This is a genomic window from Rhizobium aethiopicum (genome assembly GCF_014197535.1).
In the GTDB taxonomy this organism is placed as follows: domain Bacteria; phylum Pseudomonadota; class Alphaproteobacteria; order Rhizobiales; family Rhizobiaceae; genus Rhizobium; species Rhizobium aethiopicum_A.
In genome coordinates this window covers 1-56,451 of sequence record NZ_JACIFV010000014.1, presented here as the reverse complement: position 1 = coordinate 56,451, position 56,451 = coordinate 1, and the positions used below count along the sequence as shown (strand labels likewise).

Here is a 56,451-nt window from a genome sequence, read left to right as displayed (position 1 = left end):
CACGTCAGGATTTTCGGGCAGCGTCAGCTGCGCCGTCAGAAGATTGAACGAGGGAATGGCGAGGAAGAGTAGCACCAGGACCGGCCCCACGGTCCAGATGACCTCGATCAGCGTATTGTGGCTCGTGCGCGACGGAACCGGATTGGCGCTGGCGCGGAACTTGAAGCAGACGACGATGAGCAGGATCAGAACGAACAGCGTGATCGGAACGATAAACCACAGGGTATATTGTTCGAACCAATGAATTTCCCGCATAATCGGCGTCGCCGCCGGCTGCAGCGTCGCCTGCCACGGCGTCGGCTGGTCGGCATATGTGCCGGAAGCAAAAAGCAGACAGACCAGCGTGGTCAGGGCTGCATAAGCCTTCTTCATCACCTTATTATCTCCCTCGAGCGCTTGACCTGCTAAATCGAACGCAGAATCCTTGCCATCTTCAGCGCTTCAAACCACAGTTTGGCATTTGCCGCAACAGGCAGGCGCAATTGTCTATGCGGCATTTTTGCTTAAAGCACAGGCAGGCCGAACGGCAAAACATCCCAAGTTTTTCATCGGCATATGAAAAATGCCCTTTCCGGCCGATCCGCCCCCCGTACATTATTTGACAAAGGTCCAATTTCTGCCGCAGTCCCCCGGTTTTCACGGGGTGGGGCTTTTCATTTCCGGTGGGCAGCTTCAACAATAGCCGCAATGATTCGATATCCAGAGGTTTCCATGGGTTTCCGTTCCCTCGCGCGGTCGCTTCTCGTGACTGCCAGCATCGCGGCCGCAGCGACGACGCCCGTCTTCGCGCAGCAACCCGCCCCTTCCCCGGCTCAAGCCACCACACCAGCACCGGCCGCCCCTGCCCCGGCGCAGCAGCCCCCGGCTGCCAACCCGAATATCCAGGTGACGCCCGGCCAGACCCAGCCGCAGGCGCCCGGCACGGTGAAATCCAATCACGGCGCCTGGTCTGTCGTCTGCGACAAGCCGGCCGGCGCGGCGACGGAGCAATGCGCGCTGATGCAGAACGTCATCGCCGAGGACCGGCCGGAGGTCGGGCTTTCCGTCGTCGTCTTGAAGACGGCCGACCGCAAATCGAAGATCCTGCGCGTGCTGGCGCCGCTCGGCGTGCTCCTGCCAAACGGCCTCGGTCTCAATGTCGACGGCAAGGACATCGGCCGCGCCTACTTCGTCCGCTGCTTCGCCGACGGCTGTTATGCCGAAGTCGTACTTGAGGACGAACTGCTCAAGACCTTCCGCAGCGGCGCTCAGGCCACCTTCATCGTCTTCCAGACCCCGGAAGAAGGCATTGGCATCCCCGTCGACCTCAAGGGCTTCGCCGAAGGTTTCGACGCTCTGCCGTGAGGGCATGTAAGCGCAGTACGTCGTCTTGCGTCATTCGATCGCTGCACTTGCTCCGGAACCTCCTCACACTCCGTCATGCTCGGGCTTGACCCGAGCATCCAAGCGGCATCCTGGGTGGCAGGCATGGATCCTCGGCTCAAGGCCGAGGATGACGGAGAATGGGGTGACCGGTCCGGCCCCGAATTGGACTAGCATGTCGGGATCGGCAGGGGCATGTTTCCAGCGCAGCGATGACAGCGCTTATCCTCCCTTGACGATGTTCCATCTCTCAAGATTGCGCCCCCACAAAGAATATTCCACCGCAGGGCTTCACTCTTTATCATCAGGAGCCCTATCTAAGGCGCAAGCGCATTCCCGACCGCATGCCCATTGGAGCCCCATCATGACCACCGATCTCCTGACGCTTTTCGACGCCGACGAAGCAACGATGCGCGGCCTTGTCGCGGAGGCGCTCTCCGGCGCTGATGACGGCGAGCTGTTTATCGAGCATGCCCAGGCCGAGGCGCTGACCTTCGACAATGGCCGGCTGAAGGGCGGCAGCTTCAACACCGAACAGGGTTTCGGGCTTCGCGCCGTTGCGGGCGAAGCCGTGGGTTATGCCCATGCGGGCGATCTCTCGGTGGCGGCGCTGAAGCGGGCGGCCGATGCTGTCGGCGCGGTGACGCGCGGCTATTCCGGCACCTATGCCGCCGCTCCCCAGGGCACCAACAAGAAATTCTACGGCGACCAGAACCCGATCGGCCAGCCGAGTTTCGAGGAGAAAGTCAAGGTCCTGCAGGACATCGACGCCTATCTCAGGGGCAAGGACGACAAGGTGCGGCAGGTAACCGCCTCGGTCGCGGCGAGCTGGCAGGTCGTCGACATCCTGCGCGCCGACGGCCATCGTGTCCGCGACATTCGGCCGATGACGCGCATCAACATTTCCGTCGTGGTCGGCGACGGCGAGCGGCAGGAAAGCGGCTCCTATGGCAGCGGCGGGCGCATCGGCTTCGGCGATTTCATTGCCGAGGGCAGCTGGCAATATGGCGCCGACGAGGCGCTGCGCCAGGCGCTGGTCAATCTGGAAGCGATCGATGCGCCGGCCGGCACGATGGACGTCGTTCTCGGCTCCGGCTGGCCGGGGGTGATGCTGCACGAGGCGGTCGGCCACGGGCTGGAAGGCGATTTCAACCGCAAGAAGACATCGGCCTTTGCAGGTCTTCTCGGCCAGATCGTCGCCGCGCCAGGCGTTACCGTCGTCGATGACGGCACGATAGACAACCGCCGCGGCTCGATCACCATCGACGACGAGGGCACTCCGTCCGGCTACAACGTGCTGATCGAGAACGGCAAGCTCGTCTGCTACATGCAGGACCGGCAGAATGCCCGGTTGATGGGCATGGCGCCCACCGGCAACGGCCGCCGCCAGGGCTATGCGCATGTGCCGATGCCGCGCATGACCAACACCTATATGCTCGGCGGCGACAAGACGCCTGAGGAAATCATCGCCTCGGTGAAGAAGGGCATCTATGCCGTTTCCTTCGGCGGTGGCCAGGTCGATATCACCTCCGGCAAATTCGTCTTCGGCTGCACCGAGGCCTATCTGATCGAGAACGGCAAGGTCGGCGCGCCGATCAAGGGCGCGATGCTGATCGGCAACGGCCCGGACGCGATGAAGCGGGTGTCGATGATCGGCAACGACATGAAGCTCGATACCGGCATCGGCAATTGCGGCAAGGCCGGTCAATGGGTTCCGGTCGGCGTCGGCCAGCCGCATCTGCGCATGGATCAGGTCACCGTCGGCGGCACGCAGACCTGAGGCGGGGAGGAAACCGATGGCGGAGATCGAAATCAGAGCCTTTGCCGCCGGCGACGCTGATGACGTGCTGTCGGTGATCCTGCCGATCCAGCGCGAGGAGTTCGGCATCGACATCACAGCCGATGCGCAGCCGGATCTCAGGGTCATCCCGGATTTCTACCAGTCCGGCAAAGGTGAGTTCTGGGTCGCCGTCAAGGACGGCGCGATCGTCGGCACGCTTGGGCTGAAAGACATCGGCAACAATCAGGCGGCGCTGCGCAAAATGTTCGTCGCCGCCGAGGTTCGCGGCCGCGAACACGGCGTGGCGGCGCGGCTTCTCCAGCGTCTGTTCGATCACGCCAGAGATGCCGGCCTCACCGATATCTTCCTCGGCACGACGGACAAATTCGTCGCTGCCCATCGCTTCTACGAGAAGAACGGCTTTACCGAGATCGCCAAGGACGCCCTGCCCCGCTCCTTCCCGCTGATGGCGGTGGACAGCAAGTTTTATCGATATAAGGTCGGCTGACAAAAGAGAATGTCGTTCCGAAAACCTTCGCCGGATTTCGGTCTTAGGCTTTCGGCAGTTTCACCACCGTTCTTTCAACCTTGCCCAGCAAGCTTTTCAGTTCGGGCTCGCGGACGAGAGCAGCGGCTTCGAGCGGCGGGAGCCATCGGCTGTTTCGTTGTTTTTCCTCCGGAAACTTCTCGTCGATTTTTTCGGCTTGCAAGAGATGGACCTGAACGACGGAAGGAACGCGTTCACCGTTGGCCAGCGTCTTGATATAGGTGTAGAAGCCAAAGGGCCGCTTCCTGGCCTTACCCTTCACCCCGGCCTCCTCCCAAGCCTCGCGCTCGGCAACCTGGTGGGGCGTGAGCTTCGCAATAGGCCAGCCCTTGGGAATGACCCAGCGGCCGCTGTCGCGCGATGTGATCAGGAGAACCTCAACCAAGTTGTCGCCGACTTTTCGATAACAGATCGCCGCAAACTGCTCGATTGCTTCCCCCCTCAAGAGCTGATCGGTCGCGCCTGCCAGCCGGCCGAGATAGGATCTAGCTTTCTTCGGCATTGGCTTCAGCCGCCGCGGGCCGGCCATCATTAGTGGCGGAAGCCATGGTAATCTCCTGAGCGATAGATCAATCGTGAAAAGAAGCTTGGGACGCTGAACAAGGTTCGGGCGCCGCCAATGTTCCTCAACTATATCTCTACTTCAAGGGCGGCGCTGTCACAAATCTGTCATAAACTGAAATTCACCCCTATCACTTCAATGGGATACGGTTTAGGACGGCTTGTCGCCTATAGCGCAGACCAAAGATCACGAGGTGTTCATGCTGGGTTGGTTTCGAAAGTTGATGCCGCGCGAAGACCGGTTCTTCGTCCTTTTCGAACAACATTCCAGAACGATCGTCGACGCCGCACAGGCTCTGGACAGGTTGCTGTCGGGAGTAGAGATCGAGCATCAATGCGAAACGATCGTGCGGTTGGAAGATCAGGCCGACGATATAACACGCGAAGTCATGCAGGCCGTCCGGCGGAGCTTCATCACACCTTTCGATCGTGGAGACATCAAGGATCTCATCCAATCCATGGATGATGCGATCGACATGATGCACAAGACCGTCAAGACCATCCGGCTCTTCGAGCAGACCAGCTTCGATCCGGGGATGCAGGAGATGGGCAAGACGGTTGTGGAAGCTGCCAATCTCATCTCCGAGGCCATTCCGTTGCTTGATCGCATGAGCGCCAATGCACCGCGGCTTTCTGCCATCGTCGAGCAGGTCACGCGGGTGGAAGGGCGCTCCGACGAGTTGCACGAGCAGGGACTCAAGGATCTGTTTCGTCGGCACGGCGCCGGCAATGCGATGGCCTATATGATCGGCAGCGAGATCTACGGCGAGCTGGAGAAGGTGGTCGACCGTTTCGAGGACGTCGCCAACGAGATCAGCGGCATCGTGATCGAGAATGTCTGATGGATGCCGTCCTCGCTCTTCCGCTTCTTGTCGGCCTCATCGGCGTCGCGCTGCTGTTCGATTTTCTCAATGGCCTGCATGATGCGGCCAATTCGATCGCAACAATCGTCTCGACACGTGTCCTGAGGCCGCAATATGCGGTCTTCTGGGCGGCATTCTTCAATTTCATCGCCTTCCTGTTCTTCGGGCTGCATGTGGCCGAGACGCTCGGGACCGGCATCATCGATCCGGCGATCGTAACGCCGCAGGTGATTTTCGCGGCCCTGATCGGCGCCATCGTCTGGAATGTCGTGACCTGGATCTTCGGCATTCCCTCCAGTTCATCCCATGCCCTGGTCGGCGGGCTGGTCGGTGCGGGCCTTGCCAAAACGGGGTTGAGCTCGATCGTCTGGAGCGGTCTTCTCAAGACCGCCGCCGCCATCGTCATGTCGCCGATGATCGGTTTTCTCCTGGCACTGTTCCTCATCCTGGCGGTGACCTGGATCTTCATCCGGCAGACGCCGTTTGCCGTCGACCGATCCTTCCGTTTCCTGCAGTTCGTGTCGGCGTCGTTCTATTCACTCGGCCATGGCGGCAATGACGCCCAGAAGACCATGGGCATCATCGCCGTGCTTCTTTACTCGCAGGGCTATCTCGGCGGCAACTTCCACGTGCCGCTCTGGGTGGTGATTTCCTGCCAGGCGGCGATGGCGCTCGGCACCTTGTTCGGCGGCTGGCGCATCGTCCATACGATGGGCTCGAAGATCACCAGGCTGAACCCGATGCAAGGATTCTGCGCCGAAACGGGCGGCGCCTTGACGCTGTTCGGCGCCACCTGGCTCGGCATCCCCGTTTCAACCACCCATACGATTACCGGCGCAATCATCGGCGTCGGCGCCGCCCGGCGCGTGTCCGCCGTCAGATGGGGGCTTGCCGGCAACATCGTGATCGCATGGATCATCACCCTGCCGGCCGCGGCGATAATATCGGCGCTTTCCTTCTGGCTGGTGACCGGCTTGAGCAAAATCTTCTGATGTCGCTCCCGATTTCTTACCAGCGCGGCTGAAACCGCCACTTCCGCTCGATTGCGGCGGCGAGGTCGATGTCGTTGCGGCGAGCAAACAGCATGAGGTGACCGAGCAGGTCGGCAGTCTCGTCTGCCAGATCGCGCCTGATATCCTCAGGAGAGCGGCCCTTCGCACGGCCCCGACCGGTCAGCCGGTTCCAGGCCTGGGTGAGCTCTCCCATTTCCTCCTGCAGTTTCAACAGGAACCAGTCGGCATCTCGCTCGATGCCATTGGCGGCGACATGGGCAGAGGAAGCGGCTTCGAACTGGTCGGCGAGACGGCGCAGCATCAATGTTCTCCTTTTGTTTATGGAGAAGACGCTGATTCCCGCTGCTTGTCCAGATTGGAATATGGCGACCGCGATTAGCTGTGATCGGGCAGCAGCATGCAATCATAGGAACGCTGTTTCAGCGCATCGCAGGCGGAGACGGCGGCGTCCCTGCTGGCGAAACCGACGAAGCGGGCGCGATAGATCCTGTTCGCCCCCTGTCCGACAGCCTCGGTATAGGGCGAGGCGGAGACCAGCGGCGCGCCGCCTTCCGACTGTGCCTGGGCAAGAAGCGCCCGCGCCGCATCGGCACTCGGTGCCGCCGAAATCTGGATCTGCCAGGTTCCATCGGCTTTCCCGGCCGAAGCCTTGCCGCTCTTGCCGGCATTCAGGATCTCATCCATCGCGACAGGACGCTCCAGCGGCACGACGGCGTCATCGGCATAAGCCAGGGTCTTCGCTGCGAGATCTTCGTCAGGGCGCGGCGCGTTCGCCGGCACCGGAACGTCGGATGCATCGGCGGCGGACGCGACTTCGACCGGCTCCCTGGCGCCGACGCTTGCCATCAGCCTGGCGCCGCCGGATGACGAGGCGCGGCCGAGATAGCGGTCGAGCAGCGCTTCCATCCTGGCGTCGCGGCTGCGGGCGGTGCGGCCGCCGAGCACGACGCCGACGACGCGGCGGTTGCCGTCCCTGACGGCGCTGACGAGGTTGAAGCCGGAGGCGTTGGTATAACCCGTCTTGATGCCGTCCATGCCCTGGTAGCGGTACATGAGATTGTTGTGGCCGCGCACGGTCTTGCCGCGGAAACTGAAGCTTGCCGTCGAGAACAGGCGGTATTCATTGGGATAATTCTTCATCAGCGCCACGGCGAGCGTCGACATGTCGCGCGCCGTCGTCACCTGGCGGCTGTTCGGCAGGCCGGATGCGTTGACGAAGACGGTGCGGCTCATGCCGAGCTGGCGGGCCTTGGCCGTCATCATCCGGGCAAAGCCGCTCTCCGAGCCGCCGAGTTTCTCGCCCATGGCGGCAGCGGCGTCATTGGCGGATTTGACGATCATGCCGTAGACCGCCTCGCGCACCGTAATGGTGCCGCCCGCCTTGACGCCGAGCTTGGTCGGCGGCCGTGTGGCAGCGTATTTCGACATTTTGATCGGCGTATCCCAGGCGATCTTGCCGCGTTTCAGCGCCTCGAAGGTGAGATAGAGCGTCATCATCTTCGTCAGCGAGGCCGGATGGTTCAGCGTATCGGCGTTTTCGGACGCCAGCACCTTGCCGGTCCGGGCATCGAGGATCAGCGAGGCGCTGCCCGCAAGAGCCGCAAGCGGCGCCGAAACGGCTAGCGTTACGGTCAAAACAGCCGCCAATAGCTTTCTCATGGAATCCCCCTGATGCGCTGGCTCTCGATCGGGCCGGCCATGTGTCGTAATGTGACAGAAGCCGCAAGTTTGGCGCGACTTTGCGGCAACGCCTACCATTTTTCTAGCCTTTTCATCGTCTTGGTTAACAAAAAACGAAAGAAGCTGTGCGAAATCGGGATTCAGTAAGGCTTAAACTGCGGTTGCTAGTTTGGCGTAAGAGGCAATGAGCGGCGCATGACGGGGCAATTGAAGCGACTGGCAAAACGGGCGGCGATCGGCGCCGGGCTCGAGGCATCCTGGCTGATCGCTGCGGCCGGCCTGATGCGGCAGGCGCGCGGGCGCGGAGTCGTCTTCACGCTGCATCATGTCCGCCCGCACGAGCCCCAAGCCTTTGCGCCGAATGCGCATCTCGAAATCACCCCGCACTTTCTCGATGCAGCGCTGCGGCGGCTGACGCGCGACGGCTATCGCTTCGTGCGGGTCGACCAGCTGCCGGCGCTGTTGGCCGAGCCCGAGGGCGGCAAGCCGTTTGCGGCCTTTACCCTCGACGATGGCTACATCAACAACATGGAGCATGCACTGCCGGTGTTCGAGCGGCATCGGGCGCCTTTCACGGTGTTCGTCACCAAGGGTTTTGCCGAAGGTTCCCACAGCATCTGGTGGGAAACGCTCGCCGTCCTGTTGCGCCAGACAAAAGAAATCCGCTTCGATTTCGGCCGCGGCAGCGAGCGGCTGGCGCTCGACGGGCCGCGGCAACAATGGGAGGCCTTCGACCGTTTCGCCCGTTATATCCACCGCTACGACGAGGCGCGCGCCGTGGCGACCCTCGATATGCTGGCCCGGGAAAAAGGCATCGAGCCGACCGATATCGTGCGCGATCTGGTGATGGGACCGGCGCAATTGCAGCGGCTCGCCCGACGTCCGCTTGCAGCGCTCGGCGCCCATACGATCAGCCATCGCGCCCTTGCCCGGCTCTCGGAGGCCGAAGCGCGGATCGAGATGGAGGCTTCGGCCGATTACGTCGAGGCGCTGACCGGCGTCCGTCCCGCCGCGATCGCCTATCCCTACGGCACGCCGGAAGCGGCGACCGGCCGCGAGGCGGCGATTGCCAGCCGGCTGGGCTTTTCGGTCGCGGTCACGACTCAGCCGGGACTGCCGGCGGCGGACAAGACCGGCTATCTCCCGCGCATGTCGCTGAACGGCTACTACCAGAGGCGGCGCTACGTCGCGGCGCTTGCCTCCGGCATTCCGCTGAAACTGATGGGCCGGTAGACGGTAAGTTAAGGATACATCCGCACCTTTTCCCAGGCCCCGACTGGGGACGGGCGGCGGAATTCGATGCGGTCATGCAGGCGGAAATTCTGATCCTTCCAGAATTCGATCGAGGTCGGCCGGATGCGGAAGCCCGACCAATAGGGAGGCCGGGGTATCTCGCCAATCGCGTAGCGGGCGGTGTATTCGGCCACCGCCTTCTCCAGCGCGAATCGGCTTTCGAGCGGACGCGATTGTTTGGAGGCCCAAGCGCCGATGCGGCTGCCGCGCGCCCGCGTCTTGAAATAGGCGTCGGCTTCGGCGTCGCTCACGATCTCGACGGGCCCGCGCAGCCGCACCTGGCGGCGCAGGCTTTTCCAGTGGAAACACATGGCCGCTTTCTTCTGCCCCAAGATTTCGCGACCTTTCTGGCTCTCGAAATTGGTGTAGAAGACAAAACCGTCATCGTCGAATCCCTTCAGGAGCACCATGCGGACATTGGGAAGACCATGCTCATCGACCGTTGCCAGCGCCACGGCATTGGGATCGTTCGGTTCGGAGGCCTCCGCTTCCTTCAGCCATTCGGCAAAGAGCTTGAAGGGCTCGCCACTTTCGGTAAAGTCACCGCTTGTTAACTCGTTTGCCGACATATTGGTTCAAATGCCCCGGATTATTCAAAACTCGCCCAGCTTTTGATAACTGGACAGGACGCAGGGTGGAAGTCATAGCAAAGTCATATCGCCATACAAAGGGCCTGCGGCAACGCAGCAGCGTCTTCCTGGTTGTCGGCGCCGCAATGCTGTCGCTTTCCGGCTGCCTTGCCGGCGGGACGGATTTCTTGAGCGAAGCCAAGGTCGACCGGTCGGTGGCCACCGGCACCGTGCCGCAGACGCCGCCGAGCACCGACACCCTCTCGGACGAGATGACAGTGCGCAATGCCGTGACTTCGGCCGATGTGCACAAACTCGAAGGCCAGCCGCTTCCCTGGGCGAATGCATCGACCGGCAGCGCCGGCGTCATCGATACGATCGTCGAAAACAACGAATCGGGCCAGGTTTGCCGGCAGTTCCGCACGACGCGGCACTCCTATGTCGGCATCGCCAAATTCTACGGCAAGACCTGCCTCGTCGGCGGCGGCAATTGGCAGCTGCTGAGCTTCCAGCCGGAAAGCTAGTTCCGGCGGGAAATTTGATCTGCCAGAACCGATTCGGCGCGTGACAGGTTAACGGCGGCCGGCTTTGTCGTGAATGCTTAGCAAAGAGCTAACCATTTACGGCAAAACACTCCCCATCCCTCCCCAGAAATAAGAAGTGATTAGCAACTCGGCCGCACGATCGGTGTCGAGAGTGGCTCTCCCTGCCTTTGCGGCCGGTGGCACCTCACATGTTGATATTGGACTTCGATATTGGGCGGGGATGCCGGGCAAGGACAGGCGCCCGCATCGCAACACCGGCGGTTTTGACATGCGCGATCCTTACAAAATTCTGGGCGTCAAGCGCGACGCGGCGGCGGACGAGATCAAGGCGGCCTGGCGCAACATGGCCAAAGCAGCCCATCCCGATCACAATCAGGGCGATCCGACGGCGACGGCCCGGTTCGCCGAGATCGGCCGCGCCTACGAAACGCTGAGAGATCCGCGCAAACGCAGCCTGTTCGACAATGCCGTGCGGATGGCGGAAGCCAAGAAGCAGGAACAGACGATCATGCAGCAGCGCCAGGCCGCGCGTGAGGCGGCGGCTCGCGCCAAGGCGGCACAGGCCAATGCCGAGCGGGTGATGGAAGAGCTTGCCCGGGCTGCCCAGAAGGCCGCGGCCGACGGCCAGCGACAACAGGCCGGCGCCGGCGAAGGCGCCGAGGAGATGGTGGAGCGCATTTTCGGCGCGCAGGCGCGCGCTGCGGCGGGCGGCCAGGCGCAAGGCCGCGCCCAGCAGGCCCAGAGTCCGCAAACACAGAATCAGCAGACGCAGGGCCAGGGCCAGGCCGAAGAGGGCAGACGTGCGGATGGTGAGGCCGCCGAGGCCAATGAGGAACCCGGCGAGACGTCAAATAATGCCGGCGCCAACCTGTCGCTGCCGCTCAGCATTCTGACATCGCTGGTGCGCCGTTTCACCGGCGCCAAGGATACCGGCCTCGAGAAAGCGCCCGACGAGGTGACGACGGCGACGGTCACGATCGACGACGTGCTGAAGAGCGGCTGGATCACCGCATCTCTGCCGGAGGGCCGCGAAATCGGCTTCGCGCTGCCGGCCGGCACCACGGATGGTCATGAGCTCCGGCTCAAGGGACAGGGCTTCAAGCTGCCGGGCATGCAGCGCGGCGATGCCGTCGTCAATATCCGCATCGCCCCCGATCCGCGCTTCACCGTCGATGGTTTCGACCTGCACGCCGTGCTGCCGATCAGCATCGAAAATGCCGTGCTCGGCACCGAGGCTCGTATCGACGGCCCGGCCGGGCCCTTGAACATCACCGTTCCCGCATGGTCGGGCTCGGACAAGACGATCGCGATTCCCGGTCAGGGGTTGCCGCGGGAAGACGGCAGCAGAGGCGATCTCGTCGTCGAATTGCGCATCATCCTGTGGGAAAAACCCGACGACAAGATCACCGATCTCATGCGGAGCATGCGCGAAGGCCTGTTCCTGTGAAATTTTTATGACATTCGCACCCTTTGTTACGATCCCTAACAGTTGATGATCCAGGCCAAGCTTGAACCGATTAACGGCCTATGCCATAGGCAGGATCGATCAGAATCCTAGGGAGCAAAATATGGCTCAAGCATCCGGCCTCATGGCAGGCAAACGCGGCGTCATCATGGGTGTCGCCAACAATCGTTCGATTGCGTGGGGTATTGCCAAGGCCATTCATGCGCAGGGCGGAGAAGTTGCGCTCACCTATCAGGGCGATGCGCTGAAGAAACGGGTCGAGCCGCTTGCAGCCGAAATCGACGCGACGCTCGTCGGTCACTGCGATGTCGCCGACGAATCCACTATCGACGCGGTTTTCGAAAATGTCGAAAAGCTGTGGGGCAAGATCGATTTCCTCGTGCACGCCATCGGCTTTTCCGACAAGGACGAGCTGACCGGCCGCTACATCGACACATCGCCCGACAATTTCACCAAGACGATGCAGATTTCCGTCTACTCCTTCACCTCGGTCGCACGCCGCGCCGAGAAGCTGATGACGGAAGGCGGCTCGATGCTGACGCTGACCTATTACGGCGCCGAAAAGGTGATGCCGAACTATAATGTCATGGGCGTCGCCAAGGCCGCGCTCGAAGCGAGCGTCAAATATCTCGCCGTCGACCTCGGGCCGCAGAACATCCGCGTCAACGCGGTTTCGGCCGGGCCGATCAAGACGCTCGCCGCCTCCGGCATCGGCGATTTCCGCTATATCCTCAAGTGGAACGAATATAACGCGCCGCTGCGCCGCACCGTCACGATCGAGGAAGTCGGCGATGTCGGCCTCTATCTGCTGTCCGACCTGTCGCGCTCGGTCACCGGCGAGGTGCACCATGCCGACAGCGGCTACCATGTCATCGGCATGAAGGCGGTCGACGCGCCGGACATCTCGGTCGTCAAGGACTAAGTCCCCCGGAGTCGAGACCGTGCTCATCTACGTGATCAGACACGGTCAAACCGACTGGAATGCCGAGCGCCGCCTGCAGGGCCAGAAAGACGTGCCGATGAATGCCATCGGCCTGGAACAGGCCCGGCAGAACGGCATCGCACTGGCTGAGATTCTCGGCGAGACGGTCGGCGAATTCGATTTCGTCGCAAGCCCGCTCGGACGCACGCGCGCAACGATGGAAATCATGCGCGCCGCCATGGGCCTGCCGCCGCTTGCCTATCGCACCGATCCGAGACTGGTGGAGATTTCCTTCGGCGACTGGGAGGGCTCGACGCTCAAGGAGCTGAAGGCGACGCAGGCCGAGCGGGTGGCGGAGCGCAATGCCTCAAAATGGGATTTCATCCCGCCCGGCGACGATGCGGAGAGCTACGAAATCCTCTCCTGGCGCACCGGCGCATGGCTGCAATCGGTCGAGCGTCCTACCGTCTGTGTCACCCATGGCGGCGTCATCCGCACGCTGTTCCAGGCGATTGCCGACCTGCCGAAGAGCACCGCCGCCGAAGGCGGCATTCCACAGGATCGGATTGTCAGGATCGATACGAGCGAGCGGACGATCATTTGGCTGTAGGCACGATTGGCCTTGCCCCTCATCCGCCTGCCGGCACCGACCGGGGTCGAGCCACGGGTCTCGACCCGTCCTTCGGACCCCCGCTCGCGGGGCGAAGGGACATGCCGCGCGCTCTCCGGTCCACTCGCTCTCGTGGGGCAAGTCCCCTCGCCCCGCGAGCGTGGAGAGGGTTAGGGTGAGGGGCAGCCATTGGCGCCGATCTCACACGACCATCCCCTGGAAACCACCTACTTAACAATATCGAGATCGTTGATGACGCGCTTGCCGTCGACCTCGGTGTAGAAGACGATGACCTTCACGCCCGCTTCGAGGCCGTCGAAATTGAATTCCTCCGGCGCCTGATAGGTCTTGCCGTCGTCGAGCGTCAGGACGAGATTGGCCGTGTCGACCTTCTTGATCGTCGCCTCGACATCGGCGCTCTCGGCAAAACCGCTCATCGGCGACAGGAAACTTGCTGTGGCCAAAAGCGTGGCGACGACGAAACGCATGGCAACAATCCTCTTGAAACGCTGCACGAGAACACTGGCCACAGATAATCTCCTGAATATGGCGAAAATTGCCCGTAAGGATGGCTTTTCCCGCCCAATTGATGAATCGCATTTTAAACATAATCAAGACGCTGCGTTAACCACGCCCTTCCCTTCGGGCTTCGTGACGCCCCTCCCGTTGCAACGGGCGGAAACAGCATTTCCGCCGCTGCCGGTTTGACGCAAAGAAAGGCTTTTGCCTCGGCGGTTTTTTGGCCTATGAGTGTCGCGCCTTTTCAAGCAATGGCGCGGCCGGCGGCGACCGGCGCTCAGGCGCCGCCGTGGGAACACATGTCGCACAATACATTCGGTCACCTCTTCCGCGTAACCACCTGGGGCGAAAGCCATGGTCCGGCGCTCGGCTGCGTCGTCGACGGCTGCCCTCCCGGCCTGCGCTTTACGCTTGCCGACCTGCAGGTCTGGCTCGACAAGCGCAAGCCGGGCCAGTCCCGCTTCGTCACGCAGCGGCGCGAGGACGATCTGGTGAAGGTGCTGTCCGGCGTCATGCTCGATGCCGACGGCGAGACGATGACGACGACAGGCACGCCGATCTCCATGCTGATCGAGAACACCGACCAGCGCTCCAAGGATTATGGCGAGATCGCCCGGCAATATCGCCCCGGCCATGCCGATTATACCTACGACCTCAAATACGGCATTCGCGACCATCGCGGCGGCGGCCGCTCCTCGGCGCGCGAGACCGCAGCCCGGGTTGCCGCCGGTGGCATCGCCCGCCTCGTCGTGCCGGATGTCACCGTGCGCGGCGCGCTGGTGCAGATCGGCAAGCACAAGATCGACCGCAGCAACTGGGACTGGGACCAGGTCGGGCAGAACCCGTTCTTTTCTCCCGACGCGGCGATCGTGCCGGTCTGGGAGGAATATCTCGATGGCATCCGCAAGGCGGGCTCCTCGATCGGCGCGGTCGTCGAAGTTATCGCCGAAGGCGTGCCCGCCGGCCTCGGCGCGCCGATCTATTCGAAGCTCGACCAGGATATCGCCTCGCTGCTGATGTCGATCAATGCCGTCAAGGGCGTGGAGATCGGCAATGGTTTTGCCGCCGCCGAAACTTCAGGCGAAGACAATGCCGACGAAATGCGCATGGGCAATGACGGCACGCCGATCTTCCTTTCCAACAATGCCGGCGGTATTCTGGGCGGGATCTCGACGGGACAGCCGATCGTCGCGCGTTTCGCCGTCAAGCCGACCTCGTCGATCCTGACCGAACGCCAGTCGATCGATGCCGACGGCAAGAATGTCGAGGTGCGCACCAAGGGCCGGCACGACCCCTGCGTCGGCATCCGCGCCGTACCGATCGGCGAGGCGATGGTCGCCTGCGCCATTGCCGATCATTATCTTCGCGACCGCGGCCAGACCGGCCGTCTGAAATAGGAGCGTCCATGTCTTACGATCAGAAACGCGTCGTCGACGCCATCAGGGCCTTCGAGGCCGGCGAAATCGTCGTCGTCATGGACGACAATGACCGCGAGAACGAGGGCGACCTGATCGTCGCCGCCGTGCACACCACGCCGGAGAAGATGGCCTTCATCGTGCGCCATACCTCAGGCATCGTCTGCGCGCCAATGCCGAAGGAAGAGGCCAAGCGCCTCAACCTCAACGCCATGGTGGCGGAGAACGATTCGGCCCACACGACCGCCTTCACCGTCTCGGTCGACTTCAAGCATGGCACGACGACCGGCATCTCGGCCGACGACCGGACGCTGACGGTACGCAACCTCGCCAATCCGAATGTGGGGGCCGCCGATTTCGTCCGTCCCGGCCACATCTTTCCGCTGATATCGCGTGAAGGCGGCGTGCTGATGCGCTCCGGCCATACGGAAGCGGCCGTCGACCTATGCCGGCTCGCCGGCCTGCCGCCGATCGGCGTCATCTCCGAACTGGTCAATGACGACGGCACCGTCACCCGCGGGCCGCAGGTGGTCGATTTCGCCGGGAAGCACGGGCTGAAGCTCGTCTCCGTCGCCGACCTCATCGCCTATCGCCAGCGCAAGGAAACGCTGGTCGAACATGGCGCGAGCTTCGACATCGACACGCCGTTCGGCAAGGCCAAGGCCCATACCTATTCCCTGCCGTGGGATCCGATGCAGCATCTCGCCGTCGTCTTCGGCGACATCCGCGACGGCGTCGACATTCCGGTGCGCCTGCATCCGGAAAATGTTGCCGAGGATCTTTTCGGCAAGAAGAGCCCGGTCGATTTCTACATGGAGAAGATCGCTGCGGAAGGGCGCGGCGTCATCGTCTATCTGCGCGAAGGCTCCGTCGGCGTCGGCCACTACGACAACGGCCGCAAGGCCCGCAACCAGGGCCGCGAAGCCCATACCGAGGCGCAGACGCGCGAGAGCGAATGGCTGGAAATCGGCCTCGGCGCCCAGATCCTCAAGGACCTCGGCGTCAGCTCGATCAAGCTGCTCACCAGCCGCGAGCGCCACTATGTCGGCCTGGAAGGTTTTGGCATCAAGATCAGCAAGACGGAGATCTGCTGAGCGGAGCCAGCGATGGCAAGAGAAAGACCCCTCCCCAACCCCTCCCCACAAGGGGGAGGGACTAACCCGCTGCCGGGTCGTGCCGCCGAAATGCGCTTCCACATGTTGGCGTCGTCAGGAATGAAACTCGACGGGGCGCCACGCAGCAGCCCCTCCCCCTTGTGGGGAGGGGTTGGGGAGGGGTTTTCGCGGAGAACGCTGCGCCTGCCGCGAAGGGATTACCCTCTCCACCCCTCCAAAAGCACCACCTTCTCCACCCCCGCAAACCGCGCCACCCGCTCCAGTTCCGCCTCCAGCCGCTCCAGCCGCCCGGCAGAAGGCTTCACGCCCGGCTCCAGCCAGAGCCGCCTGACATCGAGCGTCGATTTCTTCCGGTCGGCCTTCATGTCGATGCGGCCGATCAGCCTGTCGCCTTCGAGCAGCGGGAAGACGTAATAGCCATACTCACGCTTCGGCTCGGGCACGAAAACCTCGATGCGGTAGAAGAAGCCGAACAGGCGTTCGGTGCGGTTGCGGTCGCGGATCATCGGGTCGAAGGGGCTGAGCACGCGGATGCGGGGCGGAGCATCGGGATGGCTGTCGAGCGTCGAGAGAAAGTCGGCAAAGGCCCAGGATGGCCGTGCCTTGGCCCCGAGCGCCGGCTCGACCAGCACTTCGGTCAGCTCGTCGCGATGGGCTGATACCCAGGCCTTGGCTTCGTCGGGCGAGACCAGGTTCCAGAAGGCTGCGATCTCACCGTGGGTGGCAAAACCGAGGCGGGCAAGCGCGCTGCGGCAGGCCCAATCGACGAAGTCTTCGCGGCTCACCTCCGGCTCGCGGAATTCGGCCGGGATGACGCGCTCGGTCAGATCATAGATCTTCTGGAAATTCGAGCGGCCGGCGATGGCGAACTTGCCGGTGTGCCAGAAATATTCGAGCGCCGTCTTGTTCGGATGCCAGTTCCACCAGCCGCCGGAGACGTGGCCATCGGCCTTGACGTCGCGCGCCAGCATCGCGCCGTCGCGACGGACACGCTCATAGGTCTCCTCAAAAGCCGCCTCGAAACCCTCGCCGCGCCACTTGCGCCAGCGCTCGACCAAGACCTTCTCCTGATGGCGGAACTTGTGCTTCCAATAGACGAAGAAGGCGCTCGGCAGGATCGAGGCATCGTGCGTCCAATGCTCGAACAGCGCGCGTTCCTTTTCGAGCAGCGCCTTCAGATGCTCGCGCCGATAGGTCTGGTTGCGGGAAAACAGGATCTGATGATGCGCCCGCTCAACCGTCTGGATGCTATCCACCTGGACGAAGCCGAGATCGTGGATCAGCTGCAGCAGGCCGGCCTTGGTCAAGGCGCGGTTCGGTGGGGCGCTGAGGCCCTGCTTGGCAAGAAAGACGCGGCGGGCATCGGAATTGGAAAGCAGATTCGTCATGGCCGTATCATAACGCGGAAAATCTTCCTAGCCACCCGATATCGACAGCGCGATTTGCTCTTTGTAGAAGCACTGCTATCAGGTTGGCGCCAATGGCTGCGTCTGCGGCGCGGCTGCCCCTCACCCTAACCCTCTCCCCGTTCTGACGGGGAGAGGGGACGTGCCCTGCGAGAGGCTGGTGGGGAACCGAGAGGTCGCCGCATGGCCCCTTCGCCCCGCAAGCGGGGAGAAGGTGGCGGCAGCCGGATGAGGGGCTGGTCTCGCAGATCTGCCCATTGATGGCGCTTTCCAGCGTCGCCGGATACGAGGGACTGCTTTGAACATTCAATTCGAAAGCGCGGGTGTCAGTTTCGGGGCGCGGGTGGCGCTGGAGCCGCTGACGCTCGCCATCAGCGGCAAACGCATCGGCGTCATCGGGCTGAACGGCTCGGGCAAGACCACCTTTGCGCGGCTGATCAACGGGCTGACCAAGCCGACCAGCGGCCGCGTCATGGTCAATGGCCGCGACACGGCCGACGAGAAGACTGTTGTCGCCGATGTCGGCTTCATCTTCCAGTCGCCGCAGAACCAGATCATCCTGCCGATCGTCAAGGACGACATCGCCTTCGGGCTGAAGCGGCGCGGCCTCAGCAAAGGGGAGATCGAGGCAAGGGTCGAAGGCGTGCTGGCCCGCTTCGGCGCCGAGGCGCTGGCCGATCGCCGCGCGCACGAGCTTTCCGGCGGCGAACTGCAGGTGGCCGCACTCTGCTCGGTGCTGGCGACCGGCCCCGGCATTCTCATCCTCGACGAGCCGACCAACCAGCTCGATCTGAAGAACCGGGCGCTGGTCGAGAGGATCATCGCCGGACTGCCGGAAAGCGCCATCGTCATCACCCACGACCTCGAGCTGATCGGCGGGTTCGAGCGGGTGCTGCTGTTTCATCAAGGGCGGCTTGCCGCCGATGCGCCGGCGGCCGAAGCCATCGCCCGCTACAGAGAGATCGCCGCCTGATGCAATCGCTCTACGTCGAAGGCAACAGCCGCATGCACCGACTCTCGCCGCGGGCAAAACTCCTGTCGCTGACGGCCTTCGCCATGCTGCTGTTCATCAGCCACAATCTGCTTCTGCTCTCGGGCGCCGTGCTGGCGGCGGCGGTGCTCTACGGCACGGTCGGCCTGCCGCTCGACGAGGCGTTGCGACGTCTGCGGCCGATCTTCCTGACGATTGCGGTCGTCGCCCTCTTCAACCTCATCTTCAATCCATGGCAGACAGCGCTCGTGCCGGTGCTGCGGCTGACGGCGCTGATGCTTCTCGCCGCCAGCGTGACGGCGACGACGACCATTACCGAGTTCATCGACGAGGTGACGGCGCTCGCCCGCCCGCTCGAGCGCACCGGACGGGTTCAGGCCGACGATATCGGTCTCGCTCTCGGGCTGGTGCTGCGCTTCGTGCCTGAGATCGTCAACCGTTACCAGGCGATCCGCGAGGCGCACAAGGCGCGGGGGCTGAAGGTCCGGCCGACTAGCCTGCTTGCGCCGCTGATCATTCTGACGCTGAAGGACGCGGATAATGTCGCCGCCGCGATTGACGCGCGCCGCATTCGGCGGCATGGAAGTTAACGATTTTTTAACACGGAGTTCATGATGAGCACCCGCGACCTCGTCCTTACCGCCCTCTTTGCCGCGATTATCGTGGCGCTCGGCCTGCTGCCGCCGATCTCGCTCGGCTTCATCCCGGTGCCGATCACCGCCCAATCGCTCGGCGTCATGATGGCCGGCGTCGTGCTCGGCGCCCGGCGCGGCGCGATCGCCGTGCTGATCGTGCTGCTGCTGGTCGCGATCGGCCTGCCGGTGCTGTCCGGCGGCCGCGGCGGCCTGGCGATCTTCGCCTCGCCCACGGCCGGCTTCCTCGTCGGCTGGATCTTTGGCGCCTTCGTCACCGGCTATCTCAGCGAGCGGCTGGTCAACCACGGGCAATCCGGCCTGGTGCAGACGGTGAGCTTCTTCCTGGCCGCGATGATCGGCGGGATCGTCGTGCTCTACGCCTTCGGCATCACCTACCTCGCGACCGTCGCAGGCCTCGGCTTCACGAAAGCCTTCGTCGGCTCGATGGCTTTCATTCCGGGCGATGTGATCAAGGCCATCGTCGCTGCCCTCCTCGGCCGCGCCGTCATGGTCGGCTATCCCCTGCTGCCGGCGCGCGCTTGAGCGCGTAACGGCCGATACTTGCTCAGCGTGTCGCAATGGCCGCCTTCCGCGCGAAGGCGGCCATTCTGCGTTGAAGGAAGTCGCGTGAATGCGCGTGTCAAGCCTGAGCAGGAGCAAGGTGGAGTGAGCTCCGCGGCAGGGGCCTTGAGCGGAGTGTCCCCTGCCGCTCGCTCTCCTCAACCTCCGTCATTCCAGGCCTTGAGCCTGGAATCCATTCCCCGTGCTGCAAGAGGCCACATAGATGCTCGGGTCAAGCCCGAGCAGGACGGAGAGTGGGGTAAACTTCAAGGCAAGAACCGAGACGGGAAATCGGACGTCATCGCGCCTCCGGCCTACCCTCTTCTCGATTCCCCCTAAGCCCGAGACTCCTTCGCCTGAAATCCGGCAGCGCGCTGCCCAAGCCGGTCGAGGAACCCTCGCAGGACCTTGCGGATCGGCGGCTCTCCCCATTTGCACACCGCAAGCGACATTGAGCAGACGATCGCGACGGCTAGAACCAGCGCCGGGAGCGGTGCCAATCCTAGAGCAGTCAACCAGTCGAGAAGCTGGACGCCGATGGCGAAATGCAGGAGATAGAGCGGGTAGGTCATCGAGCCGAGGGTCTTCACCGACTGAAGGAAGGAGGCCGGCAGGTGACTGATCCGCTTGCTGTAGCCGACGCTTGCAACGATCGAGGCCAGCCCCGCCGCCCAGACGACGATTGCGGGAAACGACGAGAAAGCATGGCCCGCAGCGGCGAGCGTACGGTCGCTGGTGTTCTCGCCTGCCATGTAGATCTGAACAGTCCCCGTCGCCAGGGCGCAGAGGAAGCCCAGCCAGGAAATGCGGTTCATCCGACCCTGGGACAGCAGCCATATGTAGATGCCGATAGCGAATTGGCAGCCATAATAGAAGGGAATGGCCCGCCAGGCGGTCTCTGTGAATATGGCCGGGATGGCTGCATCGGGAAAGGCGTATAACAGCGCAATGAACGCTGTGCTGGCCAACGACAGGCCGAGCGCCAGGGCAGGCATCCTCGTCTTTTGCCGCGTCGCGCACATGATGAAGATGATGGCATAGAAACAGATCTCGCATGCCAAGGTCCAATATTGGCCGTCTATCCAGGGCCCGCCGGGATAGAGCGTGATCGAGCGCAGATAATTCCAGAGGAGGCGTCTGTTGACGTCTTGCGTCGCGATGATGATCAGCGTCAGCGATGCGCAGATCCATACCGCCGGATAGAGCCGCAGAATGCGCCCTTTGAGAAAGGACATGGCGCTGGCGGAAGCGGCGGAGTTGACGATGACGAAGCCCGATATGACGAAGAACAATTCGACGCCAACCCATCCGGGCTGAGCGATGTTCTCGATCGCCGGCATTGCATAGGCTCGGAGATATAACGGCGAAGCCCAGGAAGCAAATCCAAGATGAAATACGGTCACCATGAGCGCACATACAAATCGCAGTGCGTCGATCCCGTAAATATACGGGCTTCCAGCCGCAGATTTTGCCATATTGATTGTCTCCAACACCTTCGCCCCAGCGCCGACCCGACTGAGATAGGGCGCGAGTTTCCTGCGACGACCCCAAAATTGAATTGCGTGTTGGATCCGCTCGTCTATCAGCCCGTCAGATCAGTTCTGCAATCCCGCGCGCGTCTGAGATTCCGGCCTGGCACGGAGCGTTGTTCGGGCAACAAAAAACCGGCCTTGAGGCGGTCGGGCATTCTATCGATTTCCGTTTGATCTAGTCTCCTCCTCCACCGTCTCCTCCGCCACCGTCCCCGCCACCTCCATCGCCGCCTTCGCAACCTCCGTCATCAGAGGCCTCGAACTCAACACTAGCATCGCCGCCTGAGTCCGCACTGCGCCTGGTGTTTGCGGTGGTCTGGGCGGTTGTTCCTTCTTTTACCGCGGACAGGGCAAAGGCCAGAAGACCTGCAACGAGCATGGTGGTCAGAAGATATGAATCCAATCAGTGTCCTTTCTTGCATCAGGAAATTTTGTTTCCTGATAAAAATAGTGGATTACTTTCGCGATCCTCGCAATAGGCTCGATATGAAATTTTTATGACAGCCTCGGCCACGTCAACCGAGGCCGGCAATCGCCACTTAGGGGAATGGCCGCAGGCGATCGCCTGCGGCGGAAGCGATGGGCTCGGCGGCCCGTCGTCGTCACACCAGTCCCGGCACGACGAAGACCAGCCAGGCGACGATGGGACCGATGAGAGCAATCAGCGCGCTGTAGATCAGCAACTGCTGCAGCACCTGCTCGCGCCTCTCATCCGGCGCATTGGCGACGACAAGTGCACCATTGGTGGAGAAGGGGCTGGTATCGACGATCGTCGTCGAGATGGCGATCGCCGCGACCACGCCGACAGCGCTGACATGTCCTTGCAGCAGGAACGGAACGGCAAGCGGGATGATGGCGCCGAGCAGTGCGGTCGAGGATGCAAAGGCCGAGACGATGGCGCCGGTGAAGCAAAGCAGCAGCGCCACCAATAGCGGCATGCCGAGACTGGAGATGCCGTGCGCGACGTAATCGACCGTACCGGCTTTTTCCATGACGCCGACATAGGTGATGATGCCGGCGATCAGCAGCACGGTCGACCAGCTGACCTTGTCGATCGCCGCCTTCTGGGTTTTCGGCGACAGCAGCGCCAGGGCGACGGCGACGGTCATGGCGACGAGGCCGACATTGAACTTGAAAACCAGGGCGCCGATGCCGAGCGCCGTCAGGCCGATCAGGGTGGTGATTCTTTCATTGTTCAGACGCAGCGTCGCCGCCGTATCGGCCGCCGTGCCGTAGGCATGCTCCCGGATCGGCTTGGCCGGCGTGCCGCCGTGGCCCCTGATCGAGGCCGACACGCCCTCGGGATGCAGTTCGGGCAAGGGGCCAGGTGATGTTGCCGGCGCGTGCTTCATGACCTTTGCGCCGCCGAAGGCGAAGAACACCAGCACAGATATCGCCAGGTTGAAGAAAAAGCTCGAGAGAAACAACGACGTCGGAGCGAAAGGCAGGCCGGCCTTCGCGACGATCTGGTTGGTGATGCCGCCATAGATGCTGATCGGTGAAAAGCCGCCTGCCTGGGCGCCGTGGATCACCATGAGACCCATCATCACCGGGTGAATGCGGTACTGAATGGCAAAGCTCAAGGCCACGGGGGCGAGAATGGCCACTGCGGCCGGCCCAAGCGCGCCGAAACCGGTGATGACGGCGGCGACGAGGAACATCACCCATGGGATCAGGCCGATGCGTCCACGCACCAGGCGCACGGCGCATTCGACCAGCCAGTCGATGGTGCCGTTGATCTGCGCGATGGCGAAGAGGTAGGTGACGGCGACCAGCGTCAGGAACAGATCGCTCGGGAAGCCGGCAAAAATATCACCGGTCTTCATGCCGATGGTCATGGAGCCGAGAAGGAAGGCGCCGGCAAAAGCAAGCGCGCCCATGTTGATCGGCTGGATCGTCGCAATGATGAACATCGCGACCAGCAGGCCTATGGCCAGTATTTCAATACCCATGATTCCCCTCCCTCCAGCGCCGTAGCTGTTGCGTTCAAGTTTGATGCGGATGCCGGCGCGCCCTCCTCCCAGAGGGCGGTCGCCTTACGTCCTGGTGTAAAGATCGGCGTATTGCTGCCGCAGGATGTTCTTCTGAACCTTGCCCATCGTGTTGCGCGGCAGGTCTTCGGCGAAGATGATGCGTTTAGGTTGTTTGTAGCGCGCGAGGCGGTTCTGAAGAGCGCTGACGATGCTCTTTTCATCCAGGACGGCGCCAGGCTTGCACACGACGACGGCGGTTACGCCTTCTCCGAAATCGGGATGCGGCACGCCGATCACAGCGCTTTCGACGACACCGTCGATCTGGTCGATCTCGCTCTCGACCTCTTTCGGATAGATGTTGTAGCCGCCCGAAATCACCAGATCCTTGCCGCGGCCGACGATGTGGACATAGCCGTCCCGATCAATCTTGCCGAGATCGCCGCTGATGAAGAAGCCGTCGGCGGTGAATTCGGCCGCGGTTTTCTCCGGCATGCGCCAATAGCCCTTGAAGACGTTCGGCCCCTTGATTTCGATCATGCCGGTTTCTTCAGGCGGCAGCACCTGTCCGGTGGCGGGATCGGTCACCCGCACCGTCACGTCAGGCAGCGGCAAGCCCACCGTCCCGGCAATCCTCTTTCCGTCATAGGGGTTCGACGTGTTCATATTGGTTTCGGTCATGCCGTAGCGCTCGAGAATCGCGTGGCCTGTCCGCGCCTGGAACGCGGTATGCGTCTCCGCCAGCAGCGGCGCCGAGCCTGAGATGAACAGGCGAATGTTGGCCGCCGCCTGTTTGTCGAAGCGCGGGCTTTGCAGGAGACGCACGTAGAAGGTCGGCACGCCCATCAGCATCGTTGCCTGCGGCATCAGCGAAACGACCTCATCGGCGTCGAACTTCGGCAGCAGGAACATCGAGGCGCCGGCGAGCAGCGTGACGTTGGTGGCGACGAAGAGCCCGTGCGTGTGGAAGATCGGCAGGGCATGAATCAGCCGGTCATCTGATGTGACGCGCCAGTAGTCCCGCAGGGTCAGGGCGTTGGAGAGCAGATTTCCATGGGTGAGCATCGCTCCCTTCGAACGGCCCGTTGTTCCCGAGGTGTAGAGGATCGCGGCCAGATCATCGGCGGCGCGCGAGGCATCGACAAAGTCGGCCGGCTCGTCGCGCGCAAGATCGAGCAAAGAGCCACTGCCGTCGGCGTCGAGGGTTTCGACGATCGCGCCGTGGCGTTTGGCGATGGTCTCCACGCCTTCCCGGGCGGCCGGGGCGACGACCACCAGACGCGGCTCCGCATCACCGATGAAATAGTCGAGCTCGGCTAGCGTATAGGCGGTGTTGAGCGGCAGGTAGACGGCACCGCTGCGAAGACAGGCGAGATAGAGGATGAGCGCCTCGACGCTTTTTTCGACCTGCACCGCAACCCGGTCGCCGGGGCGGATGCCGAGCGTGTCCATCGCGCCGGCGATGCGGCCGGAAAGAGCGAAGGCGTCGTCATAGGTCCATATGCGGGTGCTATCGATCCGGATGAACGCTGCGCCGGGCGCGGCGGCCCGCATGGCGTCGAAAAGATGGTTGCTCACTTTCGCCCTCCTCCAAGCGTGGAATTCATCAGTTGTACGAATGCTCGAGAGCCCTGCTGGCCATGGCCGCCGCGGCGGCCGTCATCGCTCTGGCTGAGCAGGTTTTTGACGGCGGGCGAGGCGATCACTTCGCCGCGCTGCGCCAGCGCCTCGTGGTTGGCGACGATGTCGTCGAGCTTGTAGAGGTAATTGACCATCAGACCGTGCGCCTGCTGGATAGCCTTGGGCGAGCGGTCGCCGAGGAAATTCAATCGTTCAAGCCGCGCGCCATTGCCGAGATGGAAGCGGGCAACGGGATCGACGGGACGGCCCTCCGGCGTCCGCTCGGTCAGGAAGTAGCGCGCCGCAAGCGGCAGCAATACGAGCTCCACTTCGGCCGCGCCGTTCTCCTTGCCGGCCCAGTTCGGATCGTCGAGCAAGGCCAGCGTTTTCAGGGCCGCTTCGGATAGAACCAGGCCGTCTGCCGCGGCGCGCACCTTGGCAAGCCAACGGGCAAAGCCCGGGACCGGCGACAGTGTGACGAAATTCTTCAGGCCGGGCAGGTCCCGGCGCAGGTCTTCCACGACCTGCTTGATCAGGAAATTGCCGAAGGAGATGCCGCGCAAGCCATCCTGGCAGTTGGAGATCGAATAGAAGACAGCCGTCGTCGCCTCGTCGGCATTGATCTGCTCCCTGCCCTCATCGAGCACATCGGCGATCGCCTTCGGCACGGATCGGGTAAGCGCCACCTCAACGAAGACGAGCGGCTCGTCGGCCAGTCGCGGGTGGAAAAAGGCAAAGCATCGACGGTCGGCCGGCGCCAAACGACGGCGCAACTCCTCCCAGCTGGCGATCTCATGCACGGCCTCGTATTTGATGATCTTCTCCAGGATGTTTGCCGGCGTCGACCAGTCGATGGGTCGCAGCGTCAGGAAGCCGCGATTGAACCAGGAGCCGAACAGATGCGTGAAGTCGGCATCAAGCGCGTCATAGGCTTCTGATCGGTCTTTGGAAGCAAGCAGCTGCTGGCGCATGCGAACGAGCGTGGCGGTGCCGTTCGGCGCGTGATTCAACCGGCGCAGAAGCTCCTGCCGCCGCGGCTCGGCTGCCTGGTGGAGCGCAATAACGGCGGCCGAACTCTTGTCGGTGCGGTAGCGTTCAATCGCCTGGTCGAGCTTGCTCGCATCAGGCCCGAATTTTTCGTGAAGCATCTGGAGGAATGTCTGCGCGCCCTCGCTGTCGAGGGCCTCCCAGCGATCAAGTATCTCGGCCGCAAGGGCCATGCCGGATGCTTCGCCCCGGCTCGACAGCAGCATTTCACAGAGGGTCTGAAGATCGGCTTTGGCGGCGGCCTGTGTGTTGCGCGAGCCGGAAAACAAAAGCTGGCGACCGTGATCCGTGATGCTTTGCAGCATGTCGGTGAAGAAAGACGCCTCGGGCATGCCATTCTCCTCGATTCCGAAGACCAGCCGTATTGTGCGGCCATTCAGACCATCTGCTTCCCATCGCCGGGCTTCGCCGGTAGTATGTAGAGTGTCATCTTTCGTACACGACGTCAACATTCGTGTATACAAGAATGACGTTTATGTATGAAGGATACAAGAGAGATGTCCGAGAATGTCGGCCGGTGGCTTCGGGATGAGATTGAAGATGCAATACTTTCCTACGAATTCGCCCCTGGCGAACGGCTTGACGAAACGGTGCTTGCCAATCGGTTCGGCGTATCGCGAACGCCAGTGCGCGAAGCGCTGATGCAGCTTGACGCCATCGGGCTGATCGAAATCCGTCCGCGCCGGGGTGCGGTCGTGATCGATCCGGGACCGCACCGGATCTACGAGATGTTCGAGGTCATGGCCGAGCTCGAGGGCCTTGCCGGGTCGCTCGCGGCACGCCGGCTGGACAACACCTCCCGGGAAGCGATCACCGCCACCCACAGCCGCTGCGAACAATCGGCCGGCGCCGGCGACAGCGATGCCTATTATTACGACAACGAGGAATTCCATAAGGCGATCTACGCGGCGAGCCGCAGCGATTTCCTCGAGGAGCAATGCGTGCAACTGCATCGACGCCTGCGGCCATACCGCCGTCTCCAGCTGCGTGTGCGCAATCGCCTCTCAACCTCCTTCTCGGAACATTGCGCCATCGTCGACGCGATCTTTGCCGGAAACGGTGACGAGGCCCGCCGCCTGCTGCGAACGCATGTCGGCATTCAGGGCGAGAGGTTCAGCGATCTGGTTGCCAGCATGGCGTCGAGATGACGGGACGGCCATACGAATTTCAGGCGGCGGAAAGCCGAGCCGCATCGCGGAGATCAAGGAAACCGTCTGCGTAAAAACCGCAAGCAACGGGTTCTTACTCTTGAGGTTCATCTCCACGATGCGGGGAAACGAAGGTCTTTTTCTTATCAGGCCATGCCGAGCGAAGTGCTTTCCAGAAATCCCGCAGCGCCAGAAGCAGCGCGCCTCTTTGTGTTCCATACATGAACTTCACAACATCGTCGGCGTCCCACCGACCGGTCTCTCGCTCGTCCTTCATCGCTACCTGCCGCAACGCCCCTAATCCAAAAACCCATAGAGCCAGTCGCGCGTTTCCTCAGGCAGCGAGGCCGGCGATTGGTCCTCCCCGTTGTGGGCCTGCCAGATGATCTCGACCTCGGCGGCACGCTCCTCCCCCGTGTCGATCGAAACGAGGAAGCCGATGGACCGCACGCCGATCTTGTCGATGGCGGCGGTGAAGATTGCCGGCTCGTCATGGTGCAGCGGGCGGTGAAGCATGCAGGAGATCTTGCTGGCGCTATAGAGCGGTTCGTCGTCGACGTCGGGCCGCGCCGACCAGAAGCTGGCAATGACGGATTCAGCATAAGAAATATAGGAGGCCAGGAACATCTTGCCGTTCATATCGACATCGCGAAACGGCACGCGTATTTCCGTCACCCCAGGACGCTTTGACTCACTCATCAACAATACTGCCTTACAACATTCCCCCAAACAGACTTTACTGCATAATTCATTGGACCGAAACAGATTTGATTCAAAGTGTTAGAGCCTGGCTTGCAGGTTCTTGAAGGCGTGCCGGTGCGACGATGCGATCGGTGCAAACATTGGGCTGAACGGTTCGCATCCCAGAGCATGCGAAACCGCCGCGGGAGCACTTGTTGAAATCGGCGGGCAATGCCCCATCTGCTGTGGAACATGACGCAAGCGGCCGATAGAGTGTCTCCATGAGCACCCGTCTTTATGAACACCCGATCTTCCTGGAACATGTGACGCCCGCCGGCCACCCCGAGCGATCGGATCGGATCCGCGCCATCAATGTCGCGCTGGAACATCCGAATTTCGAACGGCTGGAGCGCCGGCAGGCGCCTGAGGCGAGCGAGGATGCGGTGCTGCTGGCGCATCCGGAGGAGCATCTTGCCGCCGTCATGCGGGAGATTCCTGAGGAAGAGGATCGGATCAACCAGCTCGAAGCCGATACTTATGCCAGCGTCAAAAGCCTGCAGGCGGCGCTGACCGGGATCGGCGGGGCGATGGCGGCGGTGGACGATGTCTTTTCCGGCCAGGCCGACAATGTCTTCGTCGCCGCGCGTCCGCCCGGCCACCATGCCGAGAAGATGACGGCGATGGGCTTCTGCTTCTTCAACAATGCGGCGATTGCCGCCCGTCATGCGCAGAAGAGGCATGGCGCCGAGCGCGTCGCCATCGTCGATTGGGACGTGCACCACGGTAACGGCACGCAGGATATTTTCTGGGACGATCCCTCGGTGCTGTTCTGTTCGACGCATCAGATGCCCCTCTACCCCGGCAGCGGTGCCAAGGAGGAGAAGGGCAAGCACAATACCATCGTCAATGCGCCGCTTTCGCCGAATGTCGGCAGCGACCATTTCCGCGAGGCGTTCAAATCGCGGGTGCTGCCGGCGCTCGACGATTTTCGGCCGGACCTGATCATCATCTCTGCCGGCTTCGACGCGCATCACCGCGATCCGCTGGCGCAGATCAATCTGACCGGCGAGGATTTCGACTGGGCGACCGGCCGCGTCCTCGAACTGGCGGACCGGCACGCGAAGAACCGGGTCGTCAGCCTGCTCGAAGGCGGCTATGATCTCGAAGGGCTGGCCGAATCGGCGGGCATGCATATTCTGAGAATGATGAAGGGTTGAGAATGACTGACAGCGCCAAGCCGGAAGTGTCCGGCCTTTCCTTCGAAAAGGCGGTCGCCGAACTCGAAAGCATCGTCGCCCGGCTGGAACGCGGCGACGTGGCGCTGGATGAATCCATCGAGATCTATGAGCGCGGCGAAGCGCTGAAGAAACATTGCGAGACGCTGCTTTCGGCGGCCGAGAACCGCATCGAGAAGATCAGGCTCGACCGCGCCGGCAAGCCGCAGGGCGTCGAGCCGCTCGACGGCGTCTGAGCCTGCCGAACGCTGCATTTGAAGACGCTTGGCGATCGGCTTTGGGTCGATCTATGATCCCCTTCCGGAACCATCAGGGGACAAACAATGACGGACAGATTGAAGGGCAAGGTCGCCATCATCTCGGGCGGCGCGACCGGCATGGGGGGTGCTGCCTCGAAGCTGTTTGCGGCCGAAGGCGCGCGCGTTGCGATCATCGACCGCAATGGCCACGCGGCCGCCGAGACCGTGAAGCAGATCCGTGATGACGGCGGCGAGGCCGACTGCTGGACGGCCGATGTCTCAGACGAAGCCGCCGTCAATGCCGCCGTGGCCGGCGTCGAGGAACGCTATGGCGCGGTGACGGTCCTCTTCAATCATGCCGGCACCATCGTCATCAAGCCTTTCCTGGAGACGACGCTTCAGGAATGGGACTGGCTGCACGCCGTCAATGTGCGGTCGATGTTCCTGATGACCAAGGCGGTGCTGCCGAAGATGATCGCCGCCGGCGGCGGATCGATCGTCTGCACCTCGTCGATCTCGGCGATCGCCGCCACCCCGATGGAAGTGCTCTACGACACCACCAAGGGCGCGGTGCACATGTTTGCCCGCGCCATCGCCGTCGAGTTCCGCGACCGAAACATCCGCTGCAACGCCGTCTGCCCCGGTTTCATCCGCACGCCGCACGGGCTGCGCGAGGTCGCCGACCTGCAGGCGCTCGGCGTCGATGTTTCGGATGCCGCGATCGCCGCGCAGCAGGGACGGATCGGCGAACCGGAAGACGTGGCGCGGGCCGCCCTTTATCTCGCCAGCGATGAATCGAGCTTCGTCAATGGCGCTCATCTCTTCGTCGATAACGGCTTCACCGCGATCTGACATCATGGAGCCTCTTCGGCACATCCTGTTGGACGCGCGGCGCTGCAGGGACTATCTGTGGTCGACGTCCCTGCAAGCGGAGATCCCTCATGTCCTTCTTTCCCGGTAAAGATCCCCTGCCCGGCGATGCCTTCGCCTGCGATGCGATCGAGAACCTGATCATTCCGCGCAGCAGCGATATCGGCGGCTTCCAGGTGCGGCGCGCGCTGCCGACGCGGCAGCGGCGGCTGGTCGGGCCGTTCATCTTCTTCGACCGCATGGGACCGGCGATCCTGAAGCCCAACGAGGCGCTCGACGTCAAGCCGCATCCGCATATCGGTCTTTCCACCGTCACCTATCTGTTCGACGGCGAGATCCGCCATCGCGACAGCCTCGGCACGGAAAAGGTCATCCGTCCGGGCGACATCAACCTGATGACGGCAGGCCGCGGCATCGTCCATTCCGAGCGCACGCCGGACAATCTGCGCGGCCATCCGTTGCTGATGTCCGGGCTGCAGACATGGCTCGCGCTGCCCGACGACAAGGAGGAGATCGATCCCTCCTTCGCCCATACGGAAAAGACCGACATGCCGCTGATCGAGACATCAGGGGTGCGCGGCCGGGTCGTCATCGGCTCGTTCGAAGGCATGACATCGCCGGTCGGCACGTTCTCCGACACGGTTTATGTCGATCTCAACCTGCAGCCCGGCGCTCGCTTTCCCTTCGGCGCCGGTCACGAGGAGCGCGCCGTCTACGCGCTGTCGGGCGAGGTCGTCATCGCAGGCGATCGCTTCGCCGCCGATCAGCTGCTAGTCTTCCGGCCGGGCGATGCGATCACGCTGGAAGCCGGCGGCGACGGCTGTCATCTGATGCTCTTCGGCGGCGCGGCGCTGAATTCGAAACGCTATATCTGGTGGAATTTCGTCTCCTCCTCGAAGGAGCGGATCGAGAAGGCCAAGGAGGAATGGCGCAGCGGCCGCTTCGATATCGTGCCGGGTGACGAGGAGGAATTCGTACCTCTGCCGGAGGGTTGACGGCGGCGATGCGCCGCCGGCAACTTGCGACAATCAACCCGCCGCGAAATAGCGCGTCAGCGCTCCCTTCGTGCGGTTGACATAGCCGTCCTGCCAGCTGTCGTCGACATTGAGAAAGCCCGACCAGCCCTTCTTGCCCTGGCGCTTCAGCTCCGCCTCGACCGCACGGAAGCGGTAGTGATCGTAGACGTCGAGGATATGCACCGCATAGGCTTCGGCAAGCGCGCGGTTGCCTTTGACGATCAGCATGTTCTCGTCATTGGCGTAAGAGGCCTTGAAGCCGAGATTGTGGCTGCCGAGGACGACGACGCACTCGTCCGACAAGGGATCGATCACCAGCACCTTGTCGTGAATGATGGCGCCGACCTTCTTGGCCGTCAGTTCCTCGGCGCCGAAATCCGCCAGCAGCTGGCGGTCGTCGATGCGCGAGGCACGGACGATCGAGACATTGGCCTCGTCGAACGTATGGGGCGAGACGGCGTCGACATCGTCGTCCTCGTCGTCGGGATCGTTCTTCTTGCCGGCGACATAATTGGGCATGGCCTGGGCGCTTGAAACGGCGCCGGTGACGATCAGCTTCTGATCCTTGAGGCCGATATCGATCGCCTCGCCGACGATGCAATCCCTGCCCGACTGGCCGGGATAGAAGGCGAGGAACAGCACGGCGTGCTCGGCGCGGCGCATCAGCCGGTAGACTTCACGCAAGTCGGGTGGCGTCGCCTTGCCCTTCTTGCGGCTCTGCATGTTCGGCGAAAACCATGCTTCGATCGAAGCGCCATTGCCGGTCGGGATGAGCGAAGGCGTTTCGTTCGAATGCCGGAACGCCTTGCTCTGCTGGTTGTCGGGCATGCCGTCGTCGAATTCGACAGGCGCTTCCAGCGTCGCATTGTCTTCCAGCATCCGCTCCCAATAAGAAACATAGGCCGCGGCGGCCGCATCGTTCCTGACGATCAGCGCATTGTTGGACTGGCCGGCAAGGCCCGTCGCCGTCCAGTTGGTGCTGCCGGTGAAGACGCTGCGATCGCCACCATCCGGCGGGATGTGGACGACGAATTTGTTGTGGCCGATCTGGCTCGAATTGTTGAACATGCGGTGGTGAATCTCGACACCGGCCTCGATCAGCGCCGTGCGTGCGTGGGCATTGCGCACATCCCAATCATCTCCGACCTTTCCCGTATTGGCGAGGATGATGCGCAGCTTGTCCTTGTTGGCAAGCAACAGGTCGAGCAGTTCCAGGTCCTCCAGCTCATAGAGGGCGACAAGGAAGCGGCCGGGCGCATTCATGAAGTCCCTGAGCATCGGGATAACATCGCCGGCAAGATATTTGCGGATGCCGTTTTCCGGATTGGAGATCATGTCGATCAGCTCGTTCGGCTGCTTCACCCCGTCTTCCAGCAGGACGTTCCGCAGCCATTGAGCGGCGAGGATGCCGTTGGTGAAGCTGGACTCGAACTGGCCGCGCTTGCGCGTCACATGGACCGGATTGGAGGCGACGGCCGGCCCGAGATAGCCGAGCGGCCGCGGCGGCCCTTCATAGGCCTTGACCGCGATTTTCTCAAAGCTGCCGTTCTTCTCGATCGGCTTGCCTTTTTCGTCCCGCTTGTTGATCTCGACCATCTGAGGCGTCGGATCGGGCGCGGCCTGCATGCCCGGCTTCAGGTCGCCGAGCGGGCGGATTTCATAGCGCACGCGGACCTCGTCCGGCCGTCGTCTCATTTCGTTGCGCCGCTTGCGCAGCGTCAGATCGCGCCAGGAGAGCTTCTGCACCGGCCAGAGCGAGGTGGTTTGCGGCAGCCAGTGGGGGTTGCGCTGCCCCTTGAAGGCGACCCAGGCGGCGCAGGTCACACTGTCCTCGCTGCCATCAAGCTTTTTCGCTACGTTTCCCTGCTCGTCGAGATAGACGCGGACGACTTCGAACCCGAGGCATCCCTCGATCTTGGCATCGATCTCCCAGGCCACATAGGCGACCTCGTTGTTCACATAGGCATGCGCTGCAACAATCGTTCCCATGACCCGTCCCCCCAGTCAGCACGGCAACATTGCTACCTTTCCGTGTCATATTCAAGCTGCTCGCCGGCTTTCCGCGCGTTCGCTCGGCGGGGCAAATCAGGCAAATGCAACTCACAGAAATAGAAAGTGATATCTTCCGAAACCGCTCACACTTTTTTCCGCCATGCTCTAAGGTGAAAACCTTCGGTTCCTGAAATGCACTTGTTTTGCCCCGATCTAATCGAATAAAGCGAAACGAGGAAAAGCAAGAAAGAGCGCCCGCCCGTGACACAACTGCCGAAGACCCCCCTGCTCGACCAGGTCGTCTATCCCGCCGACCTGCGCAAGCTCGAGGATCGCGAGCTGCCGCAGCTTGCCCGCGAGGTCCGGGACGAAATGATCGATGCGGTGTCGCGCACCGGCGGTCATCTCGGCGCCGGCCTCGGCGTGGTCGAGCTGACGATCGCCATCCACAGCGTCTTCGATACGCCCAACGACCGGCTGATCTTCGATGTCGGCCACCAGTGCTATCCGCACAAGATCCTCACCGGCCGGCGCGACCGGATCCGCACGCTGCGCCAGGAAAACGGGCTGTCCGGCTTCACCCGTCGGGCCGAAAGCGAATATGATCCCTTCGGGGCGGCGCATTCCTCGACCTCGATCTCGGCCGGCCTCGGCATGGCGATCGCCGCCGATCTCGAGAAGACCGATCGCCGCGTCATCGCCGTCATCGGCGATGGGGCGATGTCGGCCGGCATGGCCTATGAGGCGCTGAACAATGCCGGCGCCCTCGATGCCCGCCTCATCGTCATCCTCAACGACAACGACATGTCGATCGCGCCGCCGACAGGGGCGATGAGCGCCTATCTCGCTCGCCTCGCCTCGGGCCGCACCTATATGGGCTTCCGGGACTTCGGCAAGAAACTGACGGCCTATCTCGGCAAGAATATCGACCGGGCGATCACCCGCGCCGTGGAGCATGCCCGCGGTTACGTCACCGGCGGCACGATGTTCGAGGAAATGGGTTTCTATCATATCGGGCCGATCGACGGGCATTCCTTCGACCATCTGCTGCCGGTACTGCGCAATGTGCGCGACAATGGGCGCGGACCGGTGCTGATCCATGTCGTCACCCAGAAGGGCAAGGGCTATCCGCCGGCGGAAGCCGCGGCCGACAAATATCACGGCGTCAACAAGTTCGACGTCATCACCGGCGCCCAGGCGCGGGTCAAACCGAATGCGCCGAGCTATACCAGCGTCTTTGCCGAAGCGCTGGTGCAGGAAGCCGCCCTCGATGACAAGATCGTCGGCATCACCGCCGCCATGCCGAACGGCACCGGCCTCGACAAGCTCGCCGAAGCCTTCCCGTCGCGCTGCTTCGATGTCGGCATCGCCGAGCAGCATGCCGTGACCTTTGCCGCCGGCCTGGCGGCCGAGGGCTACAAGCCGTTCGCCGCGCTTTACTCAACTTTCCTGCAGCGCGCCTATGACCAGGTCGTCCACGATGTCGCGATCCAGGGACTGCCGGTGCGTTTTCCGATCGACCGCGCCGGCTTCGTCGGCGCCGACGGGCCGACCCATGCCGGCTCCTTCGACACCGCCTTCCTCGCCACCCTGCCTGGCTTCGTGGTGATGGCGGCAGCCGATGAGGCCGAACTGAAACATATGGTGCGAACGGCCGCCGCCTATGATGCCGGTCCGATCTCCTTCCGTTATCCCCGCGGCGAAGGTGTCGGCGTCGACATGCCGGCGCGGGGCGAAATCCTGCAGATCGGCAAGGGCCGCATCGTCAAGGAAGGCACCAAGGTGGCGCTGCTCTCCTTCGGCACGCGGCTTGCCGACTGCCTGCTTGCCAGCGAGGATCTCGAGGCCGCCGGCCTGTCGACGACGGTCGCCGATGCGCGTTTCGCCAAGCCACTCGACCACGATCTGATCCGCCAGCTCGCCCGCCACCACGAGATGCTGATCACCGTCGAAGAAGGCTCGGTCGGCGGCTTCGGCAGTCAGGTGATGCAATATCTCTCAAGCGAAGGCCTGCTCGACAACGGGCTGAAGATCCGCTCGCTTGTTATGCCGGATATCTGGATGGAACAGGCCAAGCCCGAAGCGATGAACGCCCATGCGGGGCTGGATCGCGCGGGGATTGTTTCGACGGTGTTCCGGGCGCTGGGGCGTGGGGTTGCGGTTGGAGTTGCTGGGTAGATGAATTGTGAGGGTGTGCCGTGTGGCCCCCTCATCCGCCCTACGGGCACCTTCTCCCCGCTGGGGAGAAGAGGTAATCGAGAGGTCGCGGCATCACCCCTTCTCCTCAACGGGGAGAAGGTGGCCCGAAGGGTCGGATGAGGGGGCTGCGGGCCGCACCATAACCATCTCATCATTGAAAAAAGGCGGCACCCCTGCGCCGCCCTCTTCCTTTAACCTGTCTCCGAAAGCGCCGCTCTCAGAACTCCGTCCAATCCTCCTGAACCGCAGCCGCAGCACTTGCCTGTTTGCCGCCAAATGCCTTGGTGACTTTGCTGGCGAGGGCGCGGGCCGGTGAGGCGACCGGGCGGGAGGCGGGCGTTGCGGCTGAAGTCTTCTGGGCCGCAGCGGCAAGCTCGGCTCCGAGTTTGAACTGGCGCAACAACTCGTCCAGGGCGCTGGCTTCCTGGGCGAGCGCATGGCTTGCGGCGGTCTGTTCCTCGACCATGGCGGCATTCTGCTGCGTGCCCTGATCCATATTGTTGACGGCGGTGTTGATCTCCTGCAGCCCGATCGACTGTTCGCGCGTGGCGGTGACGATCGCGTTGACGTTACGGTTGATCTCCTGCACCTCGGCGACGATCGCCTCCAGCGCCTTGCCGGTTTCGCCGACCAGCGTGACGCCGGTCTGAACATGCGTGCCGGAATTGGTGATCAGGTCCTTGATTTCCTTCGCAGCCTTGGCGGAACGCTGCGCCAGTTCGCGCACTTCCTGGGCGACGACCGCGAAACCCTTGCCCGCCTCACCGGCGCGTGCCGCCTCGACGCCTGCATTCAGCGCCAAGAGGTTGGTCTGGAAGGCGATATCGTCGATGACACCGATGATATTGGAGATTTCGCCCGAGGACTTTTCGATCTGCTGCATGGCCGAGACCGCCCTGCGGACGACATCGCCGGATTTTTCGGCACCGAGGCGGGTGCGCTCGACGAGATTGCCGACATCCTCGGCGCGCTTGGCGCTGTCGCGCACCGTCGTCGTCACCTGCTCGAGGGCTGCGGCGGTCTCTTCGACGGCGGCGGCCTGCTGCTCGGTGCGATGGGCAAGATCGTCGGCGGCCGAGCGGATCTCGCCGGCGCCGGCATTGATCGCCGAGGCGTTGCGGCCGACCGACTGGAGTGCCGCCTGCAGCTTTTCCACGGCATGGTTGAAGTCGTTGCGCAGGCTGTCATATTGCGGCGCGAAGGGCGCCTGGATGCGGGCGGCGACATCACCGACGGCAAGGCCGGCAAGGCCACCGGCCAAAGCGTCGACGGCATGGCGGAGCTCGCCTTCCTCGCGCGCCTTCTGCTCATCGCTTGCCTGGCGCTGGCGCTCGGCATCATCACGCATGCGGTCGGTTTCACCGGCAAGGCGCAGCTTCTCGATCGCCGCCTGCTTGAAGACCAGAACCGACTGGGCCATGCGGCCGATTTCGTCGCCGCGCTCGACAGCCGGGACCTCGATGTCGTTCTGACCGCCGGCGAGACGATCCATGGCGGCGGTCATGCCGACGACCGGGCGGACGATGGTGCGCGACATCAGCCAGGCGAGAAGGGCGGCGGCAAGCGAGGCGACAATGCCACCAGCAAGCAGTGTCGTCGCCAGATCGCTGTTGGCATCGGCCCGGATCGCGGCAAGAGCATTCGACTTTTCGCGGGCGGTGGCCTTGATCTTGGTGGACGCCTGGCGGAAACCATCGAGCTGACCCTTGGTGGCGTTGACGCCGATCTTGACGACCTCTTCGATCGGCATGTCGGTTTCCTTGCGCGCCTTGGTCTGCGGTTCGGCAAGTTCATGGAAATAGAGGTCTGCGGCCTTCTGCATGCCGTCGATCATCTCGAGCAGCTGCGGCTCGCCTGATGCCGTCTGCTTGGCGGCAGCGATCGCCTTCAGCATGCGCTCGCGGTTGGCGAAGACATCGCCATAGGTGCTGTCGCTGCGGAAGAGGATGAAGCCGCGCAGGTTGACCGCCTGCTCGAGCATGGCCTGCAGCGCATCGTCGATCTGATTGACGAGCAGTTCCGATTTTTCCTGCTCGGCGGAGGCGGCCGCCGACGCCGTCGCCTTCGAATAGACGAAAGCCGAAACGGACACGAAGATCAGAATGAGGGCTGCGAACGTGGCCGCAAGCTTCCCGTTCAAGGATATGTTTTTAGCAGACATCGGTGAGTTCTCCTGGCGACAGTCGACGCGGCGAGAGACAGTCGCGCGCAAGGCGCAACCGCAGAGACTTGGAATCGGAAACATGATCGGCGGAAGACGCCTGCGCCTTCATGGCGCCAAGCGGTTCGGACCAACCGCTGCAATCGTGGCGACCCTATGCGGGCAGGCTTTAAATTTGCTTAAATTGCGCATCTCAGGAATTGCCCTGCAATCCGCTGGGAATAAAATGCTTGCAAGCGGCGGCTTTGCCGGTCATTCACAGCCGATGTCCGATCAGAACAGCCAACGCCTCGACCAGCTTCTCGTCTCCCGCGGCCTCTTTGCCAGCCGCTCGCGGGCGCGCGACGCCGTGCAGCGTGGCACGGTCAGGATCGGCGGCCAGGTGGTAACCAAGGCCGGCGCGCTCTTCGGCGACGATGCCGATATCGAGATCGACGATCCGGCACAGGCTTACGTCTCGCGCGCCGCACTGAAGCTTGCCGCCGCTCTTGACCATTTCCGGCTCGATCCCGCCGGCCATCACTGTCTTGATATCGGCGCTTCCACCGGCGGCTTCACCGAAGTGCTGCTGCAGCGGGGTGCTGCGCATGTCACGGCCATCGATGTCGGCCATGGGCAAATGCATCCGCGGATATCGGCCGATCCGCGGGTGACGAACCGGGAGGGCGTCAACGCCCGCAGTCTCAGCGCCGACGATACCGGCGAGCCCGCCACCTTCATCGTCTCCGATGTCTCGTTCATCTCGCTGAAGCTGGCGCTGGCTCCGGCGCTCGATCTCGCCGCGCCGGGTGCCTTCGCCGTGCTCTTGGTCAAGCCGCAGTTCGAGGCCGGGCGCGAGGCGATCGGCAAGGGCGGGCTTTTGAAGGATCCCTCGTCTGCTCCGGCCGTCGCATCCGAGCTGGAGCGCTGGTTCACCGAGGACATGGGCTGGAAAAGCCTCGGCCTCATTCCCTCCCCGATATCAGGCGGCGACGGCAATCGGGAATATCTTCTGGCAGGATTGAAAGCGTGAGCACCGAAACCGTCACGATCGAGAAACTCGGCGCCCAGGGCGACGGCATCGCAAGCGACGCTGGCGGGCCTGTCTACGTGCCCTTTTCCCTGCCCGGGGAAACAGTGGCGATCGCCCGCGTCAAAAGCCATGGCACGATCATGTCGATCGCAGCGCCCTCGCCCGACCGGCAGGAGCCGCCCTGCCGGCATTTCGGCCCGGACGGCGTCAACGGCACCTGCGGCGGCTGCACGCTGCAGCACCTGGCCGACCGTCCTTATCGCGCCTTCAAGCGCCAACTGGTCGTCGATGCGTTGAAATCCAAGGGGTTGACGCCCGATATCGGCGAGATCGTTCCGGCCCACCCGGGCGAGCGCCGGCGTGTGGTGTTTGCGGCGCGCCGGACCGAGAAGGATATGCTGATCGGCTTCAACCAAGCCGAAAGCCATCATATCGTCGCCATCGAGGAATGTCCGATCTCGTCTTCGGGCATCGTCGCCCGGCTGCCGGCGATCAAGGCGATCGCCGCATCGCTGGCGACCAGGGCCGAAGCCTTCCGGATCGCGGTGCTCGAAACGCTCTCCGGCCTCGATCTTGCGGTCGACGAGATCAAGAAGCTCTCCGACCCGCAGCGGCGCAAGGCGATCGAGACGGTGCTGGCCTTGCGCGGCATCGCCCGCGTGACGGTGAATGGCGAAATCCTGGTCGAGCCGTCGAAGCCGCTCCTCGATTTCGGCGGTGTCTCGGTTTCGCCGCCGGCGGGGGGTTTTGCCCAGGCGACAAAGCCGGCCGAAGAGGCGATGGCGGAGCTGGTGCTTGCCCATGCCGGCAGGGCCAAGCGGATCGCCGATCTCTTTGCCGGCGCCGGCACGTTTTCACTCAGGCTGGCGCGGATCGGCCGCGTCCATGCCGTCGAAGCCGAGGCGAATGCGCTCGCAGCCCTTGACCAGGCTGCGCGCAAAACCCAAGGGCTGAAGCCGGTGACGATCGAGAAACGCGACCTCTTCCGCCGTCCGCTGATGACGCAGGAATTCAAGCCCTATGACGTCGTCGTCTTCGATCCGCCGCGCGCCGGCGCGGAGTTCCAGTGCAAGGAGCTCGCCCGCTCGGCGGTCAAAAAGATCGCAGCCGTCAGCTGCAATCCGCTGACGCTGGCGCGTGATCTCGCGATCCTCGTCGAGGGCGGCTACCGCATCACCGGAGTAACGCCGATCGACCAGTTCCTGTGGACCTCGCATGTCGAGGTGGTGGCGACGCTGGAGAAATAGCGCCGCCATATTCGCCTCAGCGGCGCATGAAAGCTTCGAAGGCGGCCCGCGCCTCTGCACTTTTCAGCCGGGCGGAGAAATGGCGGGCCTCTTCGTCGATGCGGGCGATGATTTCCTCGCGCGGGCCGCGGATAAGATCGCGCGCAATACGCAGCGCCTCGGGCGGCTTGGCGGCAAGCTTTGCGGCAGCCGCCAGTGCCTGTCTTTCAACCTCTTCCGGCGTCGTCACCTTCCAGACAAGACCGGCTTCCCTTGCGTCCTCGGCGCTAAAGGCCTCTCCGGCCGCGAACATGGCAAAAGCTCGCTGGTGGCCCATGACGCGCGGACCGATGAGGCTGGACGCCGCTTCCGGCACCAGCGCCAGATCGACGAAGGGCGTGCGGAACTGGCTGCGGTCGGAGGCGATCGTCAGGTCGCAATGCAGGTTGAGCGTCGTGCCGATGCCGATCGCCAGGCCGTCTACCCCGGAGACCAGCGGTTTTTCGGCTCTGACGAGCGCGTAGAGAAAATCGATCAGTTCCTCTCCCATGCCGCCGCCCATGGCAACGGCCAGAAAATCGCCGATGTCGTTGCCGGCCGAAAAGCTGCCCTCGGTGCCGAGGAACACCGTCACCCTGATATTCGCGTTCGCATTGGCGGCATTCAGCGCTTCGGTCATGGTGCGGTACATCGCCCGCGTAAAAGCATTCTTCTTCTCCGGCCGGTTGAAGCGGATGAGCTGGACGCCCGGATGGGCGGAAGGCTGCTCGACGATGATGTGATCGGTCATGGAGGTTTCCTCAGACAAGCAGAATGCGGGCGGCGGCAAGGCTTGCCGCGCCGTTGACGACCCGGTCGCGCAGGGCTGCGGTCTCGGCAAGCAGGTTTTCGGCGGCGAAGCGGCAGAGCGCGATGCGGCCCTCGGCTTTGCCGTCGCCGCTCTCGGCCAGGCCACCCTTGGCAAGATAACAGCCGGTGAGCGCCAGCCCGAACAGGCGCTGATAGGGTGTAGCGCCGGCGAGCGCTTCACCAGCCCTGTCGTCCGCCAGCGCCTTCAGCAGCCAGCTCGTCGCCTGTTCAAGGTCGGCGATGGCTGCATCGAGCCGCGCGGCCGTTTCGCCGAAACCGTCGAGATTGGAGCGGCGGACGCCGTCGGCGATCTCCTGCAATTCGACGATAAAACCTTTCACCTGATCGCCGCCGGAAAGCGGCAGCTTGCGGGTGACGAGGTCGATCGCCTGGATGCCGTTGGTGCCCTCGTAGATCGGCGCGATACGGGCATCGCGGAGATACCGGGCCGCCCCCGTCTCCTCGATGAAACCCATGCCGCCATGCACCTGGATGCCGAGCGAGGCGACCTCGACGCCGGCATCGGTCGAAAAGGACTTGGCGATCGGCGTCAAAAGGGCGGCGCGCTCCTGCCAATGGCGACCATCACCTGCCCGGCGGGACATGTCGATCGCGTGGGCGCAGGCATAGGAGATGGCGCGCGAGCCCTGGGTCAGCGCCTTCATGGTCAGAAGCATGCGGGCGACATCAGGATGTTCAACGATCGGGCTCATGGCGGCGCCGGTCGAGCCAGGGGCCTTGCCCTGCGTGCGCTCGCCGGCATAGGCGAGCGCCTTCTGGGTGGCGGCCTCGCATATGGCCACACCCTGCATGCCGACCGCCAGACGGGCATTGTTCATCATCGTGAACATGCAGGCGAGCCCCTTGTTCTCCTCACCGACCAGCCAGCCGATCGCCCCCTTTTCGTCACCGAACCGGCCGTCGCCATAGATCATCGTGCAGGTCGGCGAACCATGGATGCCGAGCTTGTGCTCCAGCGAGTGGCAGAAGAGATCGTTGCGGGGGCCAAGCGAGCCGTCGTCGTTCACCAGGAATTTCGGCACCAGGAAGAGCGAAATGCCGCGCGTGCCGGCCGGCGCATCCGGCAGCCGCGCCAGCACCAGATGGATGATGTTGTCGGCGGCGTCATGTTCGCCCCAGGTGATGAAGATCTTCTGACCCGATATGCGATAGCTGCCGTCGGCGCGCCGCTCGGCGCGAGCCTTCAGGGCGCCGAGATCGGAGCCGGCATGCGGCTCGGTCAGGTTCATGGTGCCGGTCCATTCGCCCGACACCATCTTTGCCAGATATTTCTCCTTGAGCGCCGCGCTGCCATGGGTGCTGACCGCCTCGATGGCGCCCATGGTCAGCGTCGGCGCGAGGGCAAAGGCCATGGACCCGGAATTCCACATTTCCAGAGCCGCGACATTCAGCATATCAGGCAGTGCCTGGCCGCCGAAAGCTTCCGGCGCTGTCAGGCCGTTCCAGCCGCCGGCGATCCAGTTGCGATAGAGATCACGCCAGCCATCCGGCAGCCGGACCTCGCCATCGACGAGGCGGACGCCCTGGCGGTCGCCGATTTCGGCGAGAGGCGCCACTTCCTCTGTGGCAAAACGTCCCGCCTCGGCCAGGATGGCGTCGACGAGATCCTCGCCGAGATCGTCGAAAAGACCATTCGACATCGCCTCGCCCATGCCGGCTACATGCTTCAATGTGAACGCGATTTCCTCAACGGGCGCCTTGTACATGCTTCCTCCTCCGTCGGGTGCCTGCACCTCATGCAAAGCCCTCCCAGGCAAGGGCTAGTTGATTTTTACGTAAACGTCAATTTTGATTCATATCACGGGGTGCGATAATTCCACCCGGCATGGCGCTTTCTTCTTGCACAGCCGCGCCCATGGACGGCATGGAGAACTGAAGACAATCTATCGCCCTCGCAAAGGATCGGCGACCAATGGATACATTGCCCGTCAACATACCCGGTTTCGTCTGGGCCTATCGTTTCTCGCCGGACGAAAAAACGGCGGTGCGGCTGACCAACACCGCGACGGTGGCGGATCTGACCGCCGAGAACTGTTTCTACTGGCTGCATCTCAACCTCGTCGACGCCCGTGTGCCGGCCCTGCTCGAGACGCTCGACGGGCTGACGGAGGAGGCGAAATCGGCATTGACGACGCATGACACGCATGCGGCGCTGACCGTCGACGAGCAGATGCTCTACGGCACGCTCGTCGATTGCCAGCGTGATTTCGACCAGGACACCAACAATCTCGGCTGGCTGCATTTCGCCATGTCGGACCGCTTCATCGTCACCACAAGGCTGCAGCCGCTGCGCAGCGTCGAACGGGCGCGCACGCTAATCGAGAAGAATCCGGGCAAATTCTCGCGGCCGGTCGATCTCTTCGAGCTGCTGGTGATCGAATTCCAGCGCACACTGATCGCGATCGTCATCGAGCTTACCGAGGAGCTGAACCAGATCGAGGATATCGTCTACGACAACGCCCCGCGCGACGAGCGCCGGCGGCTGGCGCCGGTCCGGCGAACCGTGGTGCGGCTGCACCGGCATCTGCGCACGGTGCTGGCGCTGATGCGCCGAGCGGCGGCGGCCGATGACGATGAAATGCCCTTCGGCTTCGACGATGTGGCCCGGCGGCTGACGAGCCGGCTGGAAACGGTCGACCACGATGTCTACGCCCTGCAGGACCGGGCCCGCCTGCTGCACGAAGAAATCGATTCGAAACAATCCTCCGAGACCAACCGCCATCTCTATCTGCTGTCGATCATGACCGCCTTCCTGCTGCCGCCGACGCTGGTGACGGGTTTCTTCGGCATGAACACCGCCAACCTTCCCTTCGCCGTCGGCGATTACGGCACGGAATACGCCGTCATTCTGATCATTGCCTCGATCGTCTTCGCCTGGTGGCTGCTGCGGCGGGTAGATATTCTTTGAGGACGAAAGCTCCGGCATGACTCTCGGAGTGCGAGCTCGCTCTTATTCCATCAAACGTCGCGGTACTTGCCACAGAGCTCACCCGACGCTCCGTCATCCCAGGGCTTGACCTGGTCAAGCCCTGGGATGACGGAGTGTCGGTTAACGTTCTTGCCAAATTCGCCGCCGACGCAGCGGATGGCGCGGCGTTGCGCCTATCGCATCATGCGGGACGCGGCCACCGTCAGCATTGCGACGCTTCGGCCATCTAATTTCTGGCCTCGGCGATGGCGGGCAATCTCAGCGATCGATGCGCGGAGTTCATGCCACCACCCCGCCCGGAACGGTTCTTGCACGGTTACTAATATGTTCACCGTGGGAAGGCCTAATGTCATGAAGTGGCACACACCTGGAGAATTCAGCCCTCTGATGCTCGTTGTGGACGGGCCGGAAAAATACAAACTTGTCGCGAGCCTTTGGGATGCGGCGCAGCTGCTAACGGCTTGCTGGCCACTCGACGACGGCGAAGAATATCTGACCGCGGTGAAGGCTTGCCGAGATGCCATCCACGGGGACCTTCCGGCTGAGGACGCGCGAGAAGCGCTGATCAGTGCTGCCAAGGAAGCCGGCATTCCGGTGATTACCGTCGTTCACTGAGTTCGCAGCCGACTATGAAATGGGTTCACGGGCTCCTTCATGCCATGGCCCTACCGCTCCGCTCCACATTAGGCCCTAACCCTCGCGTTTCCGAGAGAGGGTTAGGGGCAGCATCCGGGACCTATCGATAAGGCGAATAGCACTGCTGGCGCGGGCCGTTATATGGCTGGAAGGTGTTGTCGTAGGCCCGATAGGAGCGGTAGCGGTTTTCGCACCAGGCAACGTGAGCCGAACCCATGCGCCGCGCAGGCACCACATAACGCCGCGGCGGAGCGACGATGGCGCCGCCGATCACCGCGCCGGCGCCGAAGGCGGCGAGCGGATACCAGTAACCGTTATAGCGGCGATAGCCGGGGCGGTAGTAGGAATAACCGCGATAGCCGCCATACCAGCCGGGCCGGTAATAGGCGCCGGGGCGATAGCCGGGCCGGTAGTAGTCGCGTCGGTAATAGTACTGGACATTCTCAACAGCCGAGGATTTTTCAACCTGCGGCGCGGCCGGCATCTGGATTGCCTGCGACGGCACGAAACTCGTTAAAACGACGGCAGCGGCTATCACCGCGGTTGCCATCCTGTTTCTCAGCCCGATCATTTCTCTCTCCCATTCAACAGCGATCACCGCTTGCCCTGCAACGCTTGCGAGCGAGAATGGTTCCAGAAGCGGCCGGACTCGGCAGCTTCTGGATGAGTAGAGCTTGGCCGGCTCAACCGGCAGAGGCTAAGCGACGGCGGAGATTTTCGCTTGGTCGCCCTGCAGGCGGTTCACCATGAAGTTCGAGTACCATTCGAGGAACTGCATGACACCGCCCTCGTGCAGGGCGGAATAGGGGCCGGGCTCATAGGCGGGCGAGTGGATGCCGAAGGCATTTTCCTCGACGATCCGGCGGTCCTGGTCGTTGGTCTCGGTCCAGACGTGGGTCAATTCCTCGAGATTGTAATCGACGCCCTCGACGGCGTCCTTGTGGACGAGCCACTTGGTCGTCACAGCCGTCTCGTTGGCGCTGAGCGGCAGCACCCGGAAGGAGATGGCGTGGTCGCCGAGCAGATGATTCCACGTCGTCGGATAGTGGAAGAGCAGCATCGTGCCGATGCGATTGATCGAGATGTCGTCGGAGATCCGGCGCTGCACGGCCGGCTTGCCGGACATGGTGTAGCTTTCAGCGTCCTCGATCAGCGGCATGCGGGCGGTGCGGAACTGGCCGTCCGGCGAGATCTGGAACTTGCTCGGCAGGCCGGCGGCCTCGCAGCGCGCCCAATGGCCGGCGATCTCCGGATCGTCGGCGCCGCCGTCCGTGCCGGTGACGCTCGGCGCCTCGGGATAGGTGCGGCAGAGTTCCGGGTGATTGGCGGCGCAGTGGTAGCACTCGCGGTTATTTTCCCAGACGAGCTTCCAGTTGCCCTTCTCGATGATCGTGCTCTGGAAAGCGACCTTGGTCTCGCCGATCCGGTGCGGCGCCATATAGGGCTCGATCTTGTCGCGCACCGGCTTGAAATCCGGGGCGACGTCGGCAAGGCAGATGAAAATATAGCCTGCGACGCTCTCGCAGTGGACCGGCTTCAGGTTGAAGCCGGTTTTGTCGAAATCGTCGCCCATGTGACGGGCAAAGGCAAGTTTACCGTCGAGATCGTAAGTCCACTGATGATAGGGGCAGACGAGACGCACGGAAGAGCCGTGCTCCTTCGTGCAGACGCGCGAGCCGCGATGACGACAGCTGTTGTGGAAGGCGCGGATGACATTGTCACGGCCGCGGACGATGACGACCGGATACGTGCCGATCTGGACGGTGAAGTAGGCGCCCGGTTTCGGCAACTCGCAATCATGGCCCATGAACAGCCAGTCGCGATAGTAGATCATCTCCATGTCGAGTTTGAAATAATCCTCGTCGGTGTAGAACGGCTGTTCGAGGCTGAAGCCCTCGCGGCGGTTCTTGAGCTGACGTAAAACGTTGCTGCGAATATCCATCTTCATGTCCTCGTGCACCGGCTGCCGCCTTCAGCTGAAGGCTTTGGAAGCGCGCCTGCTAACCTTCTCCTGCGGGAGAACTGTTCATGGCGCCATTTAATCACCTGGCATTCCTGCCGCTTGGTTGTAATGCGACATCGGCTTCGAAATTGACGACAGGAAGCGCCGAGGCTTCAAAACAGCCCCTCCCGATCGACCCGATGTCGACTCTGCAGGCAATTATCGTCAATTGCGACATGGCGTAAAGACCGGATCGGCAAAGAGGCGGCTCTGCGATATCGGCGATTGTCGCATTTACGACATCGCCGGCTTCTGCCCGATGCGGCAGCCGCTTCTTAATGCTGCGTTAAGCATACGCTCTTATCCTGCTGTCGACCTCAGACCGACGAAGCACGTAAACCATGGCCAGACTCCGCTATTTCGACGCGAAAGAAGTAATCCGGCCGCAGGAGCGGCCACTGGTCGCCGCCCATTCCGAATTCCTGCGCACCGGCCGCATCCCCCGCGACCGGCGCCACTGGCTGGCCGAGGAAAGGCGCTACCTCACCCATGACGAGGTCGCCGCAAAGACCGGCCGCAAGCTGCAGGCGGCCGGCGAGAAGACGCATCAGCACATCAACGGCTTCCACCACTCGATCCAGTTTCCGAAGATGATCTTCCACCGGACGCTGGAGGACAGCCCGCATCTCGGTTATTGCCACGTCACCGCGGCGCGCACGAAATTCGCGCGCTACGAAGAGGTGAGCTGGGCCTTCTACATCGCCAACTTCTATTCCGACATCGGCGACAACGACAATTTCTTCGAACGGATCGATGTCGGCTATTCCCGGATGTATTTCGCCGTCGCGATCAAACCGGGCGAGGATTCCGCCGAAAAGATGACGATCGACCGGTCGGTGCGCGGCAACGGGCTGCTCTTTCGCACCCACGATCCGCAGGCGGCGATCCGCAACATCCTGCTGCTCGGCGCCCGCAACGAACAGCTGCGCGAAATCATCCGCCAACTGTGAGCGAACAAGGCGATTGATCGCCGGCGACGGAAAGCCTAATGACTGCCGGAACCAGACACGGGCAGCATATGGCACGCATCATCGACATCAGGGCAGACAGGCAGGCGGCACTCGAAGCGGCCTGTGCCGCTCTTTCCGATGGCTTTGCCATCGCCATGCCGACGGAGACCGTCTACGGCCTTGCGGCCGACGCCACCAATCCGGCAGCCATCACCCGCATCTACGAAACCAAGGGCCGACCGCGCTTCAACCCGCTGATCTGCCATATGGCCGATCTCGAGATGGCCGAACAGCATGCGGAGTTCGACCCCGTCTCGCGGGCGCTCGCCGAGGCCTTCTGGCCCGGCCCGTTGACGCTCGTGCTGCCGCTCAGGCCCGCAAGCCCGATTCACGCGCTGGCGACCGCCGGTCTCGACAGCGTCGGCGTGCGTGTGCCCAAGGGCTTCGCCGGCACCCTGATCGGCGCCTTCGGACGGCCGCTCGCAGCTCCGAGCGCCAACACCTCAGGCGCCATCAGCGCGACGAGTGCGGCCCATGTCGAAGCCGATCTCGGGGCGAGAATCCCGTTGATCCTCGATGCGGGACCGAGCGCCGTCGGCGTCGAATCGACCATCGTCAAGGCCGAGGACGGCCGGTTGCGGCTGCTTCGACCCGGCGGACTGGCGGCACGCGAGATCGAGCGCGTGGCGGGCCAGCCGCTGCTGCGCGCCAAAAAGGCATCGGCGGCAATCGAAGCGCCCGGCATGCTCGCCTCGCACTATGCGCCAGGCGCCAGCGTGCGCCTCAATGCGACCAAAGTGGAACCCGGCGAAGCGCTGATCGCCTTCGGCGGTGCGGCGGTCGAAGGCGCGCGCGAAGCACGCATCGCCCTCGACCTCAGCCCGCGCGGCGATCTGGCGGAAGCGGCGGCCAATCTTTTCGACTACATGAAGCGGGCCGATGCCAGCGGGGTGTCGAGCATCGCCTTTTCGCCGATCCCGGACGACGGGCTCGGCGAAGCCATCAACGACCGGCTGCAAAGAGCTGCCGCCCCGCGTGACTGACAGACCCGATAAAAGCGAAAGAGGATCGACCCGATGAGCAGTCCCGGCATTTCCACCGATCTTCTCGACCGTTTCGCCGCGATCGTCGGCGAGAAATACGCGCTTCGCAGCGAGGCAGATCTGGCGCCGCATCTGATCGAAAATCGCGGGCTCTATCATGGCTCTTCCCCTCTCCTGCTGAAGCCCGGCTCGGTCGAGCAGGTCTCCGAGATCATGAAGCTTGCGACCGAAACCAAAACGGCGATCGTGCCGCAGACCGGCAATACCGGCCTCGTCGGCGGCCAGACGCCCCGCGAAGGCAAGTGCGATATCATCCTGTCGCTCGAACGTATGACTGGAATACGCGACGTCGATCCGGTGGCGAACGTGCTTATCGCCGATGGCGGCGCGATCCTGGCGGATGTGCAGAAGGCGGCCGAGGCGCATGGACGGCTGTTTCCGCTGTCGCTCGGCTCGGAGGGCTCCTGCCGCATCGGCGGCAATCTCTCCACCAATGCCGGCGGCACGGCCGTGCTTGCCTATGGCAATATGCGCCAGCTCTGCCTCGGCCTCGAAGTGGTGCTGCCGACCGGCGAGATCTGGGATGGGTTGCGCCGCCTGAAGAAGGACAATACCGGCTATGACCTGCGCGATCTCTTCATCGGCGCCGAAGGCACGCTCGGCATCATCACCGGCGCGGTGCTGAGGCTGTTTCCTCAGCCGCTCGGCCATCAGGTGGCGTTTGCCGGCCTCAATTCGGTTGAGGATGCGCTCGCCCTCTTCAACCTTGCCGCCAGCCTCTGCGGCACCTCGCTCACCGGTTTCGAGCTGATGCCGCGCTTTGGCGTCGAGATCACCACGCGCCACATCGACGGCGTGCGCGATCCGCTAGAAGCGGCATACCCCTGGTACGTGCTGATCGACATTTCGACGTCGGATTCGGCCGAGACGGCGGAGCGGATGATGAACGGCGTGCTGGAACAGGGCTTCGAGGCCGGGCTGGTGCAAGACGCCGCGATCGCCGCCTCCGTCGCCCAGCAGAAGGCGATCTGGCATATGCGCGAGAGCATGTCGGATGCGCAGAAGCCGGAAGGCGGTTCGATCAAGCACGATGTGTCCGTGCCGGTGTCGAAGATCCCGCATTTCATGGCCGAAGCGGAAAAAGCCGTCATGGCGGCCATGCCGGGCGCCCGCATCTGCGCCTTCGGCCACATGGGCGACGGCAATATCCATTACAATATTTCCCAGCCGACCGGTGCCGACAAGGCCGCTTTCATCGCCCGCTGGCGCGAAATGAACCATATCGTCCATGGCCTGGTGCTCGCCCATGGCGGCTCGATTTCGGCCGAACACGGCATCGGCCAGCTGAAGCGCGACGAATTGGCGGCGATCCGCCCGGCTATCGAAATCGAGCTGATGCGCCGCATCAAGCGGGCTTTCGATCCGGCTGATATCATGAACCCGGGAAAGGTTGTCAGTCTCGAGGGGTGAGGTTGGCCCGTTCGGCGATATCAGCATGAGGGAAGGCCCCTCCCCAACCCCTCCCCACAAGGGGGAGGGGCTAACTTGCGGCCAGCATCGGCGGCTAGAAGTCAAAGTCTCGCACGCTGTTACCGTTCCGCTGCCTCCGACGAGGCGGTTGCGGAGGGCAGCGCGGCACTCAAGCCCCTCCCCCTTGTGGGGAGGGGTTGGGGAGGGGTCTTACTCGCAAAGTTTGCCGGAATTACCTCAGGACGACTGTGTGCCGCCGCCGGTCAGGATCTGCAGGGCCGGTGACTGCTGGGTGCTGTTCTGGACGTCGTACATCGCGGTGAAGCGCCGCAGCAGCTTGTCGACCTTCTTCGGGTCCTGGAGATCCTCGAGCTTGACGAAGCGGTTGAGGAGATCGGCCTGCTTGGCGACATCCATGCTCGACATCTGTGACGGCAGGCTGTAGGCCGTGGTGATGACCTGATAGAGCGCCTTGTCGCCGAGGATCGAATAGAGCGAGGTGATGCTGGAGGCCTTGCGGCTGAAGTAGAGCGCCAGACGCACACCGTCGTTGCTTTCGCCCTGCTGGGTCTCCAGCGTCTGCTGCAGGTAGAGCTCCTGGGTATTGTCCTCGGCCGCCTTGTTCTGGATGGCGCCGATCTTGGCGCGGGTCAGATTGCCGTCCTTGTCGAAGTTGAAGGCTGCGACGATATCCTTGAAACGCGCATCGGCTTTGGTGTTGAGGTAGCTCTTCTTGTCCTCGGGATCGGAGGTGAAGATCTTCTTCAGCGTCGCCTTGTCGTAATCCTTCGGGTCGAGGTTGTTCGCCTTCAGCACCAGGTCGGTCAGGCGGCTGTCATCGAGGAAATCGTCGAGCGACTGCACTTTCGCCATACCTTTGGCGAAATAATCCACCTCGGCGGTTGCGTCCTTCGATGCCTTGTCCTTTACCGGCCCGGCCTTCAGCAGCATGGTCACATGCGCCTTGTAGTCGGTGGCGTATTTGGCCATGGTCGCGTCCGGCAGTGCCTGGAGGGGTGCGGCCGCCTTGCCGTCGGGGCCGAAGTTGAAGGCGCGCGCCAGGTTGGTGATGCGCTCGTCCTTCAGCGAGGCGATATAGCCGTCCGGATCGTAGGCATCGCTCGTCAGGATTTTACGCATCATCGAGCGCGGCACGTCCTGATCGGTCAGGCCGAAGGCCTGCAGCGCGACATGATAGAGATCCGGCAGATTGTCGTTGCTCCTGGTGAAATCGGCCGTTCGATTGGTACGCAGGAAATCATTGACGGTCTTGACGTCGGAGAAGTTCAAGAGGCTGCTGCTGTCGGCCATCATGCTCTTATAATTATCGGCGACTTCTTCGATCGCCTCGTCGCGCTCGTCGTCATAACGCGCCATGTAGTTGTCGTTGGTGGTCTGCGCCTGATCTGCGGTCTGGATCGAGCTGACGACGGGGAGCGATCCGTCGGCGGCAAAGTTGAAATCGGCATTGAGGTCGGAATAGCCTGCCGCGGCGGCGGCGGTCGCATCGGTCAGGATGCTCCTGAGATCGGCGTCCGTGATATCGAACGGCAGATTGTAAGTGCTCTTCAGGAAGTTGGTGATGGCGGGATCGGCGATGAGATCATCGACATTGGCGATCGTCGCCATACGGGCGGAATAGTCGTCCGTGCGCGCCGTGGCGGCAATTTTCGTGTTGGTGATCTGGGCGGACGTCTGTGCCGCCATGCCGTCCTCAAGCGAACCGTCCGCCTTGAAATTGAAAGCGGCGGCGACGTCGGCATAGGTGCCGGTGCCGCTCTGATCGGTCAGGATAGCGCGCAGATCGACATCGCTGACGGTCGACGGGATGCCGTAGGCGTTGCGGATGAAATTGTTCAGCCGCTGGTCGCTTAGCAGCTGGTCGACATTGGAGATGCCGGCGATGGTTGACTGGTAATAGACGGCGGCATCGTCGGCCTTGCTTGCCGTGCTGGCGCTTTGCGCCGCGCTCTGCGTGGCATAGAGGGTCGCGACCGAGCCGTCCGTTTTGAAATTGAAGAGATCGTGGACGTCGCTGTAGCCCTGGGCGCTGGCAGCCGCGGGATCGACGAGGAAGCTCCTCAGCGTTGCGTCGGAGACGCTGTCGGCGATCTGCATGCTGGTTCTGAGATAGCTGACGGCGACGGAATCGGACATGATGTCATCGACATTGGTGACATTGCCGATCATGGCGTTGAAGTGCGCTGCGTTCGCCGCCGATTTGTCGGTGGTCGATTTGCGCTGCGCGTCGGTCTGAATCACTGAACCATTGATCGAGCCGTCAGCCTGGAAGTTGAAGTCGGCATTGAGATCGGCATGCCCCTGGGCGGCGGCATAGGTCGAGTCCGTCAGAATGCTCTTCAGCTCGGCATTGCTGAAACTGGTGCCGAGGCTGTAGGCATCCTTGATGTAGCGCGCCAGAACGCTGTCGGCGAGCAGGTCGTCGACATTGGTGATGCTGCTCGACCGCGAGGTCACGTTATAATAATTGGCGGTGCTTGCCGCTGCGTCCTTCAGCTTGTTCGACTGGTCGATCGTCTGGGCACGCGCCGTTGTCGACGTCGTGCCGTCCGCCTTGAAATTGAAGGCGTTGTAGACATTGGTGAAGCCCATCAGCTGGGCATAGCCGGGATCGGTCAACACCATGCGCAGCGCCGGCGCGGTGAAGTCGGCGCCCATGCTGTAGGCGGTCTTGATATAGGAGGTCAGGCGACTGTCGGCGACGAGATCGTCGACATTGGTGATCGTGCCGATCTTGGCGGTGTAATAGGCCTGGTTGTATTCGGCCGCCGTCTTGCTGACATAAACGACATCGGAACCGACGGAATTGTCGATGATGACGGACTGGTTATTTAGCGTATAGGTCTCGATGATCGACGACTTCTGCGTCGCGGTCTGGGCGCTGCCGTTGACAGTCCCGTCGGCATTGAAGCTGAACTGGGCGGCAAGCGCCTTGTACTTGTCGCCGCCCTGCGTGTTGACGACGCTTGCCGGGTCGCTGAGATCGCTCGTCAGCACCTGCCGCAGGAAATCCTTCGACGCATAGGTGGGATCGATCTTGAAGGCCTTCAGCACATAGGTGCGCAGCCGGGTGTTGTTGACCAGATCGTCGACGGTCTGCACGCTGTCGATATTGTTCCTGTAATAGGTGCTCTCGGTGGCCGCCGCCTTGTCGGCATCGACGAAGGACTGCTTGTAGAGGCCGATGAGCTCGTCCTCCTGCGCGTCGGTCTGAACGTCCTTCTCGGGTGCGTTGAAATTGAAGGCGGCGGCGAATTCACGGTAGCGCGTATCTGAGAGCTTGTTGGCGTAGCTGTTCGGGTCGGTGAGATCGCTTTCGAGCACCTTCTTCATGAAGGCCTTGGCATAGGTCATGTCCTCGAGGCCATAGGCCTTCATGGCGTAGCTGTAGAGCTTGTAGTCGCCGAGGAAGTCGTCGACGTCTTTGACCTTGTTGATGTTGTCGGCGTAGTACTGGGCATCCTTCTTGACCGTCGCCTGCGCCGCAACCTTGTTGAGGCTCGACGTCATATCCTTCGACAGGATCGTGTACGCGAGGGAAGCCGTGATCATGAAAAGCGCCCTTTTCGGCAAAATCTCTAAAGAACGACAAACTGCTGGTAAGCCCATTTTGCCACGCAAAACTTACCCGAGACTTACCTTTGGACTGCGCCATTTCAGGACAGCGGGCCGTTCACCTTCCGGAAACCCTGCCAGATTCGGTTTTGATAACCATCAGGGGAGGCAAAGTTTTCTTAACCGCAATTTTTAAGCTGTACGGAAGGGGGGCCGCCTATTGTCGGACATAGAGGACGAAAAGTCCCGAGGAGAAGACCGCAAACCGGCTCTCAGGTAAGACAAGGGTAGAATGAAATGAACAATCCCGTTTTGAAGCCCGTTTGGGCTGGCACGACGCTGCGTCTCGATCCGTCCCGCTTCCCGCAGCAAATCAGCTACGCCATCCATGATTGTTCGGATGACGTCAGCATCACGATCGACGAACGCGGCGCAGTCCTGCGGAAAGTCCTTCCCTCCAGCGGCCTGCCGCTCTCGATTGCCCTGCCGAGGCGCGTCTTCAAGGGTGTCGCCGCCCGCGCCATCGACCATGGCGACGGCGAGGTCACCGTCACGCTCGAGCTTCACCATGCGGATCCGGAACTCTGCATTCCGCTGCTCGTCGCCCATGATCTCAGCGACATCGCCGCCGACTGGCGCAGCTGGTCGGAGGCCTTCCGCATTCCGATGCTGATGGTCGAGGCCGATGGCGTCGCCCGGCCGCTCGAAGACCATATCGGGGCGCTGCGCACCAGTGACCTCAAGCCGCGCCGCCGTCATTCCTACTTCGCCAATCGCCGTCCGCGCTTCCTCGTGCGTCGCACCACCGGTCAGCTGGGCGTCGCCATGAAGATCGAAGGCAAGGAAATCATCGCCCGCAACTGACCGAAATCGCGACAGCGCCATTTCGATTTCGAAACCCGGCACTCGTGCCGGGTTTATCGTTTCACGCGCCGTTACCCTCAAGGAAGGGCGAAGAGCAGCGAAAAGAACAGGCCGAGGAAGATGGTCAGGCCGACGCGGTTGTTCGACTTGAAGAGCGCCAGGCATTGCGCGGGATCGTTGATATCGAGCCGGACGATCTGCCAGGCGAACATGCCGGCCGCGCCGAACAAGGCGATAAAGGCGATGAGATTGGCGCCGGCGAGCGCGAAGGCCGCAAACATCAGCATCAGCGTCAGCCCATAAAGGCCGATCAGCCATTGCCTCGTCTTATCACCGAAAAGGCGGGCAGTGGAGCGCACGCCGATCAGCTCGTCATCCTCCTTGTCCTGATGCGCATAGATCGTGTCGTAACCGATCGTCCAGGCGATGGAGGCGGCATAAAGCAGGAGGGCGGCAAAGGAGAGGCCACCCAGAATGCCCGCCCAGCCCATCAGCGCGCCCCAGGAAAAGGCAAGGCCGAGATAGAATTGCGGCCAGTCGGTGAAGCGCTTGGCATAGGGATAAAGTGCGACGATTCCGAGCGAGAGCAGGCCGAGAAAGACGGTGAACCAGTTGAATTGCAAGAGCACGAAAAGGCCGACCAGCGCCTGAATGCCGATGAAAATCTTGGCGCGGGCGCGGGTGACGCGGCCGGAGGGCAGCGGACGCGAGCGGGTGCGCGCCACTTCCATGTCGATCTCGTGGTCGACGAGATCGTTATAGGTGCAGCCGGCACCGCGCATGGCGACGGCGCCGATGAAATAGAGGAAAAGGTGGGACACCAGCAGGCTGCCGGAATAGAGCCCTTGCCCGATCGCCGCATTGGAGGCGAGCGTGGCCGACCAGAAGCACGGCCACATCAAGAGCTCCCAGCCGATCGGGCGATCCCAGCGTGCGAGCTGCGCATAAGGCCAGAGCCATGGCGGCAGGATCCGGTAGACCCAGTTATCGGAAGGTGCGTCGGAGACGCGATCGTTGAACTCGCCTGTATCTTGCATGCCGTTCATCTAGCGGCCGGCTGGCGATCCGGTCAAGAAGCGATCGCGGCAGCGCCAAGAAGCGCGTCGCATTGGACGCGCTTTGGCTCTTTGCTCATGCATGTCGTTGTCCCGGAACCTTGGCACACTTCCGAGCGATGTGCATTGCGTTTATGCATGTCGTTGTCCCGGAACCGCGCACACTTCCGGGCGACATGCATTAAATTATTGCAGCGAGAAATTGAACCTGTAGGTCGCCGAGACACCGATGAGCAGCTGGTTCTTCGAGCCGCGCTGCTGCACGAGACTGCTGTCGGCCGCCGGCCCCGCCAGTCGCTTATATTCGAGGAAAGAGCTGGCCGACAGGTTTTCCGTCGCCTTCCATGTCAGAGCCGCGCCGGCGCCATAGGACTGGATGCCCGACGACGGCTTGTATTGATCAAGCCCGCTCGCCGCCGACTGTTTGGCGTTGACGCCGTAATAGGCATCGTAATAGCCGCTGGTGGCGAATGTCGCGCGTGGACCGCCTGACAGTTGCAGATTGGGGGCGATGTCGGTGAAGGCATCGACGGCGAGATCGGCAACGACGCCGTCATGCGAGCGAATGCCCTGGCGAACTTCGGCGCGGGCGCGCAGGAAATCGGTCGGATAGACTTCGACGAAGCCGCCGGCTTCCGCTCCCCATTTGACCTTCTTCATGCCTTTCAGCTCGTGACCGTCGCCCTCGTCGCGCGAAGGCACGAATTTGCCGACGAGGCCGGCGCGGAAAGCACCATTATCCATGAGGGCGAAGGACGGATTGTCGTTGCGGGAGGAAAAGCGCGGAGCCGAGCCTTGCCGGCCGGCCGAAATCAGCGGGCTGAACCGGAATTCGTAACGCCGTGAGCCCTCGAATTTCGGCGCGGAAAAGCCGGCGACACCGACACTCAGATACCAGTCGCCGGACCAGAAATGCTGGCCGCTTTCCTGCGCGAGCGCCAAGGCAGGGGATGAAAAGACAATAGCCAGGGAGATCGATACGACTGATCGATGAAACACGTCCGCACTCCAGAAAACGCAAAAACACAGCCGCGGAGAGCGGCGGCCGCTAGACTTATCCTGATGTCGTTACCCCAATGTTAACCACGGCGACAAAGGGCGCTCAATGAAAGGCGTGCCGTGTAGCCCCCTCATCCGCCCTACGGGCACCTTCTCCCCGCTGGGGACTGTTGCGTAATGGGCGATGAAGATTGCTGAACAGTGTAGCGACCAAGGGTGGTTGCCCCGCTTCGGTGTAAAGCGGGCTGATCGTGGTG

Annotated in this window: 52 protein-coding genes (1 of these 52 only partly in view); 31 read left to right on the top strand and 21 right to left on the bottom strand. The window is 62.6% G+C overall.

The window, feature by feature from the left end; genetic code table 11:
- On the bottom strand, positions 1-372 hold the 5' portion of the coding sequence (gene coxB / locus GGD53_RS18900) for a cytochrome c oxidase subunit II (protein ID WP_184458308.1). It extends 513 nt beyond the left edge of the window; only the first 372 of its 885 coding nucleotides appear in the window; its start codon is at positions 370-372; its stop codon lies off the left edge, out of view.
- Positions 373-687: 315 nt separating this feature from the next.
- Between coxB and GGD53_RS18895 the strand changes: the two genes are divergently transcribed.
- From GGD53_RS18895 to GGD53_RS18885, 3 genes are all read left to right on the top strand, one after another.
- Positions 688-1,344, top strand: a complete 657-nt coding sequence (locus tag GGD53_RS18895; RefSeq protein ID WP_184458306.1) for an invasion associated locus B family protein — start codon at positions 688-690, stop codon at positions 1,342-1,344.
- Between the two features lie 382 nt (positions 1,345-1,726).
- A complete protein-coding gene (tldD, locus tag GGD53_RS18890) occupies positions 1,727-3,142 on the top strand; it encodes a metalloprotease TldD (RefSeq protein ID WP_184458304.1) in 1,416 nt (471 codons plus the stop codon).
- A gap of 16 nt (positions 3,143-3,158) precedes the next feature.
- On the top strand, positions 3,159-3,650 hold the full coding sequence (locus tag GGD53_RS18885) for a GNAT family N-acetyltransferase (protein WP_184458302.1): 492 nt from the start codon (positions 3,159-3,161) through the stop codon (positions 3,648-3,650).
- 43 nt (positions 3,651-3,693) lie between these two features.
- On the opposite strand, the gene GGD53_RS18880 is transcribed toward GGD53_RS18885, so the two are convergent.
- Positions 3,694-4,134, bottom strand: a complete 441-nt coding sequence (locus GGD53_RS18880; RefSeq protein WP_348647437.1) for an NUDIX hydrolase — start codon at positions 4,132-4,134, stop codon at positions 3,694-3,696.
- Positions 4,135-4,450: 316 nt separating this feature from the next.
- Here GGD53_RS18880 and GGD53_RS18875 point away from each other — a divergent pair, with 316 nt between their 5' ends.
- Entirely contained in the window at positions 4,451-5,092 is a 642-nt protein-coding gene (locus GGD53_RS18875; RefSeq protein WP_184458298.1) for a DUF47 family protein, read from the top strand.
- Positions 5,092-6,105: an inorganic phosphate transporter gene (locus GGD53_RS18870; RefSeq protein ID WP_184458296.1), complete on the top strand. Its 1,014-nt coding sequence runs from the start codon at positions 5,092-5,094 to the stop codon at positions 6,103-6,105. Before GGD53_RS18875 ends, GGD53_RS18870 begins: the two co-directional genes overlap by 1 nt.
- A 16-nt stretch (positions 6,106-6,121) precedes the next feature.
- Here the strand turns inward: GGD53_RS18870 and GGD53_RS18865 are convergent, their stop codons facing one another.
- The gene (locus tag GGD53_RS18865; protein ID WP_184458294.1) at positions 6,122-6,427 is read right to left on the bottom strand and encodes a pyrophosphatase; all 306 of its coding nucleotides are present in this window, start codon (positions 6,425-6,427) and stop codon (positions 6,122-6,124) included.
- Between the two features lie 74 nt (positions 6,428-6,501).
- Positions 6,502-7,785 carry a D-alanyl-D-alanine carboxypeptidase family protein gene (locus GGD53_RS18860; protein WP_184458292.1) on the bottom strand — a complete coding sequence of 428 codons (1,284 nt, stop codon included), beginning with the start codon at positions 7,783-7,785 and terminating at the stop codon, positions 6,502-6,504.
- 216 nt (positions 7,786-8,001) lie between these two features.
- Here GGD53_RS18860 and GGD53_RS18855 point away from each other — a divergent pair, with 216 nt between their 5' ends.
- Positions 8,002-9,039, top strand: coding sequence for a polysaccharide deacetylase family protein (locus GGD53_RS18855; protein WP_184458290.1), 1,038 nt, complete (start codon positions 8,002-8,004; stop codon positions 9,037-9,039).
- Positions 9,040-9,047: 8 nt separating this feature from the next.
- On the opposite strand, the gene pdxH is transcribed toward GGD53_RS18855, so the two are convergent.
- Positions 9,048-9,668, bottom strand: a complete 621-nt coding sequence (gene pdxH, locus GGD53_RS18850) for a pyridoxamine 5'-phosphate oxidase (RefSeq protein ID WP_064800912.1) — start codon at positions 9,666-9,668, stop codon at positions 9,048-9,050.
- Positions 9,669-9,733: 65 nt separating this feature from the next.
- On the opposite strand from pdxH, the gene GGD53_RS18845 reads away from it, so the two are divergent.
- The 4 genes from GGD53_RS18845 to GGD53_RS18830 all read left to right on the top strand — a co-directional run bounded on the left by GGD53_RS18845 (position 9,734) and on the right by GGD53_RS18830 (position 13,210).
- A complete protein-coding gene (locus GGD53_RS18845) occupies positions 9,734-10,192 on the top strand; it encodes an RT0821/Lpp0805 family surface protein (RefSeq protein ID WP_184458288.1) in 459 nt (152 codons plus the stop codon).
- Positions 10,193-10,481: 289 nt separating this feature from the next.
- Positions 10,482-11,660, top strand: coding sequence for a J domain-containing protein (locus GGD53_RS18840; RefSeq protein WP_184458286.1), 1,179 nt, complete (start codon positions 10,482-10,484; stop codon positions 11,658-11,660).
- A 121-nt stretch (positions 11,661-11,781) separates the two neighbouring features.
- The gene (fabI, locus tag GGD53_RS18835; RefSeq protein WP_184458284.1) at positions 11,782-12,600 is read left to right on the top strand and encodes an enoyl-ACP reductase FabI; all 819 of its coding nucleotides are present in this window, start codon (positions 11,782-11,784) and stop codon (positions 12,598-12,600) included.
- Between the two features lie 19 nt (positions 12,601-12,619).
- A complete protein-coding gene (locus GGD53_RS18830; RefSeq protein ID WP_184458282.1) occupies positions 12,620-13,210 on the top strand; it encodes a histidine phosphatase family protein in 591 nt (196 codons plus the stop codon).
- Positions 13,211-13,437: 227 nt separating this feature from the next.
- On the opposite strand, the gene GGD53_RS18825 is transcribed toward GGD53_RS18830, so the two are convergent.
- Positions 13,438-13,698: a DUF1344 domain-containing protein gene (locus GGD53_RS18825; RefSeq protein WP_003569889.1), complete on the bottom strand. Its 261-nt coding sequence runs from the start codon at positions 13,696-13,698 to the stop codon at positions 13,438-13,440.
- Between GGD53_RS18825 and GGD53_RS18820 the strand changes: the two genes are divergently transcribed.
- The 3 genes from GGD53_RS18820 to ribB all read left to right on the top strand — a co-directional run bounded on the left by GGD53_RS18820 (position 13,697) and on the right by ribB (position 16,238).
- On the top strand, positions 13,697-13,918 hold the full coding sequence (locus GGD53_RS18820; protein WP_184458279.1) for a hypothetical protein: 222 nt from the start codon (positions 13,697-13,699) through the stop codon (positions 13,916-13,918). The two genes, GGD53_RS18825 and GGD53_RS18820, sit on opposite strands and share 2 nt — an antisense overlap.
- Positions 13,919-14,028: 110 nt before the next feature.
- Positions 14,029-15,126, top strand: coding sequence for a chorismate synthase (aroC, locus tag GGD53_RS18815; RefSeq protein WP_184458277.1), 1,098 nt, complete (start codon positions 14,029-14,031; stop codon positions 15,124-15,126).
- A gap of 8 nt (positions 15,127-15,134) precedes the next feature.
- On the top strand, positions 15,135-16,238 hold the full coding sequence (gene ribB, locus GGD53_RS18810; RefSeq protein ID WP_184458275.1) for a 3,4-dihydroxy-2-butanone-4-phosphate synthase: 1,104 nt from the start codon (positions 15,135-15,137) through the stop codon (positions 16,236-16,238).
- Between the two features lie 218 nt (positions 16,239-16,456).
- On the opposite strand, the gene GGD53_RS18805 is transcribed toward ribB, so the two are convergent.
- Positions 16,457-17,647 carry a winged helix-turn-helix domain-containing protein gene (locus GGD53_RS18805; RefSeq protein WP_184458273.1) on the bottom strand — a complete coding sequence of 397 codons (1,191 nt, stop codon included), beginning with the start codon at positions 17,645-17,647 and terminating at the stop codon, positions 16,457-16,459.
- Between the two features lie 316 nt (positions 17,648-17,963).
- On the opposite strand from GGD53_RS18805, the gene GGD53_RS18800 reads away from it, so the two are divergent.
- Genes GGD53_RS18800 through GGD53_RS18790 form a run of 3 tightly spaced genes read left to right on the top strand, consistent with a single transcriptional unit; the run spans position 17,964 to position 19,834 of the window.
- Positions 17,964-18,638: an energy-coupling factor ABC transporter ATP-binding protein gene (locus GGD53_RS18800; RefSeq protein ID WP_184458271.1), complete on the top strand. Its 675-nt coding sequence runs from the start codon at positions 17,964-17,966 to the stop codon at positions 18,636-18,638.
- Positions 18,638-19,246 (top strand): energy-coupling factor transporter transmembrane component T family protein, encoded by a 609-nt coding sequence (locus GGD53_RS18795; protein ID WP_184458269.1) that lies wholly within the window; start codon positions 18,638-18,640, stop codon positions 19,244-19,246. The genes GGD53_RS18800 and GGD53_RS18795 overlap by 1 nt, the downstream gene beginning before the upstream one ends.
- Positions 19,247-19,270: 24 nt before the next feature.
- Positions 19,271-19,834, top strand: coding sequence for a biotin transporter BioY (locus tag GGD53_RS18790; RefSeq protein WP_184458479.1), 564 nt, complete (start codon positions 19,271-19,273; stop codon positions 19,832-19,834).
- A 353-nt stretch (positions 19,835-20,187) separates the two neighbouring features.
- Here GGD53_RS18790 and GGD53_RS18785 read toward each other — a convergent pair whose 3' ends face one another.
- The 4 genes from GGD53_RS18785 to GGD53_RS18770 all read right to left on the bottom strand — a co-directional run bounded on the left by GGD53_RS18785 (position 20,188) and on the right by GGD53_RS18770 (position 26,353).
- Positions 20,188-21,327 (bottom strand): acyltransferase family protein, encoded by a 1,140-nt coding sequence (locus tag GGD53_RS18785; RefSeq protein ID WP_184458267.1) that lies wholly within the window; start codon positions 21,325-21,327, stop codon positions 20,188-20,190.
- Between the two features lie 659 nt (positions 21,328-21,986).
- Positions 21,987-23,336, bottom strand: a complete 1,350-nt coding sequence (locus tag GGD53_RS18780; protein WP_184458265.1) for an SLC13 family permease — start codon at positions 23,334-23,336, stop codon at positions 21,987-21,989.
- Between the two features lie 84 nt (positions 23,337-23,420).
- Entirely contained in the window at positions 23,421-24,932 is a 1,512-nt protein-coding gene (locus GGD53_RS18775; RefSeq protein ID WP_184458263.1) for an AMP-binding protein, read from the bottom strand.
- The gene (locus GGD53_RS18770) at positions 24,929-26,353 is read right to left on the bottom strand and encodes a malonyl-CoA decarboxylase (RefSeq protein WP_184458261.1); all 1,425 of its coding nucleotides are present in this window, start codon (positions 26,351-26,353) and stop codon (positions 24,929-24,931) included. Before GGD53_RS18770 ends, GGD53_RS18775 begins: the two co-directional genes overlap by 4 nt.
- Before the next feature lie 165 nt (positions 26,354-26,518).
- On the opposite strand from GGD53_RS18770, the gene GGD53_RS18765 reads away from it, so the two are divergent.
- Complete coding sequence (locus GGD53_RS18765) at positions 26,519-27,169, top strand: GntR family transcriptional regulator (RefSeq protein WP_184458258.1); 651 nt, start codon at positions 26,519-26,521, stop codon at positions 27,167-27,169.
- Between the two features lie 297 nt (positions 27,170-27,466).
- Here the strand turns inward: GGD53_RS18765 and GGD53_RS18755 are convergent, their stop codons facing one another.
- On the bottom strand, positions 27,467-27,868 hold the full coding sequence (locus GGD53_RS18755) for an acyl-CoA thioesterase (RefSeq protein ID WP_184458256.1): 402 nt from the start codon (positions 27,866-27,868) through the stop codon (positions 27,467-27,469).
- 263 nt (positions 27,869-28,131) lie between these two features.
- On the opposite strand from GGD53_RS18755, the gene GGD53_RS18750 reads away from it, so the two are divergent.
- The 4 genes from GGD53_RS18750 (at position 28,132) to GGD53_RS18735 (ending at position 31,189) form a co-directional block, all read left to right on the top strand.
- Positions 28,132-29,067 carry a histone deacetylase family protein gene (locus GGD53_RS18750; protein ID WP_184458254.1) on the top strand — a complete coding sequence of 312 codons (936 nt, stop codon included), beginning with the start codon at positions 28,132-28,134 and terminating at the stop codon, positions 29,065-29,067.
- Positions 29,068-29,069: 2 nt separating this feature from the next.
- Positions 29,070-29,321 carry an exodeoxyribonuclease VII small subunit gene (locus GGD53_RS18745; RefSeq protein ID WP_184458252.1) on the top strand — a complete coding sequence of 84 codons (252 nt, stop codon included), beginning with the start codon at positions 29,070-29,072 and terminating at the stop codon, positions 29,319-29,321.
- Positions 29,322-29,408: 87 nt separating this feature from the next.
- Positions 29,409-30,176 carry an SDR family NAD(P)-dependent oxidoreductase gene (locus tag GGD53_RS18740; protein WP_184458251.1) on the top strand — a complete coding sequence of 256 codons (768 nt, stop codon included), beginning with the start codon at positions 29,409-29,411 and terminating at the stop codon, positions 30,174-30,176.
- An 89-nt stretch (positions 30,177-30,265) separates the two neighbouring features.
- Entirely contained in the window at positions 30,266-31,189 is a 924-nt protein-coding gene (locus tag GGD53_RS18735; RefSeq protein ID WP_184458249.1) for a pirin family protein, read from the top strand.
- A 33-nt stretch (positions 31,190-31,222) separates the two neighbouring features.
- On the opposite strand, the gene GGD53_RS18730 is transcribed toward GGD53_RS18735, so the two are convergent.
- Positions 31,223-33,199, bottom strand: coding sequence for a phospholipase D-like domain-containing protein (locus GGD53_RS18730; protein ID WP_184458247.1), 1,977 nt, complete (start codon positions 33,197-33,199; stop codon positions 31,223-31,225).
- A 264-nt stretch (positions 33,200-33,463) separates the two neighbouring features.
- Here GGD53_RS18730 and dxs point away from each other — a divergent pair, with 264 nt between their 5' ends.
- Positions 33,464-35,380 carry a 1-deoxy-D-xylulose-5-phosphate synthase gene (gene dxs, locus GGD53_RS18725; protein ID WP_184458245.1) on the top strand — a complete coding sequence of 639 codons (1,917 nt, stop codon included), beginning with the start codon at positions 33,464-33,466 and terminating at the stop codon, positions 35,378-35,380.
- Positions 35,381-35,618: 238 nt separating this feature from the next.
- Here dxs and GGD53_RS18720 read toward each other — a convergent pair whose 3' ends face one another.
- Entirely contained in the window at positions 35,619-37,562 is a 1,944-nt protein-coding gene (locus GGD53_RS18720) for a methyl-accepting chemotaxis protein (RefSeq protein ID WP_184458243.1), read from the bottom strand.
- Positions 37,563-37,788: 226 nt separating this feature from the next.
- Between GGD53_RS18720 and GGD53_RS18715 the strand changes: the two genes are divergently transcribed.
- Positions 37,789-38,574, top strand: coding sequence for a TlyA family RNA methyltransferase (locus GGD53_RS18715; protein WP_432443141.1), 786 nt, complete (start codon positions 37,789-37,791; stop codon positions 38,572-38,574).
- Positions 38,571-39,821 (top strand): RsmD family RNA methyltransferase, encoded by a 1,251-nt coding sequence (locus GGD53_RS18710; RefSeq protein WP_184458241.1) that lies wholly within the window; start codon positions 38,571-38,573, stop codon positions 39,819-39,821. Before GGD53_RS18715 ends, GGD53_RS18710 begins: the two co-directional genes overlap by 4 nt.
- 16 nt (positions 39,822-39,837) lie before the next feature.
- Here the strand turns inward: GGD53_RS18710 and GGD53_RS18705 are convergent, their stop codons facing one another.
- Entirely contained in the window at positions 39,838-40,590 is a 753-nt protein-coding gene (locus GGD53_RS18705) for a crotonase/enoyl-CoA hydratase family protein (RefSeq protein ID WP_184458239.1), read from the bottom strand.
- A 10-nt stretch (positions 40,591-40,600) separates the two neighbouring features.
- Complete coding sequence (locus GGD53_RS18700; protein ID WP_184458237.1) at positions 40,601-42,376, bottom strand: acyl-CoA dehydrogenase; 1,776 nt, start codon at positions 42,374-42,376, stop codon at positions 40,601-40,603.
- Positions 42,377-42,582: 206 nt separating this feature from the next.
- Between GGD53_RS18700 and GGD53_RS18695 the strand changes: the two genes are divergently transcribed.
- Positions 42,583-43,578 (top strand): transporter, encoded by a 996-nt coding sequence (locus GGD53_RS18695; RefSeq protein ID WP_184458235.1) that lies wholly within the window; start codon positions 42,583-42,585, stop codon positions 43,576-43,578.
- 372 nt (positions 43,579-43,950) lie between these two features.
- Positions 43,951-44,214 carry a DUF982 domain-containing protein gene (locus GGD53_RS18690; RefSeq protein WP_064694035.1) on the top strand — a complete coding sequence of 88 codons (264 nt, stop codon included), beginning with the start codon at positions 43,951-43,953 and terminating at the stop codon, positions 44,212-44,214.
- Positions 44,215-44,335: 121 nt separating this feature from the next.
- Here GGD53_RS18690 and GGD53_RS18685 read toward each other — a convergent pair whose 3' ends face one another.
- Entirely contained in the window at positions 44,336-44,806 is a 471-nt protein-coding gene (locus GGD53_RS18685; RefSeq protein ID WP_184458233.1) for a BA14K family protein, read from the bottom strand.
- A gap of 126 nt (positions 44,807-44,932) precedes the next feature.
- Positions 44,933-46,177, bottom strand: a complete 1,245-nt coding sequence (locus GGD53_RS18680) for an aromatic ring-hydroxylating oxygenase subunit alpha (RefSeq protein ID WP_064805926.1) — start codon at positions 46,175-46,177, stop codon at positions 44,933-44,935.
- 86 nt (positions 46,178-46,263) lie between these two features.
- Between GGD53_RS18680 and GGD53_RS31465 the strand changes: the two genes are divergently transcribed.
- From GGD53_RS31465 to GGD53_RS18665, 4 genes are all read left to right on the top strand, one after another.
- Positions 46,264-46,422, top strand: a complete 159-nt coding sequence (locus GGD53_RS31465; RefSeq protein ID WP_210303266.1) for a hypothetical protein — start codon at positions 46,264-46,266, stop codon at positions 46,420-46,422.
- Between the two features lie 156 nt (positions 46,423-46,578).
- The gene (locus GGD53_RS18675; protein ID WP_184458231.1) at positions 46,579-47,187 is read left to right on the top strand and encodes a DUF6656 family protein; all 609 of its coding nucleotides are present in this window, start codon (positions 46,579-46,581) and stop codon (positions 47,185-47,187) included.
- A 68-nt stretch (positions 47,188-47,255) separates the two neighbouring features.
- Positions 47,256-48,230, top strand: a complete 975-nt coding sequence (locus GGD53_RS18670) for an L-threonylcarbamoyladenylate synthase (RefSeq protein WP_184458475.1) — start codon at positions 47,256-47,258, stop codon at positions 48,228-48,230.
- A 33-nt stretch (positions 48,231-48,263) separates the two neighbouring features.
- On the top strand, positions 48,264-49,700 hold the full coding sequence (locus tag GGD53_RS18665) for an FAD-binding oxidoreductase (RefSeq protein WP_184458229.1): 1,437 nt from the start codon (positions 48,264-48,266) through the stop codon (positions 49,698-49,700).
- 237 nt (positions 49,701-49,937) lie between these two features.
- On the opposite strand, the gene GGD53_RS18660 is transcribed toward GGD53_RS18665, so the two are convergent.
- Positions 49,938-53,273, bottom strand: coding sequence for a DUF1217 domain-containing protein (locus GGD53_RS18660; RefSeq protein WP_184458227.1), 3,336 nt, complete (start codon positions 53,271-53,273; stop codon positions 49,938-49,940).
- 300 nt (positions 53,274-53,573) lie between these two features.
- Here GGD53_RS18660 and GGD53_RS18655 point away from each other — a divergent pair, with 300 nt between their 5' ends.
- The gene (locus GGD53_RS18655) at positions 53,574-54,140 is read left to right on the top strand and encodes a DUF6101 family protein (protein ID WP_085777167.1); all 567 of its coding nucleotides are present in this window, start codon (positions 53,574-53,576) and stop codon (positions 54,138-54,140) included.
- 77 nt (positions 54,141-54,217) lie between these two features.
- Here GGD53_RS18655 and ubiA read toward each other — a convergent pair whose 3' ends face one another.
- A complete protein-coding gene (gene ubiA / locus GGD53_RS18650) occupies positions 54,218-55,177 on the bottom strand; it encodes a 4-hydroxybenzoate octaprenyltransferase (protein WP_184458225.1) in 960 nt (319 codons plus the stop codon).
- A gap of 204 nt (positions 55,178-55,381) precedes the next feature.
- Positions 55,382-56,194 (bottom strand): MipA/OmpV family protein, encoded by an 813-nt coding sequence (locus GGD53_RS18645; RefSeq protein ID WP_184458223.1) that lies wholly within the window; start codon positions 56,192-56,194, stop codon positions 55,382-55,384.
- Between the last annotated feature and the right edge of the window lie 257 nt (positions 56,195-56,451).

Excerpts from the sequence above, each read along its gene's own strand:
- GGD53_RS18895 (WP_184458306.1), top strand. The coding sequence starts at position 688 with ATGATTCGATATCCAGAGGTTTCCATGGGTTTCCGTTCCCTCGCGCGG.
- ubiA (WP_184458225.1), bottom strand. The coding sequence starts at position 55,177 with ATGCAAGATACAGGCGAGTTCAACGATCGCGTCTCCGACGCACCTTCC.
- GGD53_RS18675 (WP_184458231.1), top strand. The coding sequence starts at position 46,579 with ATGGCCAGACTCCGCTATTTCGACGCGAAAGAAGTAATCCGGCCGCAG.
- fabI (WP_184458284.1), top strand. The coding sequence starts at position 11,782 with ATGGCTCAAGCATCCGGCCTCATGGCAGGCAAACGCGGCGTCATCATG.
- GGD53_RS18700 (WP_184458237.1), bottom strand. The coding sequence starts at position 42,376 with ATGTACAAGGCGCCCGTTGAGGAAATCGCGTTCACATTGAAGCATGTA.
- GGD53_RS18840 (WP_184458286.1), top strand. The coding sequence starts at position 10,482 with ATGCGCGATCCTTACAAAATTCTGGGCGTCAAGCGCGACGCGGCGGCG.
- GGD53_RS18750 (WP_184458254.1), top strand. The coding sequence starts at position 28,132 with ATGAGCACCCGTCTTTATGAACACCCGATCTTCCTGGAACATGTGACG.
- GGD53_RS18805 (WP_184458273.1), bottom strand. The coding sequence starts at position 17,647 with ATGACGAATCTGCTTTCCAATTCCGATGCCCGCCGCGTCTTTCTTGCC.
- GGD53_RS18660 (WP_184458227.1), bottom strand. The coding sequence starts at position 53,273 with ATGATCACGGCTTCCCTCGCGTACACGATCCTGTCGAAGGATATGACG.
- aroC (WP_184458277.1), top strand. The coding sequence starts at position 14,029 with ATGTCGCACAATACATTCGGTCACCTCTTCCGCGTAACCACCTGGGGC.
- GGD53_RS18665 (WP_184458229.1), top strand. The coding sequence starts at position 48,264 with ATGAGCAGTCCCGGCATTTCCACCGATCTTCTCGACCGTTTCGCCGCG.
- GGD53_RS18860 (WP_184458292.1), bottom strand. The coding sequence starts at position 7,785 with ATGAGAAAGCTATTGGCGGCTGTTTTGACCGTAACGCTAGCCGTTTCG.
- GGD53_RS18685 (WP_184458233.1), bottom strand. The coding sequence starts at position 44,806 with ATGATCGGGCTGAGAAACAGGATGGCAACCGCGGTGATAGCCGCTGCC.
- GGD53_RS18715 (WP_432443141.1), top strand. The coding sequence starts at position 37,789 with ATGCTTGCAAGCGGCGGCTTTGCCGGTCATTCACAGCCGATGTCCGAT.
- GGD53_RS18755 (WP_184458256.1), bottom strand. The coding sequence starts at position 27,868 with ATGAGTGAGTCAAAGCGTCCTGGGGTGACGGAAATACGCGTGCCGTTT.
- GGD53_RS18730 (WP_184458247.1), bottom strand. The coding sequence starts at position 33,199 with ATGGGAACGATTGTTGCAGCGCATGCCTATGTGAACAACGAGGTCGCC.
- GGD53_RS18735 (WP_184458249.1), top strand. The coding sequence starts at position 30,266 with ATGTCCTTCTTTCCCGGTAAAGATCCCCTGCCCGGCGATGCCTTCGCC.
- GGD53_RS18655 (WP_085777167.1), top strand. The coding sequence starts at position 53,574 with ATGAACAATCCCGTTTTGAAGCCCGTTTGGGCTGGCACGACGCTGCGT.
- GGD53_RS18705 (WP_184458239.1), bottom strand. The coding sequence starts at position 40,590 with ATGACCGATCACATCATCGTCGAGCAGCCTTCCGCCCATCCGGGCGTC.
- GGD53_RS18870 (WP_184458296.1), top strand. The coding sequence starts at position 5,092 with ATGGATGCCGTCCTCGCTCTTCCGCTTCTTGTCGGCCTCATCGGCGTC.
- GGD53_RS18720 (WP_184458243.1), bottom strand. The coding sequence starts at position 37,562 with ATGTCTGCTAAAAACATATCCTTGAACGGGAAGCTTGCGGCCACGTTC.
- GGD53_RS18820 (WP_184458279.1), top strand. The coding sequence starts at position 13,697 with ATGGCAACAATCCTCTTGAAACGCTGCACGAGAACACTGGCCACAGAT.
- GGD53_RS18765 (WP_184458258.1), top strand. The coding sequence starts at position 26,519 with ATGTCCGAGAATGTCGGCCGGTGGCTTCGGGATGAGATTGAAGATGCA.
- GGD53_RS18770 (WP_184458261.1), bottom strand. The coding sequence starts at position 26,353 with ATGCCCGAGGCGTCTTTCTTCACCGACATGCTGCAAAGCATCACGGAT.
- GGD53_RS18695 (WP_184458235.1), top strand. The coding sequence starts at position 42,583 with ATGGATACATTGCCCGTCAACATACCCGGTTTCGTCTGGGCCTATCGT.
- GGD53_RS18745 (WP_184458252.1), top strand. The coding sequence starts at position 29,070 with ATGACTGACAGCGCCAAGCCGGAAGTGTCCGGCCTTTCCTTCGAAAAG.
- GGD53_RS18790 (WP_184458479.1), top strand. The coding sequence starts at position 19,271 with ATGAGCACCCGCGACCTCGTCCTTACCGCCCTCTTTGCCGCGATTATC.
- GGD53_RS18690 (WP_064694035.1), top strand. The coding sequence starts at position 43,951 with ATGAAGTGGCACACACCTGGAGAATTCAGCCCTCTGATGCTCGTTGTG.
- GGD53_RS18825 (WP_003569889.1), bottom strand. The coding sequence starts at position 13,698 with ATGCGTTTCGTCGTCGCCACGCTTTTGGCCACAGCAAGTTTCCTGTCG.
- GGD53_RS18875 (WP_184458298.1), top strand. The coding sequence starts at position 4,451 with ATGCTGGGTTGGTTTCGAAAGTTGATGCCGCGCGAAGACCGGTTCTTC.
- GGD53_RS18865 (WP_184458294.1), bottom strand. The coding sequence starts at position 6,427 with ATGCTGCGCCGTCTCGCCGACCAGTTCGAAGCCGCTTCCTCTGCCCAT.
- tldD (WP_184458304.1), top strand. The coding sequence starts at position 1,727 with ATGACCACCGATCTCCTGACGCTTTTCGACGCCGACGAAGCAACGATG.
- pdxH (WP_064800912.1), bottom strand. The coding sequence starts at position 9,668 with ATGTCGGCAAACGAGTTAACAAGCGGTGACTTTACCGAAAGTGGCGAG.
- GGD53_RS18740 (WP_184458251.1), top strand. The coding sequence starts at position 29,409 with ATGACGGACAGATTGAAGGGCAAGGTCGCCATCATCTCGGGCGGCGCG.
- GGD53_RS18680 (WP_064805926.1), bottom strand. The coding sequence starts at position 46,177 with ATGGATATTCGCAGCAACGTTTTACGTCAGCTCAAGAACCGCCGCGAG.
- GGD53_RS18670 (WP_184458475.1), top strand. The coding sequence starts at position 47,256 with ATGGCACGCATCATCGACATCAGGGCAGACAGGCAGGCGGCACTCGAA.
- GGD53_RS18855 (WP_184458290.1), top strand. The coding sequence starts at position 8,002 with ATGACGGGGCAATTGAAGCGACTGGCAAAACGGGCGGCGATCGGCGCC.
- ribB (WP_184458275.1), top strand. The coding sequence starts at position 15,135 with ATGTCTTACGATCAGAAACGCGTCGTCGACGCCATCAGGGCCTTCGAG.
- GGD53_RS31465 (WP_210303266.1), top strand. The coding sequence starts at position 46,264 with ATGGCGCCATTTAATCACCTGGCATTCCTGCCGCTTGGTTGTAATGCG.
- GGD53_RS18785 (WP_184458267.1), bottom strand. The coding sequence starts at position 21,327 with ATGGCAAAATCTGCGGCTGGAAGCCCGTATATTTACGGGATCGACGCA.
- GGD53_RS18795 (WP_184458269.1), top strand. The coding sequence starts at position 18,638 with ATGCAATCGCTCTACGTCGAAGGCAACAGCCGCATGCACCGACTCTCG.
- GGD53_RS18780 (WP_184458265.1), bottom strand. The coding sequence starts at position 23,336 with ATGGGTATTGAAATACTGGCCATAGGCCTGCTGGTCGCGATGTTCATC.
- GGD53_RS18885 (WP_184458302.1), top strand. The coding sequence starts at position 3,159 with ATGGCGGAGATCGAAATCAGAGCCTTTGCCGCCGGCGACGCTGATGAC.